Raw genomic sequence first — 57671 nt, forward strand, 5'->3', positions numbered from 1 at the left:
TCAGCAAATACACAGGTCTGGATCCAGCGGTGGGTGGTTCGGCGGATACCAACTTTGGTATTGATATTGGTAACTATCCAGTGCAACGGGGCTACAACGTAGGTTTAAGCTTTGGTTTCTAAACATATCTAATCGCAACCGACGGTTTGACGAAGTTACGGATCAGGTCGTCGGTTGCCCACCAATATTAATTCAAATCAGACATGAAACAACCAATAATAAAAGGTGTTCTGATGACAGCAATGTGTTCGCTGTTAACCTTCGCCTGTAAGGAAAGTTTTCTGGAAACCCCCGCTACGGGTGCTCTATCGAGCACTCAGCTCACATCGCGGGCGGGGCTGGATGGGCTGCTGATCTCAGCGTATTCCCAGCTGAATGGGCGGGGCTATAACCAGGCAGCCGCTTCGCTGGACTGGGTGCGTGGTTCGGTATCGGGTGGCGACGGCAACAAAGGCTCCAACTCAGGAGACTTTAACTCACTGACCCCCTTCCAAACCTACCAACTCCAGACCACCGCTGGTGATGTTGGTCAGAAATGGCTGGCTTTATATGAAGGAATTAGCCGCTGCAACATGGTACTTCGCATGTTACCTAGCGCATCGGCCGATGTGAGTGCGGCTGACAAAACCCGGATTCAGGCCGAAGCTCGTTTCCTGCGTGGTCACTATTATTTCTGGCTCAAACGTCAGTTCAATAAAACACCGTATGTCGATGAATCGGTCGACTATGGTACGGGTGTTGAAAAGGTTAAAAATGATACCGACCTGTGGCCCAAAATCGAAGCTGACTTCAAGTTTGCCGCGGATAACCTGGCCGGTGCTCCCGGTGCTGTCGGACGGGCCAACAAGTGGGCCGCTAGTGCCTATCTGGCCAAAACCTATCTGTATCAGAAGAAATATGCCGAAGCCAAAGCCCTCTTCGATCAGGTGATCGCGAGTGGTACCACCTCCACAGGGGTTAAGTACGCGCTGGTAGATAACTATACTGATATCTTCAATGCCGCCAAGGAAAATAACTCGGAGTCGGTATTTGCCGATCAGGCAGCTGCCAACGCGGGTAGCTCAGATAACGCCAACCCCAACCTGAACCTGAACTTCCCCTACAACACAGGTTCGAACGGTCCGGCGGGCTGCTGCGGCTTCTTCCCGCCCAGCTTCGAGTTAGGCAACTCATTCCGGGTAACGGCTGATGGCCTGCCACTGTTGGATGGATCGTACAACAGTGCGGCTAACCAACTCAAGACGGATCAAGGCGTTGCTACGGCTGCGGCTTTCACGCCCGATGCGGGTCCAGTCGATCCTCGCCTGGACTGGTCAGTGGGTCGTCGGGGTATTCCCTACCTGGATTGGCAGGTTCACCCTGGTCAGGACTGGATTCGGGATCAGGGCTTTGCGGGTCCATATTCACCCAAGAAGTTCATCTTCTACAAATCGCAGGATAAGGTGCTGACCGATGGTAGCTCGTGGACGGATGGCTATATGGCCCTGAACGTCAACTTCATTCGGTTTGCCGATGTATTGTTGATGGCGGCTGAGTGTGAAATAGAAGTAGGAAGTCTGGACAAGGCACGGGATTATGTGAATCAGGTTCGAGCTCGGGCCGCTAAGTCGCAGTACTGGGTGAAGACATCGGCTGGCGCTAATGCGGCAAATTATATCATTTCTCCTTATCCAGCGACGCAGTTTGCGAGTAAAGAATCGGCCCGGACAGCGGTTCAGTTTGAACGTAAATTGGAGCTTTCGGGTGAAGGTCACCGCTTCTTTGATCTGGTTCGTTGGGGCACGGCGGCTACGGTGTTGAATGCATTCCTAGCCTATGAAAGCACCAAATTGCCAGTAGGTTATGCAGGTGCTAAGTTCACCGCTGGTCGGGATGAGTATCTGCCCATTCCTCAAGGTCAGATTGATCTGCAAGGCAAGGACGTTCTAGCTCAAAACCCAGGCTATTAAGCGAACAATTACCAATAAAACCATAGACAAAAAGGCTGCTCTAGAAATAGAGTGGCCTTTTTTAGTAGAAACATTCTCAAAAGCCATACGTTATTAATGATACAACAAAACAAACAACGTTATGGCTAATCATAAAACCATTGACCAGCCGGGCTCTAATGACTTACAGCCCGGTCGAGAACGTACCCGGAATCAAAATGCTCGTGATACTGGAGGGCAGCGCCCTAATGGAGAGAAGTATATGACCAATGCCAACAAGAGTAAGCAAGGTCCAGAAGATAATCATTCGATGCCTAGTCAAAATAAACACGACCTGATTAACGAGCGTGGCAGTCATGGTCATTCAGGCCACAGTCACAATCGAAGTGGAAGTGAATCGAATGCATAAAGCATATTGATCAGAACAGTAAGTTTTGCGCGTTTGCGGTTTTACCTGAATAAGGAATACTGCAAACGCGCATTTTTTATGGCTCCCGACCTTAACCAACTCCGTGCCGAATTCAGGCAGGAACATAAAGATATTCTGGCATATTGGGAACGTTACGCGCCCGATCCTGAACATGGCGGATTTTACGGCCGAGTCAATTACCAGAATCAACCCGATCCCAAAGCGGATAAAGGTATTGTACTAAACGCACGCATTTTGTGGTCGTTCTCAGCCGCCTTTCGACATACGCACCACGAAGAATATCGTAAGGTAGCCGACCAGGCTTTTCAGTACATCCAACAACACTTTATTGATCCGCAATATGGGGGTGTATATTGGTCCGTCGATGCAACAGGCCAGCCGAAGAATCCGCTCAAGCATTTGTATGGTCAGGCGTTTGCACTCTACGGTTTAAGTGAGTACGTTCATGCAACTGAATCGGAAAAAGCGCTCCGGCTTGCTAAAGATCAATTTCAAAACATGGTTAAATACGCTTTCGACAGCAAACGGGGTGGGTTTGTCGAAGCACTCGCCCACGATTGGTCGCCAGCTACTGATTACATTATCAGCAAGTACGATAATCAGGAAATCAAAACGATGAATACGCATCTCCATATTCTGGAATCATTTACCTGTTTATATCGTGTCTGGCCCGATAAATCAGTAGCTGATCAGATAGGAGGGATGTTGCGGATGTTTATGAATCACATTGTTGACCCGAAAACATACCGGATGAACCTGTTCATGGACAATGACTGGAAAGTTCGCCGGACAGCCATTTCCTACGGGCACGATATTGAAGCGTCCTGGCTACTACCAGAAGCAGCCGACGTTTTAGCCGCTCGTAATCCAGCTGACAAACCGTTACAAAAAACAGTGCGCGATTTGGGCATTAAAATGGCTCGAGCTGCATCAGATGGTATTGACCCAGTCGACGGTGGAATGAATTACGAACTCGATCCAGATGGCCACCTAAATAAGGAGCGTTCGTGGTGGGTAATGGCCGAAGCGATGGTTGGTTTTCTGAATGCGTATCAACTCACACATGAAAAGCCGTTTCTTGATAAAGCGGTCAGCAGTTGGGAGTTCACCAAAAAATACCTGCTCGATCTTAAAAATGGTGAGTGGTTTAGTGGAGTAACAGCCGATCACAAAGTATTGGGGAATGATAAGATTAGTATGTGGAAATGCCCCTATCACAACAGCCGGGCCTGCCTAGAAATGCTGGAACGACTAGAGCATCTTCGGTAATGATAGTTTCTTCTTAAATGGTTCTTCTAAGCTGTCGATTAAATGCGCCAGTATAAATGCTGATTGGATTAATATCCATTTCATTATCGCCCCATGTAAGCACACCATACTCATCAAGAGATACAGTTTTGAAAAGTGTTGGATCTAAAAACTTCCTGATTAACGGATTCGGGTTCTTTTGCAGAAACTCTGTAAAATCGGCACTAATAATTTTACCGTCCGAGAATCTTACGTCAAGTTGATGCTCTCCGGTTATGGTGTAAGCGACAATTTTCATCAGATTCGTTTGGTTATTTTTCGTAAAGTCGGTTTCGCATGTAAAACAAAATAATTAATCCATTCATCCAACATTAGATATTTGTATTCATTGACCAGTTTCTCTAGTTCTTTTCGTTGGGCAGGAGGAAAATCATCTTTTCCTAGCACTCGTTTATAGGCTATGCCAATAATCTCTTTATCAACTATATCAAATTCAATCTTTCAGTTCTGCATCAGCATACTGAGCATGTACATGAATTGGCTCATGTTCGTTAGCATAAAAGCGAATGACAATCCCAAGGTATTCAAAAATTTTAGGCATACTATGGCAGGTAAAAAAGGCAAATATAGCCTTACACTTTCGCCTAAGTATACTATCAATCAAAAAATGACTATTGAACCCAGTATCTTTTCTTGGTGTTTCTATTGTGTAGAACTGGTATGAAAAACCTGACAATTGATAATCGCTCCGGCGCTCCGGTGTATATTTAGTTAAATGCTTTACCCAAATACCTTAGAACATAAATTAGGGTTTGATACCATTCGTGAACGACTCAAAGAAGCCTGCGTTAGTCCGCTGGGACAGGATTATGTTGAAAAAATTCGGTTTACGGATAATGTACAGCTGATTGACAAACTACTAAATCAAACAACTGAATTTAAGCAGATTGTCCAGTACGAACCCGACTTTCCCAACAGTAATTACATTGATGTTCGGCCGCAGTTAAGTCGCGCCCGCGTGGAAGGTCTTGCGTTGACAGAAGCTGAATTCTTTGACCTTAAATTAGTCCTTCGAACCATTCAGGATTGCCTACGTTTTCTATCACGCCAAAAAGAGTCAGGCCGGGAAGACGCCGGGAATTTTCCCTTCCTACGCGAATTGGCGGGCCCTGTCAGCGTCGACAAAAAACTGACAGATTCCATCGAACGGGTGATCGATGACCGGGGTAATGTCCGGGATTCGGCCTCTCCTGAACTGGCTAGCATTCGTCGGCGAATCATTAGCGAACAGGCCAATCTTCGGAAACGGCTCGATAGCATTTTGCGGCAAGCTCGACAAAACGGCTGGATTCCCGACGATCTATCGCTGACAGTACGCGGTGGACGACTGGTGATTCCGATTGCGGCTGAGCACAAACGCAAGATAAAAGGGTTCGTGCATGATGAATCGCAAACAGGCCAGACGGTGTTTCTGGAACCAGCCGAAGTATTCGATGCTAACAACGAAATCCGTGAACTGGAATACGAAGAACGACGAGAGATTTACCGAATTCTTTCAGCCCTTACGGATCTAATTCGTCCTCATTTAGAGGAACTTCGAAAGGCCGTCAACTTCCTGGCACAAGTCGATTTTATACGAGCAAAGGCGAAACTGGCCGTTCAGCTAGATGCCGTCATGCCTAAATTACAGGAACGACCATTTGTCAACTGGATCGAAGCCCGACATCCTCTGCTTTTCCTATCGTTTGCGAAACAAGGGAAAACTGTCGTCCCTTTAGGCGTTCGTCTGGATGAGAAAGCCCGAATTCTCATTATTTCAGGGCCGAATGCGGGGGGTAAATCAGTTGCTTTGAAAACTATTGGTCTCGTCCAATACATGCTTCAGTGCGGATTGCTGGTTCCGATGGCTGATTATTCGGAGATGGGCGTTTTCCAGAACTTATTCATTGATATTGGCGACGAACAATCTCTTGAAAATGACCTGAGTACGTACTCGTCACACTTAACCTCGATGAAGCAGTTCCTGGTCGGTGCGAATAAACGAACGTTGTTTTTGATTGATGAATTCGGAACAGGTACAGAACCCGGTTTGGGCGGGGCTATTGCCGAATCGATTCTGGAAGATTTAGCTAAATCAGGTGCTTACGGCGTCATCAATACGCACTACACCAACCTGAAAATTATGGCTGATAAAACAGCCGGATTGATCAACGGTGCCATGCGTTTCGATGGTGAACATCTGGAACCACTTTATCAATTAGAGATTGGTCGACCGGGATCGTCGTTCGCATTTGAGATTGCACAGAAAATTGGGCTGCCGAAAGGCGTGATTGAGCGAGCGAAGGAAAAGCTAGGTAATCAGCAAGTTAGCTTCGAGAAATTACTGAAAGAACTGGATATTGAGAAGCGCGTTTTCTCCGAAAAAAATATCGAAATCAGCATTAATCAGCGAAAACTGGCTCAGCAACTGGCTGAATACACAGCACTTAAGAATAAGCTGGATAATGAGCAGAAGAAAATTGTTAATGACGCCCGTCAGAAAGCTAAAGCCCTCGTTCAGGAAGCCAACCAACGGATCGAAAATACGATTCGGGAAATAAAAGAGAACAAAGCCGAACGCGACACAACGAAACAGGTTCGACAGGATTTAGAACGGTTCGAGCAAAAAGAGCTGAAATTGGAACCCGTTGTCGTTGAAACCTCTAAACCCGCAGAAGACGAATTTGAGAAAGACAATGGAGCGATTGTAGCTGGCAGCTACGTTCGCATTATTGGCCAAAACGCGATTGGTGAAGTATTAACCATACGTGGTAAAGATGCCGAAATACGTATTGGTGATCTGAAATCAAACGTAAAACTGAATCGACTCGAAAAAGTCAGCAAAAAAACCTTTAAAGAGGCTACCGATGTTCGCGATGACCGACCTCGTAGTCAAGGTGTTGACATGAATGAGAAGATGCAGAACTTCAGTTTCAATCTCGATATCCGGGGAAAACGGGGTGAAGAAGCACTCGGTGAAGTCGACCGTTTTTTCGACGATGCGCTGATGTTAGGCTACCCGGAACTGCGTATCGTTCATGGCAAAGGCGACGGCATTCTACGAACTCTTGTCCGAAACCATCTGCGCGGCTACAAACAAGTAGGCCGTATGGAAGACGAACACGCCGACCGGGGTGGTGCGGGCGTAACGATAGTGAAAATGAAATAACCTCTTCAAAATTTGTAGGTTGAGGTGTGAAGTTGGCTGACCAGAAAGCAACTCGGCTGCAGCAACGTCAAACCTCAGCCTGTAAACTTTGAACTATACTTTATGAAAGCAGTAATTTTTGATATGGATGGTGTGCTGGTTGATACGAATCCACACCATAGAATTGCCTGGCGTGAGTATTATCAACGTAACGGAAAAGCCTTGAGCGACGCCGATTTTGTACAATATGTTTCCGGCAAACACAATTCCGATATCGTTGCCCATTTATTTACAAATCAACCACTTACTCCTCAGGAAGTGACCCGACTAAGCAACGAAAAAGAAGCTTTATTTCGGGAATTATACCGTCCCGCTATTCATCCTGTAGCGGGTTTAGTACCTTTCTTACAAGCGTTGAAAGCAGCCGGAATTCGAACGGCTGTTGCAACATCGGCTCCAGTAGAAAATCTTGATTTTGTGATGGATACGCTTGGTATCCGGTCGTATTTCGATGCATTACTCAACGAAAGCATGGTTAGCCATCCAAAACCCGATCCTGAAATTTATCAGAAAGCCATGGAAATGCTTGGCGTTGAACCAACTGAAAGTGTTATTTTTGAAGATTCGATGACAGGTATTCAGGCGGCCAAAGCCTCTGGAGCATCTGTAGTGGGGATGGCTACGACTCAGTCACCCGACGAATTACGACCTTTTGTGGATGATACAGCGGTTGATTTCACGGAGATAACCGTTGATCGAATCCAACAACTCATTAAGGCTTTTTAACAACATAGAATAGAAGCAATGCGTATTTTTGTATAATCGCATTTTCTAAATCGGTAGAATCCGGAAACCTTATTTGTTAACTTATGCCCTATAAATTATTCTTTGCGGTTCTTCTTTGCTACTTTTTAAGCGGATCGGGAAAGACGTGGGCACAAGGGAAATACGTCATTGGCACAGTTGTCGACCAGGCAACAAAGCAACCCATTGATAAAGTAACGGTTGTTAATCAACGTACACGCCAACGAGCTCGCACAAATCCAACCGGACGTTTTTTTCTGACTGTTCAACAGGGCGATTCACTTGTCCTGACCAGCCAGCTATATGCCCGAACAGGCATTATTTACGACGGTTCTGACAACCCAACGATTGCCGCAAAAGCGCTTCCACCGATGCCCTATCGGGTCGTTGAACTTGCCGAAGTCACGGTAACAGGTAAGCGATACGAAGAAGTGAAGCGGGAAATTAAGGAATTGCTGGATGAGCCGGTTGCTTCCAAGAAAGTGACGGGCGAGCAAACCCTGGACCGACTTGGTGATGGTGCAGGCATAACCCTACTCTATGAGGTATTTGGAAAACGCCCCAAATCGGATCGGAAAGCGTATTACATCATGCAGCAGGATCGGCGGCACGCATTAGCGCTCGAACGATTCCGACTATTAGTTGAACAATCAACCAATCTAAGGGCAGAAGAAATCGACCGTTTTTTCGATTTCTGTGATCTGGAAGACGATTTCCTACTTAAATCCGAAGATTACGATCTGATCAATACCATCCAGCAATTACGCAGCCGCTACCGGCAAGGTTTTAATCGTCCCAGCCGAATTTCTGCTGATCCAGACCAATCGGCTCCGAAACCTAAGCCTAATAATTAAGGAACAGGCAATCAACTTTTTGCCGAGCGAACTTCCACGGCGTCTCCTACTTGTATCGTTCCTGCTTTAATGACTTTTGCCGTTAGTCCTCCATGACCACGCATAGAATTGTAGCCACCAGGCCCTAAGGCCGTTTCCATTTGCGAGCAGGGATGGCATTGGCCGGTAATTTCCAAAATAGTATCGCCAATCTGAAGTTGATGATCTTTCAACGCTAATAGATTTAGCCCCGATATGACAAGGTTTCTCCGTAAAATTCCTGGATCGAGTTCATCTCGACCCGTTAGTGCGGCTACAACGGGCAAATGTTCAGCCTGAATAAGAGTGACGTGCCGATTACCGCTCCGACCGCTATAATGGTCGCCAATTAGCCCTTTTTTGTCAGATACTTCCACTGAATCGACCGCCTTCACTGGCTCTCGTCGCTCAGGCCGAATACCAATCCACTCTACCCGACCAGGGCGGGGAAACACGTCAAAAAGATCTTTGATACTTTGCACCGGGATATAGCTGATTTAAGGATTAAACAGATTTTGAACCGCGCCGACGGCCCGGCGGGATTTATATTATTAAACTGATTAAGCTGATTTTGTTTTTTTCTTCCTAAAGTCAATCATCTACAAAATCATAGTCAGTCTGTTAAATCATGTAAATCCCGGTTCGGTTCAGCGACCAAATTTCAGTGTTGTTCCGATTCGGAAACCTAGTCCCTGGTATTTGGCGTCCTGCCACTGCGAAATGACTTCTACCCGGAAGAATGGGAACACTTGAGGAATCAGCCCATCTAAACCGTAGCCAATCTCCGTATAGTTTTTAGATGCCGGTGTGTAGAGATAATGAACGAATAAATTCTCTTTTAGACCAAGCAGTCGAACTAATGTTAGTTGCGTGACGAAGAACTTACGAAACTCAGCCAATACATGTGCTTCGGCAAACCGTCTGCCTGTACTATATTGATAATAAGGCAGTAGCCGATACGTCGATACGACATCCCCCTGCTGGAAGAAGAATTCGTTTCCGGCAAAATGCTTGAAATCGGGGAAATAAACCTGACGATCAGTAAAGAACGTTCCTGCACTCAATTGATAATTCAACCGACTACGAATGCCCGTTTCAAAGGCATGGCTGATTGTTGCCTGTGCAAAATCGTAGTCAACATCGGCCATGCCTTTGCGGTAATTCAGTGTTAAGAGGGGCGCGTCATTATTGCGTCGGGCAATCCGCCGACCATTTCGAATAGTATACTCAGTAGTTCCCAACCGAGCCGAAGCGGTCAGATTTAGTACCAGTGCGTTATGCGTTGGAAAACTAGTCGTTTGGACCTCTGCATTATCAGGACGATTCGATGTGTACGCTCGATTCCGCCAGTTGAACCAAGGTGTAAGGTCTTCCCGATAATTCGCCAGTTCGGTACGATTAGCATATTCCAAACTACCCGATAAATTTACCCGATTCTGAAATGGCGATGCACTGACACTGAAATTCAGAAAATCTTTCTGATAGAGTTTCATGAGATTTTGCTCAAACAGCAACGTCGTCAGCGAATTCAGGAATGGGCTGATTGGGTTATCCGGATTCAATTGATACAGGTATCGTCCGCCTGAGACACCTACTTTTGTCGTTTTGTACTGGTAAGTAGCTTGCCCATATCCTACAAATTGTTTTCGTCCGAATTGATATCGACCCGTACCGCCCAGATTCCATTCACCAAGCGGAATCTGCGTAAACCGATTCACCGAATCGATTTTCCTCCGATACCGTAAATTCAATGCGCCTTCGATTGAATAGCCTTCCACGGTATTGTATTCAATTCGCGTCAACGGGCTGGTATAGATCAACGACGTTTGTTTATTTAGCCGCCACGTATTTCCAACCAGTAGCTGACCCAGAGAGAATTTCTTCGGTGCTTTTTTCTTCTGAATACTATCACGTCGGGCACTATCCGCTTTCAATTCAGCGGGTGTTTTTATCTGACGGGTTAAGCCAAGGCTGTCGGCTTTATTGTAGCTTTTAATTTCGGCCGTTGTCAATGGAACCGACCGAAGCGAATCCCAAAACGCATTCGACCGTTTACGCGCCATTGAGTCAACAACCATCGAATCGTTACGAACTACCGTTACATCTTCTTTGCGTTCTTTCCGGGCTTGCTTTTCCTGTTTTTCGTATTCTTTGACTAGTTGTCTTAGATTTTTGGTCGAAAACTCTTTCTGTTTCTTTACAACCTCATCCAATTGACTACCCTTGATTTCTCTTTTGGAAAGTGTTTGAGTTGGGGGAGCTTTCTTTTCGTCGGCAACTTCAATATCCTCAACAAAAGCTGGGTTGACAACAAACTCGCTGAATGTCAGATTCCGAATGTAGTAGCCACTGCCTTTTACGCCTAAATATGATCCACTACCGCTATACCGCTGATTGGTGGGCATCCACACGCCCTGAATTGGACTGCACATATGCCGAATTGTAAACGACACGCCAATACTGCTAACGGTTTCTAGTTGCAAACTATAAATCGCCCAGGTGTTTTCGAGAATAAACAACGTTCCTCGAAATACGCCTTCACCATATTGTCGGGGAATCACCTGAATTTTACTGATTTCTACAACTTTCCCATCTGGCCCCGTTTCCCGAAACGTGCCTTTGTATTCAAATTTATAATAGGCAAAGGCTTTCGGCGATAAGGGCGATACAGTTCCCGCAATGGTCGGTTCATAGAAACTGGCGTTAAAAAAACGGCTGGGATTCAGGAAATCGCCCTGCGAATTTCGGTTGGCGATGATGCGTTGTCGATATGTATTCGGCTGAGTAAACGTCACTTCGGCAACCGTTTCGTTCAGCATCGGCACGCCCACTTTAAAATTGGCTTCCTTCTCGGCTTCTTTTAATTGCTTTCGAAACGCCATTTCAGCCAGATTAGGCAAGTCTTCTATGGTAAATGACGATTTTGTATACACCCGCGCTTTAAACCGCTGAACCTGTAGCTGATGAAATCGACTTTTGGCAATCGCCCGGCGCATGATGGTGTAGGCGGGGTCTTCGTTTCCGGCTTTGGTTTGTACTTCGGCCAGTCGATAAGCTTGTTCTTCCATCGTGGCATCTAACGTGCTGAAACCCGCGCTAACTTCAACGGATTTTTGAATTGTTTGAAAGCCCAAGTACTGGAAAACAATATCGTATTTCCCCGGTGCCAGCGCGATTTCATAACGACCTTCGGCATTGGTAATCGTACCAGTAGGAGTTCCCTTTACAATGACTGCTGCAAACGGTAAAACCTCACCTGCTTTCGTTTTAACGCTGCCCCGTAATCCGCCCGAATTACTGGTTTGCGCAACAACCCATTGTGGAACACTACAAAGGAATAAAAACAGTAAGGCAGCCTTCATGTACTAAAATTAATAAGGTCGAATGTACTGGTAAGATGCAAACGAGCCAATAAACGTTGTCTGATAGAACGTTAAAAATTTATAAATACCCTACGTTTTGGTTTGAATCAGTTCATTATGTAAATACTATACAAATAATCCCTGTTCATAGTTACTGAACAGGGATTATTATTAAATGCGCCTGAACTTGTGGGCAATTAATTTGCAGGTTTTTCATACCCATAGGCGACTCCTGTCAAAACACTCCGAGCAGTTGTACTACCGAAATAATTATAATCAGCACCACGAACATTTTTGCTCTGAATCAAAACGATATGTGCCCCTAGTCGGGCAGCTTCACGTTTAAGTTTTTCAGTAGCGCGTTCATCGACTTTTGCCGCATTTGAAAAAACAGTGGCTCCGTTGGCTTTGGCCCGGACTTCGCCTATTTTAGCCAGACCAGCTACCTCATTTTCAAGCGTTGTTATCTGTACTTTCGGCCAATCTTCTTCCATAAGAATCTCAACGCGTGTGCTGATCGGTTGCGTGCGGCCACTAGCAAAACGAATTTCCTTCACCAGATTTTTACTGACTGTATTGGTCAAATCTTCGTTCGGATACTTGAACTTGATTTCGTTCTCACCCACCTCGGTGACTTTCGCACTCAACTCCTGGCCGCTTAATTTAACGATCATGTCCTGCGCAAAAGCGCCTACGGTTGACAACACAAGTAGCAGGGAAAATAGCATCGATTTCATAGTTTTTCCAAGATATTGTAAAATGAAAAGAAGAATAACGATAGACAATATTAAGAGTTAATCATACGCAAAGTAGATTAATTAGAAATTTTAATGAATACACAAAACTTCTTAGACGAACGATCTGCCGAATAATACCATGCGCTACCTCTACTGCATTCTCTTATTTTTCATTTTCCGGTTTACGTACGCCCAACCTTCCCCGTCAACCGTTTTGCCCGAACGTGAACGGGCCCGGATAATCGACGAAATTCTGGACGATCGTTTTACAAACCTGTTGCCTCAATTGATGCGTCGCGAGGGGATTGATATGTGGATTATCATTTCGCGCGAGTATAACGAAGATCCAGTCCTGCGGACTATGTTACCAAGTACCTGGCTCTCGGCCCGCCGACGTACCATTATGGTCTTTTTTGACAATGGGAAAGAAATCGAGAAACTCGCCATTGCCCGCTACGATGTCGGAAATCTGCTCAAAGGTGCCTGGGACATCGACGTACGGCCCAATCAATGGGAAGCGCTTGCCAAGATTATCGAAGATCGTAAGCCGAAAAAGATCGGATTAAATACATCGACCAATTATGCGCATGCTGATGGCTTGTCATTTACCGAACATGAAGAGTTTCTGAAAAAACTACCCGCCGATTATCAGAAACGGATCGTTTCGGCTGAGAAATTATCGGTGGGTTGGCTTGAAACCCGAACCGAAAAGGAAATGGCGATTTATCCGCTCATTTGCCGATTGTCGCACCAGATTATTCAGGAAGGCTTTTCGGAGCAAGTGATTCAACCCGGCGTAACAACGACCGACGATGTAGTTTGGTGGTTCCGTCAACGCATTACAAACCTTGGTTTAGATACTTGGTTTCACCCAACGGTTGATATTCAACGAGCCGACGAAAGCGATTTCAACCATTTACGGACGTTCTCAAAGCGACCAGACAAACAGGTTATTATGCCCGGCGATTTACTTCACGTCGATTTCGGCATTACGTATCTGCGTTTAAATACAGACCAGCAACAACACGCCTATGTACTTCGTCCCGGCGAAACGGACGTTCCAGAATCCATCAAAGCTGCGTTCAAAAAAGGGAACCGGTTGCAGGAGATTTTAACTGAACAATTTAAAGTTGGAAAAACAGGTAACCAGATGCTGCTGGCGGCCTTAGAGCAGTCGAAAAAAGAAGGAATCAACGGTACTATTTATACGCACCCGATCGGCGTTCATGGGCATGCGGCTGGCCCAACCATTGGTTTGTGGGATCAGCAAAAAGGCGTTCCCGGCCCCGGCGATTATCCGTTATTGGCCAACACAGCCTATTCAATTGAATTAAATGCCGCCGTCGAAATTCCAGAATGGAAAAAAGTTGTCCGTATCATGCTCGAAGAAGACGGCTTTTTCGACGGGCAAGCCTTCCGATATATCGACGGACGACAAACGGAAATTTATACGATTCCGAGGAAGTTGGGTTATGTGAAATAAGCCGACAAAAAGTATGGAATGATTGAAACGGGCTTTTTAAGGAAATCTGTATTAGACTTTTTTGTCATGCTGACCGGCGGACCGGTCAGCATGACAAAAAATGATTCTCTATCCCATGAAAGGCCCATTATTTCATTTTCGCATAACTACTCTTAGAAAATTTGCCACATTATGGTTGGTGATTATCTGGGCAGCATCGGTTGTTTGTGGTCAGAATTTTCCAAATGTGCCAGGAGTTGTGATCGATCATCTGCCTAAATCCGCTGGTAATTTTCTTGGCTCACCAAGCATAGTCATTTTGCCAGATGGGAAATACATTGCCTCCCACGATATTTTTGGTAAAGGGCCAACACCTCAGCATACGCACGTATTTGAATCGACAAATCGAGGAAAAAGCTGGCAAAAAGTGGCGGAGCTAGACAGTTTGTGGTGGGCTACGCTTTTTATCAACAAAGGATCCTTATATCTATTCGGCACAACGAAAGAATATGGCCGAATGTCGATTCGGCAATCAACGGATGGAGGGCATAGCTGGAGCAGCGTAGAAGGAGGAATTTTAGGTGATGGCGCTGGCTATCATTGCGCATCAGTCCCTGTTCAGGTATTTAAAGGTCGTGTCTGGAAGGGCATGGAGCGAAACGTACCTGTGACAAGTTGGGGGAATTTTCAGAGTTTCGTTGCTTCTGCCCCCGTAGATGCCAACTTGCTCGACTCTAAAAGCTGGACGTTTACACCTCGTTTGGTCTACAATAAGTCGCTGTGGAAGCCGGGGAATGCGTGGCTGGAAGGGAATGTTGTAGAAAACCCCAAAGGTGAAATCTGGAACATTCTTAGAGTCAACAATTTAGAAGACGATCAGGCAGCTATGTATCGCGTGAGCGACGACGGGAAAGTGTCCGATTCAACTACCGTAAAATTCATCAAATTACCGGGTGCCTGCAAAAAATTCAATATCCGATTGGATCCGAAGTCAAAGCGCTATTATACGTTTACGAACTACGCACTTCCAAAACATCGAACGTATCGACGCGAACGCGCTCGAAACGCTCAGGTATTGTTGTCGTCACCTGATCTGGAAAACTGGACTATACACGGCATTATTCTCTATCACCCGGAGATTGACAATCATGGTTTTCAATATCTGGATTGGCAATTCGATGGAAAAGACATTATCGTTGCCTCCCGAACGGCCTTTGAGGATGGCATGGGCGGGGCCGATAATCAGCACAACTCCAATTTCCTGACTTTCCACCGGGTCAAAAACTTCCGCAACTATCGTACTCCCGCCGAATGGAAGCCTTTGCTGGAGAATATTACCGATTTTGTTGTGTTGAAATGATTAGAGTTATCTATTTCACATTTACTGAGGAACCATCCCGAATTTCCTCACTGGCAGTCGTGACAATTTGATCGCCTTCAGCAATATCACCGAATATTTCAATCTTATTGTCAGCATCAAGACCTTTTTTCACGGGCACCCATTCGGCCTTCTGATCTTTGATCCGGATCAGGAAAATCCCCGTTGTTGAATTTACTAAAGCCGATTTTGGTACAATGAACGTGTTGCTTTGCGTTGGCAACGGCAGATTTACCTCAGCCACCATACCGGGCAGCAATTTTTTATCAGTATTGATCACATCCACTTCCACCCGCTCCGACCGTAATCGTTTATCCAGGGCGCCCGATAGTCGCTTAACCTGGCCGGTAAACTTCCGATTCGGAAACGTTTTGACCGTAAAACTCACTTCGCTATTCTGATGTACATAACCCGTGTAGGCTTCCGGAACGGCAATTACTAAACGTAATCGTTTCTGTTCGGTCAGCACAAACAATGGGAACTCCGATCCTTTACCAGCTGGCCCGATATAAGCACCTGTACTGGCATTTCTCGCACTGATTACGCCATCGAAGGGTGCCCGAATAGCCAAATAATTCTTCAACATCGATACTTCCTGATAGGCTGATTTAGCGGCTTCCAGTTGGGCCAGATCGGCGTTGCGCTTGGCCAGTGCCTGATCGACGTCGTTTTTCGAGACGGCTCCCGAAAATTTGCTGGCTTCCAAGACCCGTTCGTAATTGGCTTTGCTGGCAATGGAAAGTGCTTCCTGCGCTTTCAATTTCGAATCGGCAGAGGCTAATTGAGCGCTCAATTCAGGTGCTTCAGCCTGAGCCAGTAATTGTCCCTGCCGAACTTCAGAACCCACATCAGCATTCAGCGTTTTGATGAAGCCACTTACTTTGGCGTAAATATCCACATCGCGAAAAGCGATCAATTCACCGGGAATGTTCAACTCAGAGGCTAGTTTGCCTTTACTCAGTGCGAATACCTCGGTGGGTGCGGGAGCCGAAACGGAATCGGATTCTGTATTTTCTGCTTTGCTTTCGGGAGAATGACAGTTTGTTACTAAACCAGCCAACAGTAAACCAGCTGACACAACGAGTAAACTGCGAACTGAGGTATTCATAGGCCGTTTCATAGACGGAAGGAGCATTGTCAATTAGGATGTACGGATGAGAATTAATCAGTTTAACAAATCCACATTCGTGTAGTACTTACTTTCTTTATCTTCAGGATCGAGTGATACGGATTCGGTAGTGGTTTTCTCCTGCACCCAGGCAAATGCCAACGGCAAAATAAACAGCGCAGCAAAGGTAGAAGCAATCAGGCCACCAATCACCGCCCGTCCCAGTGGGGCGGCCTGTGAGCCTCCTTCGCCCAGCCCGGAAGCCATCGGGATCATCCCCACAACCATTGCAACGCTGGTCATCAGGATAGGTCGAATACGTAGCGAAGCGGCTTCGCGAGCAGACAGGAGTGCATTCCCATTTCGCATACGCAATTCTTCGGCATTAGTCACCATCAGAACGGCGTTGGAAATCGATACCCCTACCGACATAATCATGCCCATATACGATTGCAGATTGAGCGTTGACCCCGTCAGCATTAGCAGCACCAGTGAGCCAACCAGTACAGCCGGAACAGTACATAAAACGACCAACGATACTTTAAATGATTGGAAATTAGCTGCCAGCATCAGAAATATAACGACAATAGCGGTTAATAAACCCGTTTCCAGACTGTCGAGTGTATCGATCAATACCTGCGTAAGGCCCTGCATTTTGACGGTTAATCCGCGCGGCATTTCGCCTAACGAGTCGATGGCTTTCTGCACATCTCTGGCTGCGGTTCCTAGATCAATATCGTTCAGATTCGCCGTTACCGACAAGACAGGTATAGCACCAATATTGTCATTCTCGCCATAGGTTGTCCCTTTTTGTAAGGTAGCTACATCGCTCAGAACCGGACGATTTGAATTTGGCAAGACTGGAATTTCACCCAGATCATTGATCGTTTTCATCTGGTTTTCAGGCACCTGTACCTGCACCGTATACGACTGACTTGATTTGGGGTCAATCCAAACACTTTTCTCCGTATAGCGCGACGACGAAGTAGAGGCAATCAACGAGCGCGAAATTGCTGATATATCCGTACCCAACTGAGCCGCCCGCACCCGGTCAATCGTTACGTTTATGGTTGGATATTTGGTCGCCTGACCCAACTGAACATCCCGTAGATAGGGAATCCGATTAAGTTTAGCGATTACTTTTTTTGCGTACTCTTCGTTCTGTTTTTTATTTTTTCCAGACAGTTTCACTTCAATCGGTGTCGGCGATCCCTGGCTTAGAATTTTATCGGTCAGTTCAATCGGTTCGAAGGAAAGTTTAACATCAGGCAAAGCCTTTTTCATGCTCGCTCTGAACTTATCTTTCAATTCATCCAGTTCAACATCATAATCTTCTTTGAGACTCACCTGTAAAACTCCCTCCTGCGGCCCGGCCATAAACAGGTAAATCGGGCTAGTAGAGAACTGCGCACCGTGCATCCCAACCATCGCTGACGTAATCTCGATGTTACCTTTTCCGACCAGTTGCTTCAATACATCGATGGTTTTTAACATCGTCGCTTCGGTTTTTTCGAGACGAGTACCATCAGGATTACGTAGCCGAACCTGAAACTGATGCCCGGTCACTTTGGGTAATACATCGCGACCAATGTTCGTAATTAACAGCGCAACGATGCCCATCGAGCCTAATACGTAAGCTGTTACAATCCATTTTCGATGCGGAAGCGTTCGACCAATGAATCGCACAAATCGGGCACGAACCCGCTCGAAAAAACTGATTTTCCCATTGTTGTCGAGATCGATACGATGTGCCAGTTTTTTCTTTTCTTCTAGTACGTCGTCGTGTTCGTGATGACCATTTCCATTAATACTCGCTTTTCCATTACCATTGTGCCCGTTGGCTTTTATAAGGCTCGCTTTTACGATTTCCTCCTTAACCGCCTTGCCGTTGCTAACCGGATGATGCTCTTTCATCCACCAGTTCGCCAGCACGGGCACCAGCGTTTGCGCCATCAGGTAGGACGTGATCATGGAAAATCCAATCGCCAGAGCCAGCGGCAGAAATAGAGCGCCTGGAATACCAGTCATGGTAAAGGCGGGGGCAAAAACGGCCAGAATACAGAAGAGAATCAGAAGCTTGGAAAAGGCAATTTCCTTACAGGCATCCCAGATAGCGAGCGCTTTAGGTTTCCCCATATCCATGTGCTGGTGGATATTCTCAATCGTCACCGTACTCTCATCGACCAGAATTCCGATGGCCAATGACAGACCACTCAGGGTCATGATATTGATCGTCTGGCCGAACAACGACAGAAACAAAACCCCCGAAATTATACAGGTCGGAATGGTGATGATTACAATCAGAGCACCCCGCAAATCACCTAAGAAAAGTAAGACCATCAAGCCCGTCAGAATCGCCCCAATAGCGCCTTCCGTCATCAAACTTTCAACCGCGTTGATCACATAGACCGACTGGTCAAACGTATAGGTCAGTTTTACATCTTCTGGTAAAAGTGCCTGGAAACGTGGCAAGGCGGCTTTCAGATTCTGAACGACTTCCCAGGTCGATGCATCAGCAGATTTGGTAATGGGCAAATACACCGATCGTTTTCCATTAACCAATACATAACCCTGCGTAATGTCGGCTCCGTCTTCGATAGTCGCTACGTCTTTCAAATACAGGTTTTGAACGGTACCCGTAAAGAGTGGAATATTGCCAAAGTCCTCAATATTCTTAACCGTCGTATTGGCCGGAGTGAAGTAATTGTAATCACCAATCCGAACATTACCAGCGGGTGTTGCCGTATTATTAATACGCAGTGCCGCGACAAGCTGATCGGGCGACAGATTGTGGGCCCGGAGCAGTTCCGGATCAGCTTTGATAACGATCGAGCGGGCGTTTCCACCAAACGGTGCGGGCGACACTAATCCCGGAACCGACGTAAACCCGGAGCGAATGTAAACGTTAGCTAGATCCTGCAATTCATTATTTGTGCGTTTGGGACTACTCAATACCAACTGCCCAACTGGCAGTGTAGACGCATCGAATCGTAGAATGAAGGGCGGCTGGGAACCAGGTGGAAAACTGGACTGAGCCCGGTTGGAATAGGCCGATACTTCGGCAGCTGCCTGTGCCATATTCGTCCCTTCGTAAAACGTCAGTTTCAGTAACGTAATCCCCTGAATGTTCTTCGATTCAATGCTTTTTACGCCCGATACATACAGGAGAAGGTTGACATATTGTTTCCCAAAAAAGGACTCCATTTGGTCGGGCGTATACCCCCCAAATGGTTGAGAAATGTAAATAACCGGCAGATTCAGGTTAGGAAAGATATCAATCTTGATCGAACGTACGGCCCCTATACCGAAATAGAATAAACTGGCTACAATTACCAGAATTGTAATGGGTTTCCGTAACGCGGCTCGAATTAAATCCATAGTCTGTTAAAAATCTCTTAAATGAGGCTGTTCGTGGGATTGATCAACTCGCTTTACTCTTTTAGTTTTTCTCCGAATGAAAATCTCTCAACTAAAAGCCAATTTTTTCCACGATCTATCCCATCTTTTCACGCATCTCCCTGAAAGTTAGTGATTTTGACTGGTACTTCCACGCCCTGATTATTGGCCCTTTCTACGATTTTCGCAACAAAAAAGGTTACACAATGGCCTGATTGATAGACAGTAAGTAAGTAAAAACACCTAATTGTTCTACTATTGATAGACAGCAGAATCCCCATATAAATCAGGCAATCCTTCTCATTTCACGACAACTCATCGCTTACGATTATTCTTCCTTTTCGGTTCGAAAATTACCCATCGCTTACTGTCGAAAAAAAGCTTTGTACTGACAAAGAATTATTACATTATAATCATGTTGAACTAATTTCGTTGAAAGACCCAGTCGATTTAGCGAATCATGACGATTGGAATAAGTTGGGTAGTTAGTCGCTTTTAATTACTTCTTGCTTCCTACTGAATCGCCATTATCCCCACCATGACTTATAAAAAGCAGTTCCTCCTTCAATTACTAACAAGCCCAGAATTTCCATACCGACTCATTCGGCATGGATTACTCTGGACAACAGCTTTACTACTAATTTATAGGGGATTTAATTTTTTGGCCAGCACTACACCCGAACCAACGGATCGTAGTACTCTACTATATGTCTTATTGTCGACACTCACGTTTGGGGGTCTTACTATTAGCGCCTATGCCGTAACAACGACTCTAACTCATCGATATATTCTGCTCCGATTTCAGCCTGGGCTATTTTTGGTCGGTATTTTTATCGTTCATCTATTGGCTTCTGAACTGGTGTTCGCTCACTTTAAACTACTCTATAATCTCCTTCCGGTAAAGCAACTGCCTCGAATGTATAAAGGAGCTAAAGACCATGTTGAGCAATTAGCTTTCTGGCAGGCCCCCTTCGACAATACGGTGGTTTGGTTGTTTTCCTTTTCGTTGCTTTACAATTATCTTTTGTATGTGGTCGGTATAAAAGTCTTCAAGGATTTATTCAGTATTCAGCTTCAAAAAACTGAACTGGAAAAGGAGAATCTACGACTGGAATTTGATTTTTTAAAGGCACAGATGAATCCCCATTTCCTCTTTAATACACTCAATAATCTTTATTCATTTTCCATCCGATCGCCCGAAAAAGTAGCCGATCCACTTCTCAAGCTAGCCCATCTAATGCGTTATACGCTTTATGAGACCGGCGAAGAAAAAGTACTATTATCTAAAGAACTGGCTTTTTTGACTAGCTATATCGATCTCCAGCGTATTCGTCACGACGACCATGTTTCCATTCAGTTTTCAGTAACGGGTCATCCAGCTACTCAGTTGATTCCCCCACTTCTCTTAATCGTTTTTGTAGAAAACGCATTTAAACACGGAATTCAATCAACGGCACAGGCTTCAAGTGTCAATATTCAGCTTCAGATTCAATTGAACTCCATTACCTTACAGGTTGAAAATACCGTACCTACGATCAAATCAACTGAACCGACGGGGCTTGGTATTCAAAATGTAAAAAAGCGATTAGCCTATTTATACCCTCACAAACACACATTATCGATTCATTCTGAACCTACGCTTTACTCAATTGTTTTGACCTTAGACCTTTCATGAAGCCATCTTACCGAGTCGTTATACTAGATGATGAGCCCCCCGCTCGCGACCTGATTGAAGAATATGTAAAGCGCATACCCGATCTGACCTGTGTGGCTACTTGTTCCAATGCCATGCAAGGTTTACAGGTGATTCAGGAAATAAAGCCAGATCTGCTCTTTCTGGATATTCAGATGCCTGAAATGACCGGATTGGAGCTCATGAAATTAACGCTAATCCCGCGTCCGGAAATTATTTTAACCACAGCTTATCCACAATATGCGCTGACCAGTTATGAATTTTCGGTGCTGGATTATCTGGTAAAGCCCATTGCGTTCGATCGGTTCGTCAAATCCATCGTTAAATTCCGGGAAAGAAAGCAACAGACCAGCCCCTCTACGGCTCATTTACCGTCAACGGAAGATGACTCGTTATCCGTTTCAGAAGACTTACCGACCTATGGTACCGATCCCTCATCAATCTGGCTTCGAGAAGAGAAACGAATTGTGCAGATTCCTTATCGGGATATTCTTTACGTAGAAGCCTTAAAGGATTATGTGAAAGTTTATCTGAAAGATCAAATGATTGTTACCCACATGACTATGGTGAAAGCGGAAAAACTTTTTGCAGCTCCCCAGTTTGTGCGGATTCATCGATCGTTCATCGTCCATCTATCGGCCATTCGTCTGATTGAGGGAAATACCATTACACTTATAACGGGCAAACAGCTATTGATGGGCCCCAATTATCGGGAGGAATTAAAGAAACATATTCCTTCTATGGGCTAATCTTCGTCTACTCTAAACCCCTCTTCGTCTATTCTAAAGCCCTCTTCGTCTAAAAAATTAGGGGAGCACGATCTAGGTTAGTAAGTTTCGCTTATCCATAGTACACAGCAAAAGTTCAACCTTTCCTTTTATTGATTTGAATAGTGGATTAAGCATAGGATGTTAATTATTGTCACCCCGATGCAAGGCTTACGTTGGGGTGACAAAATTTCTATGTAAATTGCGAATTGTCAAAAAACCGCATTTCGCGCTCATACATTATTCACTTCTTATCATGAAATACAAATCGCTCTCGTACCAAAAGGTACGAATAGGCATTCACCTACCAGTAACCAACAAAATAAAGAACGGAAACACAGATCAAAATATAACGACAGACCTTTGTACCAGTTCATGCGCGGGTATAGCTTCATCCTCGGCATTTATTAAATCAGCCTAAATCCGACTCGTAGAATGCTAGCTTCGAGTCAGTCTGAGGCAATTGACCATAACAACGCGGGGCCAGCTGATTTTTATTATCTACGAACCCCGAACTTTTCTTTTCAACAGCTACAGGCGTTACTGAACAAGAACGATCTGAGTACCTGGACACAGGTTCCCTGGTTAGGCGAAGCAATCTTTTTAGCTTCGCCTAATTTTTATACCCATCTACAAGCAAATCCGCCATTAACTGATTCGAAGCTACGACAGGCTCTGTTAAAGTATTGGCTGCGAATGGGGAGTCGATCCACACCGTTCGGCTTGTTTGCCGGTTGTTCGCTGGGTCAATTAGGAACGACAACATCATTCAACGTATCGGATCGGCAACCCATTTGCCATCTTCGATTAGATACAGCCATCCTGTGGGAATTGATCCGTCAATTAAACCAAGACCCCAGTTTACAGCCCTTTCTACAGTTTCGCCCCAATACCAGTCTCTATCCAGTCGGGAATCACATTCGCTATCTTGAGCGAGATGACGCGCACACTCCTCCCCGCTATTTTACCAGTCAAATATCCATTAATCGGGTTATCCGACTGGTATTACGTAAGGCAACGTCAGGAGCTACGATTGATGTGCTTCGAAAAGCCATTGTTCGGTTGGGCTATCCAGTAGAGGAAGCAAATGGTTTACTTGAGCAGTTAATTCAGGATCAGGTATTGGTCAGTACTTTATCAATTGCCGTTACGGGGCCGGATTGCCTGATCAGTATTATTGAGCAACTCAAACAAATTCCTACGGCTAACAACATTGTTGCCCATCTTCTGAAAATTCATTCGTTACTGATCAGTGATACATCTATTCAGGAAAAACATGGTAAAGTAAAATCGCTTTTTCAGCAGCAACTAGCGTTGAAGCTTCCCGATACACCACTTTTTCAAGGGGATACGATCTTCTCAGGAAGTGGTCATCAACTAAGTAGACCGACAATTCGAAAGCTCCGCCAAACACTAGAAAAACTTATACCCTTACAAGCCCTACAACCCGTTTCTAGTCCGCTTAAATCATTTAAAGAACGGTTTTATGCTCGTTACGAAGAGCAGGAAATCCCCCTGGCGGTTGCGCTGGACGAGCAAATGGGTATTGGGTACGCAACAGCAGCGGTGCCCGGCGAAGCGGCTTTCATACATGACCTGCTCGCTTCGATGAGTTCTTCAGAGTCAGCTGAGGCCCAGTTTCCATTATCATCCAAAGCAGATGTCTGGCTTCATCAACTGTACTCATCCTGGATAGATAGCCAGCAGCCTATTCTGGAGTTAACAGATTTGAATTTAGCCGCTTTAGCAGATGTTCAAACCAGTCAGCCGCTTCCCGACTCGTATTACACGTTGGGTTATTTTCTAGCCCCATCTGCATCCGCTATCGATGCCGGAAAATTTCAGTTTCGTTGCAAAGTCATGGCGGGGCCTTCAGCATTTCCACTTCTGGGACGCTTTAGTTCGGCGGATAAGCATCTATGTGAAAAGTTACAGACTGCTTTCTCCGCGCTACAGACCGATAATTCCGATCGAATACAGGCCGAAATCGTTCATTTACCCCAACCATCAATTGGCAATATACTCCAGCGCCCGCATCTGAGCGACTATGAAATTCCCTACTTAGGCCATTCGACGCTTCCCATAGAACGACAAATTGCACTGGATGACTTATTGATTTCGATACCTCGAGGTGAACGGGTTATCCTTCGTTCTCGACGATTAGGTAAAGAAGTCGTTCCGCGATTAACTTCTGCTCATAATTACCGCACTGGTTTACCTGTTTATCAGTTTCTATGCGATGTGCAGCAGGAACAAGGCGCTTTAGCAATACAATGGCACTGGGGGCGGCTGAATCAATATCGCTGCTTACCTCGCGTCCAATACAAGCACATCATTCTTCAGGAAGCCCGCTGGCGACTTGACTGGACAGATTATCGGCCCGATCAGTCAGAGGCAGACAACATACACCAATGGCGACAACAGTGGAAGTGGCCCCGATTTATTGCATTGACCCAAGTTGATCAGGAGCTATTTCTGGACCTGGAAAACGTCGATTGCCAACAGGTATTGATCAGCACGTTGCGACGAATAACGACGCTTTCTCTGATTGAGTGGCTCCAAACGCCCGATCAATGCTGCGTGGAAGGACCAGGCGGTAAACTAACGCATGAGATCATTCTGCCTTTTCTGAACGAGTCAAAATCAGTTGCTCCATCATCGAATTTGATCAAAGGGGCTATTCAGCGGACGTTTGTGCCGGGAACGGAATGGCTTTATCTAAAAATTTACTGTGGTCCCTCAACGGCGTCGCAAATTCTACAACAACTAGGTAAACTTGCCCGGTCACTGACTCGCTCAGGCACGATTACCCACTGGTTCTTTCTTCGCTACGAAGATCCAGAACCCCATTTGCGCATCCGATTTCATCTGCGCTCTGCCATACAGAACGCCAATGTGTTACTCACTTGCCAACAAAAACTTCATTTTCAGGTCAATACGGGTGAAATCTCCCGAATACAAGTCGATACGTATCAACGTGAATTGGAGCGCTATGGTGAAGATCAAATCGAGCTAACCGAATGGCTTTTCTGGGCCGATAGCGATGCTGTATTGTCTACTTACCAGCACCAACTCGATGAGCGTACTCAACTAGGGATAGCTCTTCTGGGAATAGATACCTACCTGACCGATATGGGTTTCAGCATACAGGACAAAAAGAGCTTTTGTCAGCAGAATTTTACCGCTTTTTTTACCGAACACAGTGCGACAGCACATACGCGCAAATTGCTGGCACAACGGTATCGGGAAAATCAGGAATGGGTTGAAGACCTGTTTACTCCGAAAAGTCAATCGATTGAATGGCAAGCGTATCAACAGATATTTCAGAAACGTAGTCAGCGGATGAAGCCTCATTTCAACGCGCTCCTTACAAACCAAAAGGTATCAGCCAGCTACCTGTCCAGCTTGTTGCATATGTTTCTGAATCGTCTCTTCGAGCATCATCAGCGTACGTATGAATTGCTGGTATATCATCATCTGACTCGATTTTATCAATCTCAGTTAGCGAAGCCTGTCTAGCCCAGTCCAGTGATTTATTCAATTCTTACTTCCTACTCCCACCGTCCACATCTGGACAGTCTCTCGTCCGTTTTCGGACGACGATTAGTACCCTAAAAGTAAAAAACTGGCCTTTTTATGCACGTATAGCCTATAAAGACGGCTGGCCTTTGATTTGCTATGCAAAGAGAAAAGATAGCTTTACTCAGTAAAAAGGACTACCCATTTATGAAAGGTACTCAATTAGGTGAGTTCGAAGAAATCGTTCTCCTGACGATTGCACGGCTCTACGACGATGCATACGGCGTAGCCGTTGTAGACGAACTTAGTCAACGCCTGGAGCGTCCCATAAGCTTAGGATTTGTGCACCGAACCATGCAGCGATTAGAAGAAAAAGGCCTGGTTTGTTCCCGATTCAGTGAACCTATTGCCGAACGGGGAGGACGTAGCAAACGCCTGTTCACGATAACCATGGCGGGTGAACAAGCCTTGCGGGAAGCACGACGCATCCGAAATGAATTGTGGGATGGTATTCCGAAAACCGCTTTTGATCACCTGTCATGAATCAGAAAAATAAAACCAATCAGCGCATACAGTCTGAACCACCTCGTTGGGCTGAGTGGTTGCTGGCACGAATTACCGCTCCTCACATCCGAGACGAAGTACTAGGTGATCAGTACGAACTATTTCAGAAGAGAGTACAGCAATATGGGTATACTAAAGCCCACCTATTCTATGTGCTGGAAATGCTCCTGATGCTCCACCCTCGACTCTGGCGGAAACAACCCCAATCAGCCTATTTATACACGAAACCCACTGTTTATTCACAACCAAATACAATGACTATGCTGAGCAATTATGTTAAAATCGCTTCGAGAAAACTGAATCGGCACAAATCCTATACGGCCATCAATGTAGTGAGCTTGAGCCTGGGCATTGCCTGTGCCATTCTGATCTTTACGTTGGTTAAATACCACCTAAGTTTTGATACGTTTCATGCCAATCAGGATCGTATCTATCGCATTACGACAGAGCTTCATACGGAAAAAGTGACTTACAATACGGGTGTTCCTAATCCGATGGGCGAAGCCTTCAAGCGCGGGTATGATGTGGCTGAAGAAGTCGGGCGAGTCGGATTTTTGAAAAGGCAAGTAATTGCCGTGTCACCGGAGAAAAAATTCATAGAAGATGTGGCCTTTGCCGATCCAGACTTTCTACGCATTTTCAATTTTCCTCTGATCGCAGGTAGCTCGCAACTGGCCTTGCAGGAACGCAATACGGCCCTGATCACGGAGCGAATCGCAAAAAAATATTTTGGAACGCAAGACCCGATGGGCAAGCTACTAAAGCTGGGTAATTCTCTGGTTTTCAAAGTTACGGGTGTTCTTCAGAACCTTCCAGCCACCACAGACTTTCGAACAGAAATCTATCTTCCCTACAGCAATTTACAAGACCATAGTCCCTGGTTGGTTGAAAAAGACTGGTGGTTAGGTTTTAATAAAGAGATGCAATGCTTTATCCGGCTCAAACCCGGTGTCTCGGCAGCTATGGTTAACTCAATGATTCTTCCAGCCATCACGGCTAAATACTACGATAAGGAAAATGCGAAGATTTTTCACTTCAATTTACAGCCACTTTCCGACGTTCATTTTAATCCGAAATTGCGTGGATACACCGAGAAAAAGAATCTCTGGACGTTTGCGATAATTGGCCTTTTCCTGGTCGTTACAGCCTGCGTCAATTTTATTAATCTGGCGACGGCACAGGCGCTTGGACGCTCAAGAGAAATCGGCGTTCGGAAAGCATTGGGTAGTCAACGAGGGTCTCTATTCTGGCAATTCATTACCGAAACGGCTTTCATTGCCGGAATAGCCATGATTATCGCGTTGGGATTAGCGTATCTGGCCGTTCCATTCGTCAACCAATGGTTCGATATAGAACTGACAATCAATCCATTGACAGATACGTACCTTCTTACTTTTTTACTCGGTCTGCTGCTGATCGTGGTTTTCTGTTCAGGAGCCTATCCTGGTCTGATTCTGGCCCGTTTTCAGCCTGTGCTGGCGCTAAAAGGAAAAGTATCCCAACAATCGGCGGGTAGTTTTTCATTACGACGGGGATTAGTTGTCACCCAGTTTGCCATCTCACAGCTGCTTATTATCGGCACGCTGATCGTTACGAATCAATTACGCTATACGCAACAGGCAGATATGGGTTTCCAAAAAGATGCGATCGTCATTCTACCCATTCCTGACAATAAAAAGGCGAACATTAGTACGCTGAGATCACAACTTTCAGAACTGTCTGGCGTGGAAAACGTAACGTTTTTTGATACACCTCCCGTGGCCGAATTTTCGGGGAGTACCCCCATTCGCTTTGCTTCTCGCCCGAAACCCGAAAACTTCAACATTTCTCTTAGAGCCGGGGATGATCAGTTCATTCCTACCTTCAAAATACCCATTCTGGCCGGCCGTAACCTGAATCCGTCGGATACGATTCGTGAATACCTACTGAACGAAACAGCTGTAAAAGCCCTCGGGTTAGCCTCTATGCAGGATGCGATCGGCAAATCTGCAACAATAGATGGGCATGTGGGAATCATTGTTGGGATCATGAAAGACTTCCACTTCAAATCGTTTCGTGCCGCTATTGAACCTCTCTGCCTGAGAACCTGGAGTGACGTTTACAGCAATTGCGGAATAAAAGTAAATACAGCTAATCTGGCGACAACCCTGGCTGGTTTTGAAAAAGCCTGGACCGACATGTATCCGTCTTCCGTTTATACCTATCGTTTTCTGGATGGGGAAATTGACCGGCTTTATAAGCTGGATAATATGCTTCTTCGACTCATCCAGGCATTTGCGGCAATTGCCATTTTTGTCGGCTGTCTGGGCCTGTATGGATTGGTGTCGTTCATGGCGTCTCAGAAAACGAAGGAAATTGGCGTACGCAAGGTATTGGGAGCGAGCATGTCTAACATCCTGTGGCTGTTCGGCAAAGAATTTATCCGTCTGCTACTGATTGCTTTTGTGCTGGCGGCTCCACTGGCCTGGTGGACAATGAATAAGTGGCTGGCCAATTTTGTCTATCGCATTGAAATTGGCGCTGGCATTTTTATCCTGGCGATTCTGATCACGTTCATTATCGCTTTGCTGACTGTCAGTTTCCGAAGTGTAAAAGCCGCTCTGGTGAATCCGATAAAAACCTTACGATCTGAATAGAGGAGTAAACAAAAAATGGCTGCTGGAAAACATATTATTTTCCAGCAGCCATTTTTTGTTTACACTATCCCTATTAATTCAATTTAGCTCCTAGAATGAGACTTTCACTAATATGGCTCAGCTCGACTAATTAAAGCTTGCCATTCCGCCTGCAATGATAGTTCGTCAATCCAATGCTTTACATAAACTACATCCAGGCGATCAAATTGCATCTCAAATACCCGCACAGCATCAATGAGTTGCTTTTCACTACCTCCTGCAAGTTTGGCCCAACGCAATTTACTAAGAATGGTATCTTCCGGACTGGTTATATAAAAATTCTCAATACCTAATACATCCACCTTTTGTCGCCTACTAAACCGAGCTTGATCATACGGTTCCTCTGTCAATAACCAAAAATCGACCTTATTTCCGGAGAACATATCAATCAGATTAAACATACTTCTCCTTTCAATCGCATCGATAATGCTATCGGGATTGACATAAAAAGTCTCTTTAGGGAATAGATCAACCAAGAAGTAAACTGATTTAAAATCGAGTATGACTATGATATCAATATCGTGAGTCGATCTGGGTTCTCCCTGTAAACTAGAAACAACAGACCCCGTTACCATGAATGGAATACCGTTCCTATTCAATTGAGTCAGAACAAAACTTAATAATTCCGATTGTGACATTTTTCCAGTCTTTGCAAGTAGAGCGAGTGAAGTTCAGCTTCTGACTTATCCGGAAAGCGTTGGCGCAAGCCTGCCCTAAAAAGATGCTGACTAAATTCCGAAAGCTCAAACGCTTTAAGAAGTCGCTCCTCGGGGGTCATCATGCGGAGCGTTTGCAGATAAAGCTGATGGTTTGGGCGAGGTTTTAGATCAGTCATTGGAAAAGGAGAAAAAAATAGCTGGGATATAACAGTTTTTTATCAACTGTTATATCCCAGCTATTTACATTAGTAAGTCAGCTTACGCCAGTCGATTGATGCAATTTAAATCTTCGAAGGCAACTTTCAGGCGTTTCACCATGCTTTCTTCACCTTTACGTAACCACACGCGAGGATCGTAGTATTTTTTGTTCGGCGAATCTGGCCCTTCAGGGTTACCTAATTGCGATTGCAGATAGCCTTCTTTCGCTTGATAGTAGCCCAGAATACCTTCCCACATTGCCCATTGCATATCGGTATCGATGTTCATTTTCACCGCACCATAGCGAATCGCTTCCCGAATTTCTTCCCGGCTCGATCCTGATCCACCGTGGAAAACGAAATTCACTGGCAGCGGACCTGTGCTGTATTTTTCCTGAATGTACTTCTGCGAGTTGTCCAGAATAATCGGCGACAGCTTCACATTACCAGGCTTATACACACCGTGTACGTTACCGAAAGCAGCGGCAATTGTAAAGTTTGGCGAGATTTTGCTCAGTTCTTCGTAGGCATACGCTACTTCCGAAGGCTGCGTATAGAGTTTGGAATCGTCAACATCGGAATTATCGACGCCATCTTCTTCGCCACCTGTTACGCCCAATTCGATTTCGAGGGTCATGCCGATTTTCGCCATCCGTTCGAAATATTTCGAGCAGATTTCGATATTCTCCTCAATTGGTTCTTCCGACAAGTCGAGCATGTGCGAGGAAAACAAAGGTTTACCGGTTTGATCGAAATGTTTTTCACCAGCGGCCAGCAACCCATCAATCCAGGGAAGGAGTTTTTTGGCGCAATGGTCAGTATGTAGAATTACCGGAACGCCGTAGAGTTCGGCAACATGGTGAATGTGTAATGCACCCGAAATAGAACCGGCAATGGCTGCCTGTTGCTTATCGTTTGGCAAACTTTTACCAGCATAAAAAATACCTCCACCGTTCGAGAACTGGATGATTACCGGCGAGTTTACGGCTTTAGCTGTTTCCAGAACAGCATTCACAGAGTTAGTGCCGACCACATTGACGGCGGGCATTGCGTAATCATTTTCATTGGCGTGACGGAAAAGTTCGGTAACGCCTTCGCCGGTTACAACACCGGGGGCAAAACGAGTGGTGGCTTCGCTCATAATTCAGGCTAATTTTTGGAGTTTGTAATAAGTTATCGAAATGAGATCGGTAACCTATCTAGCTAAATTTCAGGCCGCAAATTTGGTAATAATCTTCAACAGTTACTACTGTTTACCAATTTGAATCGACAGCAATACATCCTGCTTATCGAATTAGCTGTATAATACCCTTTTTCGTAAATGTATCCGGATAATCCGTTCCTTTATAATCCAACTGATAGATATATAATCCACTCCCAACCTGTTCACCTTTATAGGTTCCATCCCACGTTAACCAACTTGGCTGCGCTGGTGCTTCACGAGTTGATTTGTAGATAGGCTCTCCCCAACGGTTATAAATAGTTAACGTCAAACTCTGCGTCGCTGAACTGTAAATTGCCAATACCTCATTCATACCATCCTGATTCGGTGTAAAGCTATCCGGTACAAAAGCTGAAGGCATCCTCGGCGGACAATTCGCCACAATCCGTACCGAATCGCTGGCCTGACATCCCGCCGATGTACGAACGCGGATCGTATACCAACCATAATCCTGAGCCTTTATTATCTGATCCGTAGCCAGTTCGACACCCTCTTTGCGCCAACTATATGTAACATCCGGTAAAAGGCCTGCATCTACGTCAACATAGCTATTACTAACCGTTAAAAAACAGGTATCGATCTGATGAATAGCCAATTGTAATTTAGGATTTGGGTTCAGCGTGACAATTACAGCCGTCTCACTTTTACAACCTGTATTGGTACTAAGCGCTGTAAGTGTATATGGACCACTTTGCTTGGCAACAATGGTAGCGCCAACTGTAGCAACTCCATCCGGTGAGCGCCAACGAAAACTAGTCCAATCAGCGGTGGGAGTTGCCCGTAGGGTAAGTGTATCACCACAAGTTGTGCGAGATGGATTGGTGAGCTGAAAAGCAGGCGGCTTTGTGAACGTTACAGTTACGTCTTTTTCTGCGAAACAAGTGGCATCTTCCAAGCTGTTGACCCGTACCTTATACGTTTGCGTACCGCTTACTCCAGAAACAAGTAGTGAATCCAGCTGATTCTGAGCAGTCGTAATTCCGGGGCCTGTCCATAGTGGTTTCCCGCCCGTGGCGTGTGCATTGAGAAGAAACATGCCGCAGGAGTCGGGAATCGCCGTTGACGTTGGATTCACCTCGACTAGATCGACCGGAATTTCTTCATCCGACGTCATTTGAATATCCTCACATTTTGTCTCACGCACCTTCAGTAGGTATTTTCCTGATTTAGTAACCTGTAAGGTTGATGATGTTCCACCCGGAACGGCTGTCCCGTTGGCATACCATTGATAGACCAGATAACCTGTATCCAGATTTTCAGTCTTCGACGATAGTCTATAGTTATTACAACCGCCCAATTTTGTGAGCGCAATATTTACTTTAGGCGGCAATCGGGGAATGGTATCAACATTGAACGGCAACCCAGCCATGGCCGTACGACCGCCCAGATTAACGGCTTGTGATACCAAATCGCAGCCTGTTCCCGGCTGATTTGGCTGGTTAATGGCCAACAAATAATTCTCACCGGGCTGGGTGCCGTAAATTTTATTGTCGGGTCCAATTTGTAAGGCACCGATGCCTGGCGAACTAGTCCGTTGTGCCTGAGCTGTAAGTGTCGCGGTAATTGCTAAATCGCTGACACGAATCTGGTAGATTTTTTTGCTGAACTGCGTTGATACGTAGAGCATCGAATTGTCGGGTGAAAATTCGACTCCATAAACACCCGCCATCTCTGACGTTTGCAGCTTCACCGGGTTTGAAATTACTCCGCCTTTATTGTCAAAATCGAATACTTCTAAAAATCCATTCTGTCCGCTGTCGGAAACCGCAACAGCCAGCTTTTTCCCATCATGCGACGGTTTCATATAGCCTTTACTTTGCTGCCCCGGACGACCTGCCCGATACAACGACTGGTGTGAGCTACCCACATTATAGATTTTAGGCGTCAGAATCAAGCCATTATCATTCAGTAGATAAACCCGAAACGCATTGGTTGTCGCTTCGTGCGTAATAATCCAGTGGTTCAGATTGTTACAATGATGAATAGTCGTAATTTTTTCAGCAGCTGCGGTAAATAAGGGCTTATTCTTAGCCATTAAACCGCCCAATCCACCGTTTTGCAGCATATTGACCTGCGCGTATTGAATACCCGTCGCTTGGTTTGGCCCTGCTACCGAAAACACATAAAATTCGCCACTACTGTTCTGATAGGGCACAATCAGCGTGGATTGTGTACTCTGACTACTCCCACCCAGATTGGTAGCCCCCTGCATAATTTCATGATTTCGATTCCAGATGGTGCTGCCGTCTGTATAAAAAAGCAGCTGGCCATTGGCATCAGAGCGGGCAGCTACGCCTTCTGCGGAATTTAATTTTCCGTTCGTTAATGCCTGGGGCGATCCGCTATTGAATGTAATTCCGGCGTTAGCCCCGAAGAACCAGTTATTCGTGTTCTTTGGCGATTGGGCCGTTACGGGAAAAACACAGCTCATATGGAAGAGCAAAAAGCTCACCGACAGGCCTTTAATCGGAAAAGTTAATCGTAATCGTTGATAATAGTACAAAACCAGCCCCATACGCGTGAATAGCTAAACATGAACCAAACTGGCAATGAATTGAGCGACAAAATCGCACCCTATGCGAAATACATACAGGAGTCATTTATTACCTATTTCGTTGTAAATTTTAATCTACTAACCCGCCAGAAGGTAAGCGTTTTCCATTCGTTACCGATTTACCAAAAACGTCAATAATTACTTTTCCAACATCGTTTTTTCTGCCAACTTTGGCCTCATAAACTAATCCCCTTGATCTTTTGAAAACGCTCTTCTTCTGCCCGATGTGGGGTATGGAAAATCTGGCTTATCCAGAAGCCGTTAAACGTGTGAAAGCCGCTGGGTACGACGGCATGGAAATTGCGGCTGGCCCCAACCAACGAAAAGAAGCTGTTCAGGTCACACGCGACAACGGCCTTGAAGTTATTTTAATGGCATTTGGCGCTGGAAGTAATTTTGCCGAACACAAGAAAAAATACCACGACGATCTCCTCGACATTGCCTCGCACAAACCGCTGTTCATTAATGCCCACACCGGCCACGATTATTTCACTTTTGAACAAAATGCTGAACTGATTCAAACAGCAGCCGAGGTACAGAAACAAACAGGAATTCGAATTTTGCACGAAACCCACCGGGGTCGTTTTTCATACAGCGCTCCTGCCATTCAATATTACCTGCTCAAACTTCCCGACATGCGTTTAACCGCTGATTATTCGCATTGGGTCAATGTAGCGGAGTCGTATATGGCTGATCAGGCGGAAAATGTGACTCGCGCCATTGCCGTAAGCGACCATATCCACTGCCGAGTTGGCCAACCCGAAGCACCCCAGGTGACTGATCCGCGTGCACCAGAATGGAAGGAAGCGCTGGAAACGCACGCCAAGTGGTGGGACGCGATTCGGGCACGACTGCAACAAGCGAATGCCCCTACCTTAACGATTACCTGCGAGTTTGGCCCGGCTCCCGGTTATCTTCCAACCCTTCCTTACACAAACCAGCCAGTTGCCAGTCAGTGGGATATTAATGTGTTTATGAAGGATTTCCTCAAAAAGCGCTGGCAGGCATAGGGATTTACGGGTTGTGAATTATGAGTTACGATTGATGAGTAGTATAATTTTTGCTAGGTAATCCAAACAATGCCCCGTAGAGAGAGTATTTCGTAAAATCGTACCTCGTAATTCGTAAATTTGACTATATGCTTCGTATTCTCTACATAGTTGGGTTCTGGATAGTCTTTGCCTATGGTCCAGTGCAAGCGCAGCTGGCTCAGTCGATGCGTATCGAGATTCCCTCCGATCCGAACGAAGCCGAGTCCTTTGACGTCACGCCACTGGCGAATAAGGGATTACTGGTAACGATTCGCACAGGAGCTTTTTACGACGAAACGGCGGCTAATTTTAGCTTTCAGAAGTACGATGTCAACCTCAAACAGCTCTGGAAAACGGAGTATAAGCAGGACGACGGATTCAAACCCGTATTGAGTTGCGATACCGACCAGTACGTTTACCACCTATTTCGGGAATACGACACAGGTAAATTCCAATTCCTTCGACTGCACCTCGACGATGGAGTGATCGAAACGTTCGACGGAAACCTAATCGATCAGTTTGATATACAGCATTTTAAAGTAATGGGTAGTCAGGCTTATGTAGGTGGCTATCGGCATGGTCGGCCTGTGGTGATGGCGTTCTCGTTTTTCGATCAATCGGCCAAAGTATTACCAGGGATGTACGTCAATCGTATGGAATTGAGTAGCCTGGAAATTGACGAATCGAATAAAGAAATCAATGTATTGGTACACTCCTTAAAACGCCATTGCCAGTTTTCGATCCGAACGTATAATTACGATTGTAAACTGATTCGAACGCTGAATTTCGATGGAGCCGAAAAAAGCCTGATAACAGGCAAGTTGCTGCCCGTTAATGAGCAGGAATCAATTCTGGTTGGTAATTACTCAACCGACTGTACACCCTATTCGCAAGGTATTTATGTAACACGCATCCACCACGGCGAACGCGCCGAAGATGCCATCAAAGACATTCAATACATCGAATTCTCCCAACTGGAGCATTTCTTCAATTTTATGAAGCCACAGCGTCAGCAGAAACTGCTTGCCAAGGCAAATAAAAAGAAGGAAGAAGGAAAGGATTACAAATTCCACTATCGTCTGTTAGTACACGATCTGCAACCAACGCCCAATGGTCTGACGCTCGTAGCCGAAGTGTACTACCCACAATATCGGGGAAGTACGCTGGCTTACGGAGGCATTCTGCGCGGAGCCGACCGATATGCTGGCTATCGTTATACGCACGCTTTTATCTGTGGGTTCGACAAACAAGGTAAGTTATTGTGGGACAACTGCTTCCCAATAAAAGAGTTGATCAGCACTGATTTAACAGAAATGGTGCAGGTATCACATCAGGGCGACCGAATGGTGCTGGCGTATCCGAACGATGGCGAAATCACAACTGAAGTGATTCAGGGAAACAAGATTTTGCAGGAGACCGAAAAGTTTAAGCTAAAAACCAGCTCAGAGAACGAGAAAGTCACATTTTCAGCTCAGGACAATTTGATGGCCTGGTACGACCGTCATTTTCTAGCCTGTGGTTTTCAGAAAATTGCTCCTTCAAAAAATTACGCCCATCAGCGCGAAGTATTTTACCTGAACAAACTGACGTACAGCGAAGAATCCCAGAATCAGCCCGCCAAATCGACCAGCACTAAGACCCGAAAAAGCGACGGATCAGAACGATAACCAGGTTCAAAATCAGGCTCACGACAATACAGGTCACGATAGGGAAATAAAAACCTCCCCCGTTTTTGCCTTCAATCCGAATATCGCCCGGCAAACGGCCCAACCAACTCAGTTTATCGCCAAAAAAATACACGATCAGGCCAATCAACACGATTGCTCCACCAATCAGAATCATGTATTTACCAATGGATGAGTTCATAGGTGAAATTAACGATTAAAACGCATGTTTGAGTTACTACGCCAAAGTATTGATAAACGAATCAGCTTGACTGACGAAGAATTTGCGATCGTTGAGTCGTTTTTTAGCATCCATAAACTTCGTAGGAAAGCATATTTGCTTAGTCAGGGCGAAACTTGTCGATACGAAAGCTTTGTCGTTAGTGGCTGTTTAAAATCATTTCATACTGATCCACAAGGGGTTGAACATATCCTGCGTTTTTCGGTAGAAGATCATTGGGCGGGCGATTTAGACAGCTTTGTTCATCAAACACCCTCTTCCTTTTCGATTCAGGCCATCGAATCAACTACTTTATTAGTAATTGATAAAACGGCGCTTAATCTCCTTTATCAGCGAGTTCCTAAACTCGAAACGTTTTTCCGATTGCTGAACGAAAAAGCGTTAATGGCCACTTCCCAGCGAGTGATTCAATCCGTCAGTCAATCGGCTCAGGAGCGTTATAACCAATTCAAACAGAAGGAGCCAGCTCTTCTTCAACGCGTGCCGTTAAAAGACATTGCCGCTTATTTAGGCATGACACCCGTTTTTTTGAGCCGACTCCGCCGAAAAGAAATGACGGAACAACAGTTGACGAAGAGCTGATTTATTAACCTAGTTTAAGAGAAAAGTTTGCCCGTCACGGGAATTTTGCGCTATCAACTTTTAAACCGATGCACCCATGACACCGTCTTTTTTCGATACAGTTCGGCTAGGTCACTATCCACTACAAAACCGATTTATTGTTGCTCCCATGACTCGCCAAAGTGCTTCCGCCGAAGGAGTACCTACAGACGAGATGGCTTCTTATTATGAAGCGTTTGCAGAAGGAAGCTTTGGAGCAATTGTTTCGGAAGGTATTTATACTGATTCGGTAGCCTCTATCAACCACCCGAATCAACCTGGTTTGGTTACTGAATCCCAGATACGTGGCTGGCAATCCATTACTTACCGAGTAAAACGACACCCCACTGTTTTCATCGCTCAACTAATGCATGCAGGTGCATTATCGCAACACCTGCCGAATACGATAGCACCATCAGCCATCCAACCAATCGGTAAGGCAATCAGATCTTCGGGCGAGATTAGCGATTTTCCCGTACCTGAAGCCATGACCCAGACTGACATCAATACGGCCATGGCCGGTTATGTGCAGGCCGCTCAAAATGCTGTCGCGGCTGGTTTTGATGGCATTGAATTACACGGCGCAAACGGCTATCTCCCTGACCAGTTTTTAACCGCATACACAAACCAACGAACCGACCAGTATGGCGGCTCAGTCGAAAATCGATTTCGGTTTATTGCCGAAACTATACAAGCCATCCGATCGGCCGTACCAGCGACTTTTATTGTGGGCTTACGGTTATCGGAAGGGAAAGTTAATAACCTGGCTTACCGCTGGGAAGAGGGATCCGCGATGGCTGAAGCTATTTTCCGTGAAGTCAAAAAAGTCGCTCCCGATTATGTACATATTGCAGCAGAAGGCGGTAAGTGGGCTCGGGAATGTCTTTATCCAGATGGTCGTTCATCAACCAGCATCGCCCGTCAGTTATTAACCTGTCCAGTGATTGCAAACGGTGGCTTACACGATCTGACCGTAGCGGATTCAATTTTGAAAGAAGGACATGGTGATTTATTAGCTATTGGCCGACACGCCATTGCCAATCCCGACTTTCCTGCGAAAGTCAAAAACAATGAACCACTGATTCCTTTTCAGAAGGAAATGATTCAACCCGACATAACGCTCGCCAATACAAAGCAATTTGTAGCGAAGCATCAGTCAACAGCAGAACTATGCCTGGATAGATAAGGTCAATAAGGGTCTCTCTAAAATAAATACAATATTACTTAGCCCCTACTTGCTTTCTCGGCAATTTCTTCTTATTTTTGCACCAGATTTCACAAGCGACATCCGTCGCATCTCTGTTTCTCTCCTTTTTTACACGCTGAGTTAGGTCTGACAGAGCCAAGGTACGGATGTACAGGATGGGTTTCTGGGTGGACGCTTCATGAGTGAAGCTTTGCGCGTGGGCTAATCGTCAATCGGTCGTAATCAGAAAGTCGTGCGTCGGCAGGCTGATTCATTGTTTTTCTCCTTGAAGAGGTTGGAGAAAGTTGGGTCGTTTTGGGCAATTATTGGCTGGCCAATTTCCGCATTATCGCGCCGTTCACCGGCATATACTCGTCTTCGCTTGGAGGGTTTATAACACTTTTATTCCAAGTTAATGAAAACGAAAACAAGTAAATCCACTGATCAAGCTGATCTTCTGGATATTGAAAAAATAGCTACGGAAATGGCTGCTAGTGCCGCTTCGTCAGCTAAAACTACTCCCGCTGAACCCAAGAAAGCAAAAACAACGAAAAAAGCTGCTCCTCAGGAAGAACCTGTTGCTGATACGCTGGACGTTGATACGGCAATTGAAACAGTGGCTGAAGGCGTTGCTGATAAAGTTGTCATCGTAGCTGACGCACCTGTTACTGAGCCAACGGCAACGGTAGAAACGACTCCGAAAGCCGACCCAAATCAGATTCTATTCTCTAGTTTAGATATCTCGGCTGAGATTCTTCAGGCAGTAACGGACATGGGTTTTGTAAGCCCATCACCGATTCAGGCTGAAGCAATTCCACCTATTCTGGCAGGTCGCGATGTGATTGGTCAGGCGCAAACGGGTACGGGCAAAACCGCTGCGTTTGGTATCCCAGCTCTCGAACTGATTGATGTTCAGGACCGTTCGGTACAAACGCTGATCCTCTGCCCGACTCGTGAGTTAGCTCTACAGGTAGCCGATGAAATTAAGAAACTGGCTAAATACAAGCGCGGTGTTCGGGTAGAAGCTATCTACGGCGGTGACTCTATTGAACGGCAAATCCGCTCGCTGAAGAGTGGTGTCCACATTGTGATCGGTACGCCCGGTCGGGTAATGGATCACATGGAGCGTAATACGCTTAAACTCGACAACGTCAAGATGATGATTCTGGACGAGGCCGACGAAATGCTGGACATGGGCTTCCGCGAAGACATCGAAAGCATTCTGGACGATATGCCCGAAGAACGGCAAACGATCCTGTTCTCGGCTACCATGTCGAAACCAATTATGCAGATTACCCAGAAATTCCTGCAAGATCCTGTGTTGGTGAAAGTTGTCAAAAAAGAGTTGACCAACACCAACATCGAGCAGGTCTATTTTGAAGTAAAACCAAAAGCGAAAGTGGAAGTAATGTGTCGTCTGATCGACATGTACGACCTGAAACTGCTGCTGGTTTTCTGTAATACGAAACGCAAAGTGGACGAAATCGTTGAAGACCTGCAAATCCGTGGCTATCAGGCTGAAGGCTTGCACGGCGATCTGCGTCAAGCCCAACGCAATAATGTAATGAGCAAATTTCGGTCGGGTACAACCAGCATTCTGGTCGCCACCGACGTAGCTGCCCGCGGTATTGACGTTGACGATGTAGACGCGGTTATCAACTTTGATATCCCGCTAGACGAAGAATATTACGTACACCGGATTGGTCGGACGGGTCGGGCTGGTAAGTCAGGCCGGGCGTTCTCGCTGGTTGGTCGGGATGAAAAATATCGTTTCCGCGAAATTCAGAACTATACGAAAGTTCGGGTTGAAAAAGGCGTAATTCCATCGTTTGAAGATATTGTTGGCATTCGAAAAGCTCGTTTCATCGAGCAATTACAGCAAACGATCAACGAAAGTCAGGATCTGAATCTATACGATGACTTGTTAACCCAACTGCACCACGCGGGTTTCTCGACCGAGCAAATTGTAGCTGGTCTGGTAAAACGCAGCATGGGTATCGAGAAAAACGAATTTGCCGATCAAAACCTGGGTCTTGATGATGATCGTCGTCGCGAAGATCGTCGGGGCGACCGCTTCGGAGATCGGGATCGTGGTGGTCGTTTTGGTGATCGAGATGATCGTCGTGGTGGTCGTTTCAACGATCGGGACGATCGAGGAGGTCGCTTCGGTGATCGTAATGACCGGGGTGGCTCTCGCTTTGGCGATCGTGATCGTGGTAGTTTTAACCGTAGCGATGATCGCCCACGCTTTGGGGATCGTAGTGACCGACGTAACGATGATCGTTCATCTGGTCCACGCGAAGGCGGAGGTCGCAATGGCTATTTCGATAAAGATGATAAGCGCCAACCTCGCGAACGCGAAGCCAACATGACCCGTCTGATGGTGAGCATTGGCCGCCGAGACTACGTCCGCCCTGGCGACATCGTAGGTGCAATTGCTGGTGAAGCCAATATTCCAGGAAACAGCATCGGCAGCATCGACATTTTCGACAAGTTCTCCTACGTAGACGTTCCGAAAGACGTAGCGAATCGGGTTGTCGACGTGATGGAAGGCAATACGATCAAAGGACGCCGGGTAAACATCGAAGTTGCTCGTTAAGACCGTTTTTAGCATTAGACAACGCCGGGAGGTTTCGACTTCCCGGCGTTTTTTATTGGTTGTATCTTCAGATTTTCGCAGATTTCATCCGTTCACAAATGGACAAAAACTGTACGGTTTCGGACAAGTCTTGGCTAAAAATATAGCCTGAATAGCGCCAAAAGCGCCATTTCTGGTTATGGCACAATAGTTGGAATCACCAACTTAACTATTGAATACAACCACTTGATATCAATCATGAACGTTGCTTGCCGAAGAGAGTCTATTTGGGCAAGCAACGTTTAGGCATTTAGTACTGTCTTTGCAAAGTAATTAGCATGACGTAAGATGTGTATCCATTAGGTGTTTGCGTCATGGTTTCTGCCCGCTATTCCTAAACCCTCAACATTATGCTTCGCAATTACATCAAAATTGCCCTCCGAAATCTGTCGAAAAACAAAGCATACTCAGCCATTAATATCGTCGGATTGGCGGTGGGTATGGCGATTGCCATGCTGATTGGTTTATGGATTTATGATGAGTTGTCGTTCAACAAGTTTCACAAAAATTATGATCGGCTGGCACAGCTCTACATCAATCAGACGTTCAACGGAACAACGGGCACTAGTCGGGCGGTCTCTCTTCCATCGGCCAATACAGTAAAGACAAATTACCCCAGCGACTTTGCAGCCGTAGCGCTGGCATCCTGGAATTTTGGGCATTTGCTGGTAAATGGCGACAAAAAGATCAGCAAAGAGGGCATGTATGCGGAGCCAGAATTGCCTAAGATGCTCTCGCTCAACATGCTAAAGGGCGATTATGCAACTGCTCTGAAAGAACCAGCCTCTATTCTTCTCTCCGAATCAATTGCGAAAGCGTTGTTTGGCGATGCCGATCCGTTAGGAAAAATCATCAAAATCGATGCAAAGAATAATGTGAAAGTAACGGGCGTCTTTGAAGATCTGCCGTATAATTCCCAATTCTATGAAGTAAATTTTTACCTGCCCTGGAGTGCCTATTTAGCGGATCAATCCTGGGTAAAAGAATCGCTGCAACAATGGGGAAATCACTCGTTTCAAGGCTTTGCCCAAATCGCCGATAAGGCCGATATGGCCACAGTGTCGGCAAAAATTCGGGATATAGAGAAAAAGCACGCGTCGGTTAGTGAGAAGCCGGAATATTTCCTGCATCCGATGCGTAACTGGCATTTGTACTCTGATTTTAAGGATGGTAAAAACATCGGCGGTGGCATACAGTTCGTTTGGCTGTTTAGCCTGATTGGGGTGTTTGTGCTGCTGTTGGCGTGCATCAACTTTATGAATCTGAGTACGGCTCGGTCCGAAAAACGCGCCAAAGAGGTTGGGATTCGGAAAGCGGTTGGGTCGCTACGCCAGCAATTGATCATCCAGTTTTTAAGCGAGTCGATGCTGGTGGTTTTCTTTGCGTTGATCATCGCGCTACTGATCGTCCTGATTGCGCTGTCGCCTTTCAATGACCTGGCGGGTAAAAAAGTCAGTATTCCTTATGACAATCCCGTTTTCTGGCTGCTCATTATCAGTTTTTCGCTTATCACTGGCTTCTTATCAGGCAGTTATCCAGCCTTGTATCTTTCGTCGTTCAATCCACTGAGCGTGCTAAAAGGCACGTTTCGGGTTGGGCGATGGGCAGCTATTCCTCGAAAAGTATTGGTCGTCGTTCAGTTTACGGTATCCATTACACTCATCATCGGAACCTTGATTGTCTTCCGGCAGATTCAACATGCCAAAAACCGCCCTGTCGGTTATGACCGCTCCAATTTATTACAAACGTATACAAGTCCGGGTACGTCAGGGAAATTCGATCCGTTACATGACGATTTGCTGAAAACGGGCGCCGTTTACGAAATGAGTCAATCATCCAGTCCAACTACGGGCGTCTGGTCGAATCAGATTGGATTCGAGTGGGAAGGGAAAGATCCTAAATCATTACCATTGTTCGGGATCGTAGCCTGTACCCACCAATTCGGAAAAACCATCAATTGGAAAATTCTGGAAGGCCGCGATTTTTCCAAAGAGTTTTCTACCGATACATCGGCCTTTATTCTAAACGAAGCCGCGGTCAAATTAACAGGTTTGAAAAACATTGTTGGCAAAACCATTCGCTACAACGGGAAGCCGATGCAAGTGGTTGGCGTCATCAAAGATATGGTCATGGAATCGCCATATGAGCCTATTAAACCCACCATTTTCCTGGTTCGCTACGACTGGTCGAACGTGATCAATATCAAGTTGATGCCAAATGCGCCGGTCGACGAAGCACTTCAGAAAATCAAAGCGGTTTTCAAAAAATACGATCCTGATACCCCGTTCGAATTCAAATTCACGGACGAAGAATACGACGCTAAATTCCGAACCGAAGAACGTGTCGGAAAACTAGCGCGCGTGTTTGCGGTTCTCGCCATTTTTATCAGTTGCCTGGGGCTGTTTGGACTGGCATCGTTCGTAGCCGAACAGCGCATCAAGGAGATTGGCGTTCGAAAAGTCCTTGGTGCATCGACCTTCAGTTTGTGGGGATTGTTGTCCAAAGATTTCGTCCGATTGGTAGCCATTGCGTTCCTGATTTCAGCTCCGCTTGCCTGGTATTTTCTGGACGACTGGCTCAAAAACTATGAATACCACACCACCATAACCTGGACAATTTTTGTGCTGTCGGGATTAGGAGCAACCGCCATCACCCTCCTGACTGTCAGCTATCAAGCCATTCGAGCCGCACTAATGAACCCGGTAAAATCACTTCGATCAGAATAAATAGCATAGGGCATGGGGGTTGGGGCATAAGGTAAAAAAATACTCCATGCCCTTATCCCTCTGCCCCATGCCCTTACCCCTCTGCCCCATGCTACGCAGTTATATCAAAATCGCCTGGAGAAACCTCTGGAAAAACAAAACCTTCTCCTTCATTAACATTCTGGGCCTGGCGCTCGGTATGGCCTGTAGTCTACTCATCATGATTTGGGTGCAGGACGAACGGCATATGGATCGGTTTCATACGAATGACGCCCGACTGTACCGGGTCATGGAAAACCAGCATTATGTAGGCGTTATCAACACGTTCGCATCAAGCCCTGGTATTCTGGCGGAAAATATCGTTAAAGATTTCCCCGAAATTCAGATGGCCAGTCAGATGCTCTGGGAAGAATCGACCTTGTTTACGGTGGGGAGTACATTTGAAAAAGAGAAAGGACGTTCTGTGCAGGGCGATTTCCTTACCATGTTTTCGTTTCCACTCAAAGAGGGCGATCCGAAAACGGCCCTCAAACGGCCCGATGGTATAGTCATTACGCAGAAGATTGCAGATAAATATTTCAAAGGGAAAGACCCAATGGGCAAAATCATTCGGGTCGATAACACAGACGATCTGATGGTGACGGGCATCCTGGCCGATATGCCCGACAACTCCTCGCTAAAATTCGATTATCTGATGAGCTACGACCGCTGGCTGAAAACGAATAAATGGGCGAAGGAATGGGGTAATAATGGCCCCCGCTGTTTTGTACTGTTAGCGCAAAACGCATCTGTCGATAAGGTAAACGCCAAGATCAAAAACTACATCAAAACCAAGAATAAGGATAGCAACGTTGAGTTGTTTCTGCAAAATTATGGCGAGTCGTATCTGTATTCGAATTGGGAGGGCGGCAAGCAGAACGGGGGGCGAATCGAGTACGTACGCATCTTTTCTATCGTTGCCATTTTCATTCTGGCGATTGCCTGTATTAATTTCATGAATCTGGCTACTGCCCGTTCGGTTAAGCGGGCGAAAGAAGTGGGAGTTCGCAAAGTAGTGGGGGCTTACAAAGAAAGTCTGGTAGGGCAGTTCCTCGGCGAATCGATGTTAATTACGTTGCTTTCACTACTCTTCTCGATACTAATTGTCCTATTGATTCTGCCTGTATTCAATGAACTGACAAGCAAAAAGTTATCTCTCGACTTCGCAAATCCCACCTTCTTATTCTTACTGCTGAGCCTGTCAGTCGTTACGGGTTTGGTTGCAGGAAGTTACCCGGCATTGTTCATGTCTTCGTTGAATCCGGTGGTGATTTTGAAAGGATCGCTGAAGTTTAAAGCAAGTTCTACCTATTTCCGAAAAGGGTTAGTCGTACTTCAGTTTGGACTGTCGATCATGCTGATTTTGGGGACGTTAGTCGTGTATCAACAGATTCAGTTTATCCAGAACAAAAACCTTGGTTACGACCGCGAAAATCTGCTATATATGCCGTTGGAGGGTGATTTACAGCGGAACTTCCCAGCATTCCGCCAGGAACTGGAACGTCAACCCGGTATTAAATCAGTAACCTGTGCCCAATCGGACCCGCTCGAAGTGGGAAGCTCGACGCAGGGTGTTCGGTGGCCGGGAAAAGACACAACTCAACTGATGCTTTTTAGTCAGAATGCTGTGTCGTATGAATACATTAAAACGATGGGTATCAAGCTGATCGGCGGACGCGATTTCTCGAAGGATTTTACGACTGATACCAGCAATTACATCATTAATGAAGCGTCGGCCCGAAAGATCGGTTACAAAGATCCGGTTGGTAAAGAGCTGACAATGTGGGGTCGGAAAGGGAAAATCATCGGTCTGATGAAAGATTTCCATTATAATTCTCTTCATACAGCCATCGAACCACTGATTCTGCATTTACAACGTGGCAATGACACAACAAGAAACTGGGGAACTGTACTAGTGCGTACGCAGGCTGGCCAGACCAAACAGGCCGTTGCCAGTATGGAAGCGTCTATCAAGAAATTCAACCCGCATTTTCCATTCAAATATCTGTTCACCGATCAGGAGTTTGCGAATCTGTATAAAGCGGAAAATACGGTCAGTAAGTTGTCGAGCTACTTTGCATTTTTGGCCATTTTTATCTCCTGTCTGGGATTGTTTGGGTTGGCGGCATTCACGGCGGAGCAACGGACCAAAGAAATTGGCATTCGGAAAGTGTTGGGGGCCAGCGTGCCAAATCTGGTCGGGATGCTATCGAAGGAGTTTATCCTTCTCGTGATTCTGGCGGCCTTTATTGCCTTCCCGCTAGGTTGGTATTTCCTGAGTGGCTGGCTCGAAAAATACGCATACCGTATCGAACTAGCCTGGTGGTATTTCCTGATTGCGCTGATCGCAGCTGTATTGATCGCTCTGATAACCGTCAGTTTCCAAAGCATCAAAGCTGCATTAATGAACCCTGTAAAGTCTTTAAAAACAGAATAAGTTCAGGCTTGGGGCTCGGTGCATAAGGTAATTCGTTTTACCCCTATGTCCCGAGCCCCAAGCTCTATGCCCTAAATCCCCTGCCCTATGCTTAAAAACTATCTCAAAATCGCCTGGCGCAGTCTGTGGAAAGCCAAAGGCTTTTCGGCCATCAATATTGTTGGTCTGGCCATCGGAATGGCCACCTGTCTGCTCATTATGGTATTCGTATTTTACGAACGAAGCTTCGATGGGCTTCACCGTAAAAACATCTACCGACTCGATGAAGTCCAGAAGTTTGAGGGTATGGTGGCTCCGCAAAATGTGGCCTTATCCATGTATCCGATGGGTTCAACGCTGAAAAGCGAATTCCCTGAAGTTCAGAATTTTACCCGAATCACCCAGTTTAATAAAGTGACCTTAATGCATCAGGATAAAAAGGTAGTTTATCCCAACATGCTCCGGGTTGATTCGACGTTTCTGCAACTGTTCGATTTTGAACTATTGAAAGGAGATCGCAGTACCGTTCTGCAAGAACCAGGGAGTGTTGTATTAACTGAGGAAGGAGCGGCCAAACTGTTTGGAACAAACGACCCAATCGGAAAATCGGTGACTTATTATGGTCGGGATACGCTTACGTTCGCGGTAACGGGCATTCTGGCCAATACGCCCAAAAACTCTCATCTTCAGTTCGAAGGTTTATTTTCACTCAAAACGTTTGTCAGTCAGGACGATGCAAACAATTGGGGAGGAAACTGGCTGGTTACGTATCTGGAATTGGCCAAGAATACGGACGTAGCAGCGCTGGAACGGAAATTCCCTGCCTATCTGAAAAAACACATGCGTGAGGGAAACTGGAAATTCTACGAGCTGTTTCTCCAACCCCTAAAAGACGTTCACGCCAACTCCGTTCAGATCACACACGACTACATTAATTACCAGAAATTCGACGCCAACTACACCTATATCTTCTCCGTAATTGCCCTGATCGTGCTGGTAATTGCCTGCATCAATTTCATGAATCTCTCTACTGCCCGCTCGGCTGGGCGGGCTAAAGAAGTTGGTATTCGTAAATCGGTCGGAGCAATTCGTTTGCAACTGGCCAGCCAATTCATCGGTGAATCGGTGCTGGTAGCTTTGTTGGCGCTGGTTTTGGCTATTCTGATTGTAAAATTAACCATCCCATTGGCCCGTTCTCTGAGTCAACGCGAGCTGGATTTGCCGCTATTTAGCAATCCTCTTTTATTGCTATTGATTCTGGCCGTAACTGTAGTTATCGGGGCTCTTTCTGGACTTTATCCGGCCGCTTTTCTGTCTTCGTTTCAGCCAACAAAGGTACTGAAAGGTTCACTGGAGACAGGGCGTAGTAAACTAACATTCCGCAACGTATTGGTGGTTGGCCAGTTTGCCAGCGCCATTTTCCTGATCATTGCTACCATTTTTGCCGTCAAACAATTACGATTCATGCGTACCCGCGATACGGGCTTCAACCGCGAACAGGTGTTAGTGATCCCACTTAATTCCAAAACAAATCCGAAATACGACGCACTGAAACAGGAATTGGTGAATAACTCGGCCATTCTTGGCGTAACGGCGTCGCAGCAGCGACTGGGCAATAATCTGCATCAGACAGGCGTGAAATTCCAGGGCGATGGCCCCGCTCGAGAGCTGGTATCTTCGCAGGTTATTGTCGATCCCGATTACCTGACGCTCTACAAAATCCCGCTCGTGGCGGGTCGAAATTTCTTACCTGGTAAACAGGAAAGCGGCCGAACGTACATCATCAACGAAACGCTGGCTAAAGAGCTTCTGAAAGAACATCCCGGCAAACCAATCCAATCGTTAATTGGGCGACGATTTGGATTCGGCGGCATGGATTCGCTGGGTACGCTGGTGGGTATTGCCAAGGATTTTAACTTCAATTCCCTCCACCATAAAATTGAAACGCTCTGTATTTTCAACCAGCGAGATTGGGGCTATAGCGAAATGTCGGTCCGTATCAATGGCGACAAAGCACAGGAGGCAATCGGTCAGGTAGAAGCAATCTGGAAAAAAATTGCACCGGAATATCCATTTGAATACACGTTTCTGGATGAACATTTTGCTGAACTCTACCGCGCCGATCTTCAGGTAAGCGAAATTGTTGGGATTCTGGCATCGCTGGCCATTATCATTTCGTGCTTGGGCCTGTTTGGCCTGGCGTCTTATTCGGCCGAAAAACGCATCAAGGAAATCGGTATCCGAAAAGTGCTGGGAGCATCCGTAACTGGTATTATCGCGCTGCTTTCCAGAGATTTCCTGCGATTGGTTCTGGTTGCTATCCTCATTGCAACTCCCCTGGCCTGGTTCGCCGTTCACACCTGGCTTACTGACTTTGCGTATCGCATCGGCATCGATTGGTGGGTTTTCGTTCTTGCCGGATTACTTGCCATTGCTATCGCCTTACTAACCGTGAGTTTCCAGAGCATCAAAGCCGCCTTAGTGAATCCTGTAAAATCCCTTCGATCAGAATAGCATAGGGGGTAGGGCATAGGGGTATTGTTATAAAATACTATTACCCCATGCCCTAACCCTTTGCTCTACACCACCAACAAACCGCTTTTTTCCTGAATGACTTGCTGCTGAATCAATCGATCCAGATAGGTTTCAATGCTCCAGTCGCCTAAGCCATAAATACGGTCGCTGGCAAGCCATTCGCCAACTACCTGTCGGGATGTTTTAGGCGATTTCTGAACTAGAGCAAGCAATTGATTTTCGATGAGCGATAATCCGTTTGTGTCTACCTGCAAACGAGCGATGTGTGCTACCAGCGCGTCGTGCAGATAACGCAATCGACCAAAATCTTCTGTTAATAAATTCGTCAAGGCAGCTATATCGGAGATTGCATAGGCCGACCAGACACGAGCGGATAAGGCTAATTCATAATCCGTCAACAATTCGGCATGTGGGTAGAGCGAAGCCAATTGATTGCTTGTCAACTCACCTAATCCTTTAAAATTAGGCATGCCCTCAAATTGATTGATCGACACCTGTTTTAACTTCGTTTGCCCTAAATCGATGCGGGAGAAGCAGTTAAGTAGAAAAACCAGATTGATCTGGCAAAACAGGTCGTGCTCAAACCAAAGGATAATTTCATCGTATTCTCCTAGCTGGTAAATTCGATTGAACTCGGCCACGACTTTCTGATGATAGGTATCCTCTTCTTCTTGCTGGCGATCACCGAATTCAGACGTTATCCAATTCTCACGGAGATTCCAGAGTTTTTCAATAGGTTGGGAAACATCGAGCAACGGTCCTTCAGAAAGCATTTCTCGCCAAACAGCTACATCGCCGGGTATACCGGATTTCGCAAACGAATAGGCCGTCGAGTCGCCATTCAATACGTGTAAGATCTTTGTCATTAGTATATATTTTTAGAGTCGTCTACTAACTCAAAGATACCTCAAAATAATGCTTTATCATTCTGAACGAAATGAAGAATCTCAAAGTCTCTTCTTAGGTAATCTTGAGATTCTTCACTTCGTTCAGAATGACAAAAACGTAATAAATCCTTCTACCCTGCCCAGCTTTCGCGGTCTAGACTTCGGTATTGGATGGCTTCGGCCAGGTGCTCTATTTTGATTTCTTCGCTGCCAGCTAAATCCGCAATCGTTCGCGATACTTTCAGAATTCGGTCGTAGGCACGGGCCGAAAGTCCAAGTCGTTCCATGGCCGTTTTGAGAAGAATCCGTCCAGCATCGCTGATGACGCACACTTCTTTTACCATTTGCGACGGCATCATGGCATTACAATAAATACCCGGCTGGTTAGCAAAGCGAGCCGTTTGAATATCCCGCGCTTTGATTACCCGCTCCCGAATCACTTCGCTGGGTTCGGCAGGTCGATTGGCGGTCATCTGATCGAAGGAAACGGGGGTTACTTCAACGTGTAGATCAATCCGATCGAGCAGGGGGCCGCTGATTTTGGCCAGGTATTTCTGCACAACACCCGATCCGCAAACGCATTCTTTCTCCGGATGATTGTAATATCCGCATGGGCACGGATTCATGCTGGCAATCAGCATAAAACTGGCCGGAAATTCGACGGCCCATTTCGCGCGGGAGATGCTCACTTTCCGATCTTCCAGCGGCTGGCGCATCACTTCCAGCGCCGAACGTTTAAACTCAGGCAATTCATCTAAAAACAAGACGCCATTGTGCGCCAATGAAATTTCACCCGGTTGCGGAAAGCTCCCACCGCCCACCAGCGCAGCATCCGAAATCGTATGGTGCGGTGCTCGATACGGGCGGGTCGCCATCAAATTGGCTCGCGCACCGAGCTTACCCGCTACTGAGTGAATTTTGGTCGTTTCCAGAGCTTCCTGCAATGTCAACGGCGGCAGAATACTCGGTAAACGTTTGGCCAGCATGGTTTTTCCTGCGCCGGGAGGGCCAATCATAATTACATTATGCCCACCCGCAGCCGCGATTTCCATCGCTCGTTTAATGTTCTCCTGCCCCTGTACATGCGAGAAATCGGCTTCATAGGCATTTATCTGCGACATGAACAAATCGCGGGTATCACTTACCAGCGGTTCGATATCTTTCTTGCCTTCAAAAAACTCGACGGCCTCCTGCATATTCGCTACGCCGATCACATCCAGGCTGTTAACAATAGCGGCTTCCTGCGCATTTTCTACCGGCAAAACAAACCCCTTATAGCCCTTTTTTCGGGCTTCAATCGCAATAGGCAATACACCCTTTATCGGTCGTAACGTACCATCCAGAGCTAGTTCGCCCATAATTACGTACTCTTCCAGATTGCGCTGAGCGGTGATTTGTTCGGAGGCCTGCAACACACAGAGCGCAATCGGCAGATCGTAAGCTGAGCCTTCTTTTCGAATATCGGCAGGAGCCAGATTCACGACCACTTTCTGACGGGGCATTCGATAGCCGAAGAACTTCAGCGACGCTTCGACACGCTGCTCACTTTCTTTTACAGCACTGTCGGGCAAACCGACCAAATGAAAATGTAATCCCTGCGCAACAATGACTTCAATCGTAATCAGGCTGGCATTGACGCCATAAACAGCCGCACCAAATGTTTTGGCTAACATAAATTACACAAGTAAACGGATTGAATCTATAAGTTTCAAAACTACAGTACGGACAGGCAATAAAAAAGCATCCATCAAATACCGTATAATTTATCTGCCGGTTTTAGGCTTATTGCCACCAGTTGTAAAGTCAGGAGTACCCGTTGTCGATTTCTCCTTATCGTCCCTATTTTAACATCGTAACTTTAGTTAGCAAATAACAGAATATCAATTATTTATGCCATCTACGAGAAGATAAATAGGCAAATCTGGCTCTCAGAAAAGATCGGAAAAGTGTGAACCACATATCAATTCAGGGCTACCACTTTTCAATCGTTCTGCGCCGGATATCAATCTGCATTATTTACGAACTAATCAGGAAGCATTTTTAAAACTATTTTCTAACCGCATAAGAATAAGGAGGACGACGGTATGGAACGGGGCGATTATTTCACTAAAAAAAGCGATTCGAAATCCTTTGCGAAAGGATTGTTTCGGTTCGTTGAAAAAGAATTTGACTGGATTGTATTGGTGCTTATGACACTCATCGTCCTGTTTGTTCTTGTCATCTTTTAGCGAACACGTAATGCATTAGTTTAGAAGCGAATCCGGTTAAAAATTGGTAGGCAGCGCGCGAGAAGAGCCAGGTAGAGTAACCAATTCGGGATTAATCAGATTACTCGCTATTTTTCGCAAAACTCAAAGTCGGTTTGTCTATGAAGTACACATTGGTTGTCCTACTGGTATGCCTTACCTGTTGGGGAACCAATGCTCAAAAACACCACCTAACACTCGACCACCTGACTATCAAAGAGGGGTTACCTTCTAACGATGTCTGGTGCATGACGAAAGATCGGCAGGGCTTTTTGTGGATCGGCACGGGGCGTAATCTTTGTCGGTACGATGGCTATACGTTTCAATCGCTGCCAGGGCCGAAATTAGGCTATTGCTCCGGCGTTTCAGCCGATTCAAAAGGCGATATTTATGCGTCGATTGATACAAAAGGTCTCTGCAAGATCAATCCTAAAACGCTACGAACCGACACATTACTCCTTAATAATTACGACGATAAAGACCCTAGCAACGACTTACACGAGCAGGTTGTCGTTGACTCCTTCGACCAGGCCTGGATGTGCGACTATAGTTCGGTAAAACGCTACGACATCGCCCGAAAAAAACTCCACACCTACTCGCTAACCGCATCGGTATCTGGGAATGTATATCAATACGCCAGTTTTTTTGAAGATTCCCGGCATACGCTTTGGGTCATTTCAGAGTTGGGTCTTTATAAATACGATCGTTCGCGCGACAGATTAATTTGTCTGCTCGGCCAAGAAGCTATCGACCCCCAAAACAGGAAAGCCGTTCGACTCAGTAAAGCCTTCGAAGACGCAGCTGGAAATATCTGGCTGGGAGGTTACGAGTCTGGGCTGATTCGGTACTCTCCAAAAAATCAAACGTTCACGTTCCGAAAGCAGGGGTTTGAACACAAAAACGTGATCTGCGGTCAGGAATCGCAGGACGAAAACGGGCAAAACGTCCTTTTCGTTGGTACTGACAACGGCGTTAGCATTTATTACCCAGAACAGAACGAATTGTACACCCTTGCTGAATTCAATAATAGTGGCATACATATTAAGGATATGTATGATGATAAGGACAATGGGATTCTGTGGATTTGTACGCGCGAGGGTATTTATAAATATCGCTATCGAAACTTAGGAATTCGTACGGTCGATCTGCCTGCCAGCGCGGTCCGGTTGCCGGTTCAAGTCACCAGTATTTTAGCAATATCGGGCGGAAATTATCTGTTAGGGCTATCGCATTCAGGGGTTCTGGAATGGAAACCGGCTACCAATCACTTTCAGTTAAAGCCGTTTCCAATCAACGCCAATACGTACCAACTTCGCTGGATTCAGGATCGACCGTATGCGTTTACGGATAAAGGTGTTTTTGTGGGCGATCCCCAAACTGGCAACTTCTCGCGCTGGGCGGTTGCCAGTACTCTGTTTAAATCCACCGAATTTCGAGACGCATTGATCGACCGAAAAGGGCGTTTCTGGATTGCGAATATGGTTGAGGGGTTAAAAGTAATTGATCCAGCCACCCATAAAGAACTGACACTATGGACGAAACAGGCAACTCAAAAAGCGTTTACCAATAATTACATCAAGGCCATTCAGGAAGGAGCCGACGGACGAATCTGGATTGCTACCTGCTCCGACGGACTGTATTATTTCAACGAAAAGCGATCGAATCCGACTCAATCTGAATTCATCAATATCGAATCACTGCCGGGCAACAAAGGGCTGCGCATTGGTGGCGATTGTATCAACGCAATGCAGTTCGGCGCTAATCATTCGATTCTGATTGCAAGTTGGGGAGGTGTATCCAAAATTTCGTCATCGGGGCAAATTCTGACGAGTTTCAGCCACTTGAACGATGCTCTATCTGACACGTATTGCTCGAACATCGCCGAAGATCCGAGCGGTAATTTGTGGTTCAGCACGAACGAAGGTATTCATATTGCCGATCCGAAAACCCGAAAAATCAAACACCTCACGACCGTTGAGGGACTTCGCAGCAATTATCCGTTTGGGTTTCTTTATCAACCCGATAAAGAGTTATTATTAGGCCATACCAACGCTATTAATCTGCTCACGATTAATCAAACGAGTACGGCTAAAACCATCCCAAAAATCGTCGTCAGTTCGGTCGAAGTACGGGGTAATCCGCTCAATCAGGATATTACGCAAGGCATTACGCTGAATCCGAATGAGAATGCTATTTCGTTTAGCTTCTCGGCCCTGAATTTTGAGCCGAATTCGCAAAATCGGTACAGTTATCAGCTAGAAGGATTTGATGACCAATGGGTCGATCTGGGGAGCCAGCATTCGGTTTCGTTTACCAATTTACCCGCAAAATCGTATCGGTTGCTGGTCAAAAGTGGAAATGGCTTTGGTGTCTGGAACGATACACCATTGGCCATCAACTTAACCGTAAATCCCTATTTTACCAATACCTGGTGGTTCCGAACGCTTATTGGTCTGGCAATTGGCGCTGTAGTTGTTGCCTTGATGCGATGGCGCGTTGCTACGCTTGACGAGCGAAATCGATTAGATTTGCAGATGACCGAATTGAAACTGAAAGCGCTTCAATCGCAAATGAATCCGCATTTTCTGTTCAATTCGCTCAATTCGGTTCAGCATTATTTACTGACGAATCAGGGCATTGAAGGCGCTAAATATTTGTCGAAGTTCTCGAAGCTGGTGCGTCGGATCATGGAGAACTCGAATCACCAGTATTTGCGATTCGAGCAAATCATCGACACCTTACGCATGTACGTCGAGATTGAAGCGTTTCGGTTTAACCACGAATTCACCTATTCGTTTGATATCGAAGACAATGAACAATTACTGGATGCCATGCTGCCGCCTATGCTCCTCCAGCCCTATGTTGAGAATGCGATCTGGCACGGATTAATGCCCAAAGAGGGCGAAAAGAAATTGTCCATTTCGGCCCATGTTGAATTAAACCACATTGTCTGTCAGATCGAAGATACGGGTGTTGGTCGCACCTTTGCTCCTCGAAAGGAAGGCCATATTTCGCGTGGACAGGAAATGACGAAAGGCATTTTTGATTCGCTACGCCGAAAAGACAGCGAAGCCCGACTCGATGTAATTGATTTATTTGACGATCAGCACAAGCCGGTCGGAACCCGTGTAGTCATGATTATTCCCCTTGAAAAACCTTGAAGTATGAAAAAGCTCCGCGCTGTTATTATCGACGATGAAACCAATGCCCGCCAGGCACTTACAAACCTGCTTCAACTCCTCTGTCCCGACGTTGAACTTTGTGGAGAAGCGAAAAATGTAGATTCGGGCATCGAACTCATTCAAAAAGAGCATCCTGATCTGGTTTTTCTCGATATTCAGATGCCAGGCAAAACGGGTTTCGATTTGCTGGCGTCCTTCGAAAAAGCTGACTTTGGGGTTATTTTCACCACCGCTTATCAGGAGTACGCCATCCGAGCATTTCGGTTCAGCGCCATCGATTACCTGCTCAAACCAATCGATCCCGATGAGTTGCAGGCTGCCGTTGAGAAATACAAATCGCAGTTGGTAAGTGTTAGTCCGCAGCAGTTAAAAATTCTACAGGAGCACATTGACGAGCCCCGACCAGGATTGAGTCAACGAACGAAAAATGCCCAACAGCGAATTGCTCTACCGACGGCTGAAGGTATCCATTTCATTCAAATGAATGATATTATTCAGTGCGAATCCCTGGGATCATATACCAAATTTCATCTGGTCGGAAGCAAACCCATTGTCGTATCGCGACTGCTAAAAGAGTACGAGGAAATTCTGGACAACTACTACTTTTTCCGCGTCCACCAGTCCAATATCGTGAATCTGGAACACATTAAACGCTACGTAAAAGGCGACGGCGGTCAAGTCTGGCTGAGCGATAATTCCGAAGTCGAAGTATCCCGCCGACGCAAAGAAGAATTTCTGGCACTGCTCTCCGACTTTTACGTCAATTCGGGAAAAATAAACTGATGAAGTAAGACACGAATTGCGCGGTACGGGGGTTATCTTCGTAGTGGACAAATCGTAGCTTGTCAATTCGTATGCCTTTATTTATTACCTCTCTGAATTCGGGGAGCAACGGAAATTGTTATTATGTTGGAAATGAGCAGGAAGCAGTATTAATCGACGCTGGCATCTCCTGTCGGCAAACCGAAGCTCGGATGCGGCAACTGGGTTTGTCGCTTCAGTCGGTAAAAGCCATTTTCGTTTCGCACGAGCATTCCGACCATATTATTGGTATTCCGCAATTAGCCAAGAAGTATCAATTACCCGTTTTTATTACAGCTCGCACGCTCCGTAATACGCGCTTATCCGAACAGTCATTTCCAGTTCGTGCGTTGCGCGCTTACGAACCGATCCAGATTGGTGGCCTGCGGATTACAGCTTTCCCAAAGGAACATGACGCCAGCGATCCGCACAGTTTTTTAGTTGATTACGAAGGAATTAACATTGGCATCTTTACCGACATCGGCATTGCCTGCGAAAACGTGATTCATCATTTTAAGCAATGTCATGCTGCTTTTCTGGAAGCCAATTATGACGAGGAAATGCTGGAGAAAGGGCGTTATCCTTATCATCTTAAACGCCGAATTCGTGGTGGCAAAGGGCATTTATCGAACCAGCAGGCTTTAGAGCTTTTTCGAGAACATAAGCCCGCATTTATGAGTCATGTGTTGCTCTCGCATTTATCGAAAGAGAATAATTGTCCGCAACTAGCGCGCGATTTATTTATGCCTCATCTTGGCCCTACTGAACTGATAGTAGCTTCCCGGTCAGAAGCTACGCCGATTTTCAGGATTGAGACTGCCACTCAGGAAACCCTCGTTTAAATCTAATCATCGTCTGTTTCGCCTTCTTCCTCGTCGTCATCATCTCCTCCTTTCCCCAAACGGACGAAGGCGCCCCGACGAGGAGCGGGCATGACGCTTTTCGGGCCGCGTACCGTTTGCCAAACAATCTCACTGAAAATCAGATCATCGATATCGTCGGGATGCGTCAGATTAAACTGCATGGAGCGTTTTGAATTGAAATTGACCGCTACATTTTTCTGATTCAGATCAATACCCGCTTCGCGTGCTTTGAACGGTGCGGAATTCGATTTATTCGTAAAACACCGCCACATAGGCGTAGCCGCAGCATCATATTGACTCATCGGTTTTAGTCCTAAAATCAATTCGATTGTCCGTAACATTCCCGAGGTCGAATACATCGTATGATCGACAAAACCTCGCTTCACCAAACCACCTGCCACAAACGCAATTGACCGGTGTGCATCTACGTGGTCGGGGCCGTTTTGGGCATCATCTTCCAGAATAAACACCACCGATTGGTTCCAGATGGGACTTTTCGACAGATGCTCTACTAATTTCCCAACGGCCAAATCGTTGTCGGCAACGGCGGCATCGGGTGTTGGTAAACCGACTCGGGCGCCCGAGGTGTGGTCGTTGCCCATGCGGATCGTATTGAGTTTGGGTAAGGTTCCTGCAGCTACCAACTTATCAAAATCTTTCTCCCAGGCTTCTTCTCGATTTATGTCCAGATAGCCCAAGTCAAACCCTTTGAAGTCAGCGCAATAATGGCCTTGTAGTACTTTATCCTTAGGCTTTTCGTCTGTAAACCAACCGTAACTACGATATGAAATTCCGGCACGTTCGCAGTGATTCCAGATAAAACCGTCGCGCGGATAAGCAATCTCTTTCTGCCCTTCGTAATCATACGTACCACC

General features: G+C 46.0%; 40 protein-coding genes (1 of these 40 running past the window's edge). 25 read left to right on the forward strand and 15 right to left on the reverse strand.

Features of this window, described 5'->3' with window-relative positions; translation table 11 throughout:
* Window positions 1–203: 203 nt before the first annotated feature.
* From ACYVE4_RS31755 to ACYVE4_RS31765, 3 genes are all read left to right on the forward strand, one after another.
* Complete coding sequence (locus tag ACYVE4_RS31755; protein WP_461044450.1) at window positions 204–1949, forward strand: RagB/SusD family nutrient uptake outer membrane protein; 1746 nt, start codon at window positions 204–206, stop codon at window positions 1947–1949.
* A 121-nt stretch (window positions 1950–2070) separates the two neighbouring features.
* A complete protein-coding gene (locus ACYVE4_RS31760) occupies window positions 2071–2337 on the forward strand; it encodes a hypothetical protein (protein WP_461044451.1) in 267 nt (88 codons plus the stop codon).
* Window positions 2338–2415: 78 nt separating this feature from the next.
* Window positions 2416–3627, forward strand: a complete 1212-nt coding sequence (locus tag ACYVE4_RS31765) for an AGE family epimerase/isomerase (RefSeq protein ID WP_461044452.1) — start codon at window positions 2416–2418, stop codon at window positions 3625–3627.
* A gap of 13 nt (window positions 3628–3640) precedes the next feature.
* On the opposite strand, the gene ACYVE4_RS31770 is transcribed toward ACYVE4_RS31765, so the two are convergent.
* Window positions 3641–3904, reverse strand: coding sequence for a DUF2442 domain-containing protein (locus ACYVE4_RS31770; RefSeq protein ID WP_461044453.1), 264 nt, complete (start codon window positions 3902–3904; stop codon window positions 3641–3643).
* 195 nt (window positions 3905–4099) lie between these two features.
* Complete coding sequence (locus ACYVE4_RS31775) at window positions 4100–4207, reverse strand: DUF4160 domain-containing protein (protein ID WP_461044454.1); 108 nt, start codon at window positions 4205–4207, stop codon at window positions 4100–4102.
* 174 nt (window positions 4208–4381) lie between these two features.
* On the opposite strand from ACYVE4_RS31775, the gene ACYVE4_RS31780 reads away from it, so the two are divergent.
* From ACYVE4_RS31780 to ACYVE4_RS31790, 3 genes are all read left to right on the forward strand, one after another.
* Window positions 4382–6814 carry an endonuclease MutS2 gene (locus tag ACYVE4_RS31780; RefSeq protein WP_461044455.1) on the forward strand — a complete coding sequence of 811 codons (2433 nt, stop codon included), beginning with the start codon at window positions 4382–4384 and terminating at the stop codon, window positions 6812–6814.
* Window positions 6815–6916: 102 nt separating this feature from the next.
* Window positions 6917–7579: an HAD family hydrolase gene (locus ACYVE4_RS31785; protein WP_461044456.1), complete on the forward strand. Its 663-nt coding sequence runs from the start codon at window positions 6917–6919 to the stop codon at window positions 7577–7579.
* A gap of 83 nt (window positions 7580–7662) precedes the next feature.
* Window positions 7663–8451, forward strand: coding sequence for a peptidase associated/transthyretin-like domain-containing protein (locus tag ACYVE4_RS31790; RefSeq protein ID WP_461044457.1), 789 nt, complete (start codon window positions 7663–7665; stop codon window positions 8449–8451).
* An 11-nt stretch (window positions 8452–8462) separates the two neighbouring features.
* On the opposite strand, the gene ACYVE4_RS31795 is transcribed toward ACYVE4_RS31790, so the two are convergent.
* The 3 genes from ACYVE4_RS31795 to ACYVE4_RS31805 all read right to left on the reverse strand — a co-directional run bounded on the left by ACYVE4_RS31795 (window position 8463) and on the right by ACYVE4_RS31805 (window position 12568).
* On the reverse strand, window positions 8463–8951 hold the full coding sequence (locus tag ACYVE4_RS31795; protein ID WP_461044458.1) for an MOSC domain-containing protein: 489 nt from the start codon (window positions 8949–8951) through the stop codon (window positions 8463–8465).
* Between the two features lie 165 nt (window positions 8952–9116).
* Window positions 9117–11831 (reverse strand): DUF5686 and carboxypeptidase regulatory-like domain-containing protein, encoded by a 2715-nt coding sequence (locus ACYVE4_RS31800; RefSeq protein WP_461044459.1) that lies wholly within the window; start codon window positions 11829–11831, stop codon window positions 9117–9119.
* 197 nt (window positions 11832–12028) lie between these two features.
* Window positions 12029–12568: a hypothetical protein gene (locus ACYVE4_RS31805; protein WP_461044460.1), complete on the reverse strand. Its 540-nt coding sequence runs from the start codon at window positions 12566–12568 to the stop codon at window positions 12029–12031.
* A 139-nt stretch (window positions 12569–12707) separates the two neighbouring features.
* Between ACYVE4_RS31805 and ACYVE4_RS31810 the strand changes: the two genes are divergently transcribed.
* Both ACYVE4_RS31810 and ACYVE4_RS31815 read left to right on the forward strand, forming a co-directional pair.
* The gene (locus tag ACYVE4_RS31810) at window positions 12708–14051 is read left to right on the forward strand and encodes a M24 family metallopeptidase (RefSeq protein ID WP_461044461.1); all 1344 of its coding nucleotides are present in this window, start codon (window positions 12708–12710) and stop codon (window positions 14049–14051) included.
* A 100-nt stretch (window positions 14052–14151) separates the two neighbouring features.
* Window positions 14152–15390: a sialidase family protein gene (locus ACYVE4_RS31815; RefSeq protein ID WP_461044462.1), complete on the forward strand. Its 1239-nt coding sequence runs from the start codon at window positions 14152–14154 to the stop codon at window positions 15388–15390.
* Between the two features lie 10 nt (window positions 15391–15400).
* On the opposite strand, the gene ACYVE4_RS31820 is transcribed toward ACYVE4_RS31815, so the two are convergent.
* Both ACYVE4_RS31820 and ACYVE4_RS31825 read right to left on the reverse strand, forming a co-directional pair.
* A complete protein-coding gene (locus tag ACYVE4_RS31820) occupies window positions 15401–16516 on the reverse strand; it encodes an efflux RND transporter periplasmic adaptor subunit (protein WP_461044463.1) in 1116 nt (371 codons plus the stop codon).
* 57 nt (window positions 16517–16573) lie between these two features.
* Window positions 16574–19894: an efflux RND transporter permease subunit gene (locus ACYVE4_RS31825; protein ID WP_461044464.1), complete on the reverse strand. Its 3321-nt coding sequence runs from the start codon at window positions 19892–19894 to the stop codon at window positions 16574–16576.
* Window positions 19895–20450: 556 nt separating this feature from the next.
* Here ACYVE4_RS31825 and ACYVE4_RS31830 point away from each other — a divergent pair.
* The 5 genes from ACYVE4_RS31830 to ACYVE4_RS31850 all read left to right on the forward strand — a co-directional run bounded on the left by ACYVE4_RS31830 (window position 20451) and on the right by ACYVE4_RS31850 (window position 29091).
* Window positions 20451–21587, forward strand: coding sequence for a sensor histidine kinase (locus tag ACYVE4_RS31830; protein WP_461044465.1), 1137 nt, complete (start codon window positions 20451–20453; stop codon window positions 21585–21587).
* Window positions 21584–22354, forward strand: coding sequence for a LytR/AlgR family response regulator transcription factor (locus ACYVE4_RS31835; protein ID WP_461044466.1), 771 nt, complete (start codon window positions 21584–21586; stop codon window positions 22352–22354). Before ACYVE4_RS31830 ends, ACYVE4_RS31835 begins: the two co-directional genes overlap by 4 nt.
* A 453-nt stretch (window positions 22355–22807) precedes the next feature.
* Window positions 22808–25891, forward strand: a complete 3084-nt coding sequence (locus tag ACYVE4_RS31840) for a lantibiotic dehydratase (protein ID WP_461044467.1) — start codon at window positions 22808–22810, stop codon at window positions 25889–25891.
* A gap of 207 nt (window positions 25892–26098) precedes the next feature.
* Window positions 26099–26434 carry a PadR family transcriptional regulator gene (locus ACYVE4_RS31845; protein ID WP_461044468.1) on the forward strand — a complete coding sequence of 112 codons (336 nt, stop codon included), beginning with the start codon at window positions 26099–26101 and terminating at the stop codon, window positions 26432–26434.
* Entirely contained in the window at window positions 26431–29091 is a 2661-nt protein-coding gene (locus tag ACYVE4_RS31850) for an ABC transporter permease (RefSeq protein ID WP_461044469.1), read from the forward strand. The genes ACYVE4_RS31845 and ACYVE4_RS31850 overlap by 4 nt, the downstream gene beginning before the upstream one ends.
* A 107-nt stretch (window positions 29092–29198) precedes the next feature.
* Here ACYVE4_RS31850 and ACYVE4_RS31855 read toward each other — a convergent pair whose 3' ends face one another.
* From ACYVE4_RS31855 to ACYVE4_RS31870, 4 genes are all read right to left on the reverse strand, one after another.
* Window positions 29199–29768 (reverse strand): hypothetical protein, encoded by a 570-nt coding sequence (locus ACYVE4_RS31855; RefSeq protein WP_461044470.1) that lies wholly within the window; start codon window positions 29766–29768, stop codon window positions 29199–29201.
* Complete coding sequence (locus ACYVE4_RS31860; RefSeq protein ID WP_461044471.1) at window positions 29747–29965, reverse strand: hypothetical protein; 219 nt, start codon at window positions 29963–29965, stop codon at window positions 29747–29749. The genes ACYVE4_RS31855 and ACYVE4_RS31860 overlap by 22 nt, the downstream gene beginning before the upstream one ends.
* Before the next feature lie 82 nt (window positions 29966–30047).
* A complete protein-coding gene (fbaA, locus tag ACYVE4_RS31865; protein ID WP_461044472.1) occupies window positions 30048–31127 on the reverse strand; it encodes a class II fructose-bisphosphate aldolase in 1080 nt (359 codons plus the stop codon).
* 145 nt (window positions 31128–31272) lie between these two features.
* Window positions 31273–33639: a T9SS type B sorting domain-containing protein gene (locus ACYVE4_RS31870; protein ID WP_461044473.1), complete on the reverse strand. Its 2367-nt coding sequence runs from the start codon at window positions 33637–33639 to the stop codon at window positions 31273–31275.
* Between the two features lie 102 nt (window positions 33640–33741).
* Between ACYVE4_RS31870 and ACYVE4_RS31875 the strand changes: the two genes are divergently transcribed.
* From ACYVE4_RS31875 to ACYVE4_RS31885, 3 genes are all read left to right on the forward strand, one after another.
* Window positions 33742–33900, forward strand: a complete 159-nt coding sequence (locus ACYVE4_RS31875) for a hypothetical protein (RefSeq protein ID WP_461044474.1) — start codon at window positions 33742–33744, stop codon at window positions 33898–33900.
* Window positions 33901–33962: 62 nt separating this feature from the next.
* A complete protein-coding gene (locus ACYVE4_RS31880) occupies window positions 33963–34772 on the forward strand; it encodes a sugar phosphate isomerase/epimerase family protein (RefSeq protein ID WP_461044475.1) in 810 nt (269 codons plus the stop codon).
* A 128-nt stretch (window positions 34773–34900) separates the two neighbouring features.
* Window positions 34901–36460, forward strand: coding sequence for a hypothetical protein (locus tag ACYVE4_RS31885; protein ID WP_461044476.1), 1560 nt, complete (start codon window positions 34901–34903; stop codon window positions 36458–36460).
* On the opposite strand, the gene ACYVE4_RS31890 is transcribed toward ACYVE4_RS31885, so the two are convergent.
* Window positions 36426–36659: a DUF2905 domain-containing protein gene (locus tag ACYVE4_RS31890; protein ID WP_461044477.1), complete on the reverse strand. Its 234-nt coding sequence runs from the start codon at window positions 36657–36659 to the stop codon at window positions 36426–36428. The genes ACYVE4_RS31885 and ACYVE4_RS31890 overlap by 35 nt on opposite strands.
* 24 nt (window positions 36660–36683) lie before the next feature.
* Here ACYVE4_RS31890 and ACYVE4_RS31895 point away from each other — a divergent pair, with 24 nt between their 5' ends.
* From ACYVE4_RS31895 to ACYVE4_RS31920, 6 genes are all read left to right on the forward strand, one after another.
* Entirely contained in the window at window positions 36684–37280 is a 597-nt protein-coding gene (locus ACYVE4_RS31895) for a Crp/Fnr family transcriptional regulator (RefSeq protein ID WP_461044478.1), read from the forward strand.
* A 76-nt stretch (window positions 37281–37356) separates the two neighbouring features.
* The gene (locus tag ACYVE4_RS31900) at window positions 37357–38484 is read left to right on the forward strand and encodes an oxidoreductase (RefSeq protein WP_461044479.1); all 1128 of its coding nucleotides are present in this window, start codon (window positions 37357–37359) and stop codon (window positions 38482–38484) included.
* A gap of 415 nt (window positions 38485–38899) precedes the next feature.
* On the forward strand, window positions 38900–41083 hold the full coding sequence (locus ACYVE4_RS31905) for a DEAD/DEAH box helicase (RefSeq protein ID WP_461044480.1): 2184 nt from the start codon (window positions 38900–38902) through the stop codon (window positions 41081–41083).
* Between the two features lie 389 nt (window positions 41084–41472).
* On the forward strand, window positions 41473–43848 hold the full coding sequence (locus ACYVE4_RS31910) for an ABC transporter permease (RefSeq protein WP_461044481.1): 2376 nt from the start codon (window positions 41473–41475) through the stop codon (window positions 43846–43848).
* Window positions 43849–43936: 88 nt separating this feature from the next.
* Window positions 43937–46303, forward strand: coding sequence for an ABC transporter permease (locus ACYVE4_RS31915; protein ID WP_461044482.1), 2367 nt, complete (start codon window positions 43937–43939; stop codon window positions 46301–46303).
* A gap of 87 nt (window positions 46304–46390) precedes the next feature.
* On the forward strand, window positions 46391–48796 hold the full coding sequence (locus ACYVE4_RS31920) for an ABC transporter permease (RefSeq protein ID WP_461044483.1): 2406 nt from the start codon (window positions 46391–46393) through the stop codon (window positions 48794–48796).
* Between the two features lie 65 nt (window positions 48797–48861).
* Here ACYVE4_RS31920 and ACYVE4_RS31925 read toward each other — a convergent pair whose 3' ends face one another.
* Window positions 48862–49683: a DUF1835 domain-containing protein gene (locus tag ACYVE4_RS31925; RefSeq protein WP_461044484.1), complete on the reverse strand. Its 822-nt coding sequence runs from the start codon at window positions 49681–49683 to the stop codon at window positions 48862–48864.
* Between the two features lie 152 nt (window positions 49684–49835).
* The gene (locus ACYVE4_RS31930) at window positions 49836–51377 is read right to left on the reverse strand and encodes a YifB family Mg chelatase-like AAA ATPase (RefSeq protein ID WP_461044485.1); all 1542 of its coding nucleotides are present in this window, start codon (window positions 51375–51377) and stop codon (window positions 49836–49838) included.
* Between the two features lie 695 nt (window positions 51378–52072).
* Between ACYVE4_RS31930 and ACYVE4_RS31935 the strand changes: the two genes are divergently transcribed.
* The 3 genes from ACYVE4_RS31935 (at window position 52073) to ACYVE4_RS31945 (ending at window position 56775) form a co-directional block, all read left to right on the forward strand.
* Window positions 52073–55111 (forward strand): two-component regulator propeller domain-containing protein, encoded by a 3039-nt coding sequence (locus ACYVE4_RS31935; RefSeq protein ID WP_461044486.1) that lies wholly within the window; start codon window positions 52073–52075, stop codon window positions 55109–55111.
* 3 nt (window positions 55112–55114) lie between these two features.
* Complete coding sequence (locus ACYVE4_RS31940; RefSeq protein ID WP_461044487.1) at window positions 55115–55915, forward strand: LytR/AlgR family response regulator transcription factor; 801 nt, start codon at window positions 55115–55117, stop codon at window positions 55913–55915.
* A 71-nt stretch (window positions 55916–55986) separates the two neighbouring features.
* Window positions 55987–56775, forward strand: a complete 789-nt coding sequence (locus ACYVE4_RS31945; protein WP_461044488.1) for an MBL fold metallo-hydrolase — start codon at window positions 55987–55989, stop codon at window positions 56773–56775.
* A gap of 2 nt (window positions 56776–56777) precedes the next feature.
* Here ACYVE4_RS31945 and ACYVE4_RS31950 read toward each other — a convergent pair whose 3' ends face one another.
* On the reverse strand, window positions 56778–57671 hold the final stretch of the coding sequence (locus ACYVE4_RS31950; protein ID WP_461044489.1) for a bifunctional YncE family protein/alkaline phosphatase family protein. Its footprint extends 1554 nt past the window's final position; only the last 894 of its 2448 coding nucleotides appear in the window; its start codon lies beyond the right edge, outside the window — the gene reads right to left on this strand; its stop codon occupies window positions 56778–56780.

Source organism: Spirosoma harenae (assembly GCF_054776975.1).

What these genes read in the sequence shown, in the direction of transcription:
- ACYVE4_RS31935 (WP_461044486.1), top strand. Translation starts at nt 52,073, where the DNA reads ATGAAGTACACATTGGTTGTCCTACTGGTATGCCTTACCTGTTGGGGA.
- ACYVE4_RS31775 (WP_461044454.1), bottom strand. Translation starts at nt 4,207, where the DNA reads ATGCCTAAAATTTTTGAATACCTTGGGATTGTCATTCGCTTTTATGCT.
- ACYVE4_RS31870 (WP_461044473.1), bottom strand. Translation starts at nt 33,639, where the DNA reads ATGAGCTGTGTTTTTCCCGTAACGGCCCAATCGCCAAAGAACACGAAT.
- ACYVE4_RS31790 (WP_461044457.1), top strand. Translation starts at nt 7,663, where the DNA reads ATGCCCTATAAATTATTCTTTGCGGTTCTTCTTTGCTACTTTTTAAGC.
- ACYVE4_RS31800 (WP_461044459.1), bottom strand. Translation starts at nt 11,831, where the DNA reads ATGAAGGCTGCCTTACTGTTTTTATTCCTTTGTAGTGTTCCACAATGG.
- ACYVE4_RS31910 (WP_461044481.1), top strand. Translation starts at nt 41,473, where the DNA reads ATGCTTCGCAATTACATCAAAATTGCCCTCCGAAATCTGTCGAAAAAC.
- ACYVE4_RS31815 (WP_461044462.1), top strand. Translation starts at nt 14,152, where the DNA reads ATGATTCTCTATCCCATGAAAGGCCCATTATTTCATTTTCGCATAACT.
- ACYVE4_RS31850 (WP_461044469.1), top strand. Translation starts at nt 26,431, where the DNA reads ATGAATCAGAAAAATAAAACCAATCAGCGCATACAGTCTGAACCACCT.
- ACYVE4_RS31885 (WP_461044476.1), top strand. Translation starts at nt 34,901, where the DNA reads ATGCTTCGTATTCTCTACATAGTTGGGTTCTGGATAGTCTTTGCCTAT.
- ACYVE4_RS31835 (WP_461044466.1), top strand. Translation starts at nt 21,584, where the DNA reads ATGAAGCCATCTTACCGAGTCGTTATACTAGATGATGAGCCCCCCGCT.
- ACYVE4_RS31840 (WP_461044467.1), top strand. Translation starts at nt 22,808, where the DNA reads ATGCTAGCTTCGAGTCAGTCTGAGGCAATTGACCATAACAACGCGGGG.
- ACYVE4_RS31905 (WP_461044480.1), top strand. Translation starts at nt 38,900, where the DNA reads ATGAAAACGAAAACAAGTAAATCCACTGATCAAGCTGATCTTCTGGAT.
- ACYVE4_RS31765 (WP_461044452.1), top strand. Translation starts at nt 2,416, where the DNA reads ATGGCTCCCGACCTTAACCAACTCCGTGCCGAATTCAGGCAGGAACAT.
- ACYVE4_RS31830 (WP_461044465.1), top strand. Translation starts at nt 20,451, where the DNA reads ATGACTTATAAAAAGCAGTTCCTCCTTCAATTACTAACAAGCCCAGAA.
- ACYVE4_RS31810 (WP_461044461.1), top strand. Translation starts at nt 12,708, where the DNA reads ATGCGCTACCTCTACTGCATTCTCTTATTTTTCATTTTCCGGTTTACG.
- ACYVE4_RS31805 (WP_461044460.1), bottom strand. Translation starts at nt 12,568, where the DNA reads ATGAAATCGATGCTATTTTCCCTGCTACTTGTGTTGTCAACCGTAGGC.
- ACYVE4_RS31845 (WP_461044468.1), top strand. Translation starts at nt 26,099, where the DNA reads ATGAAAGGTACTCAATTAGGTGAGTTCGAAGAAATCGTTCTCCTGACG.
- ACYVE4_RS31945 (WP_461044488.1), top strand. Translation starts at nt 55,987, where the DNA reads ATGCCTTTATTTATTACCTCTCTGAATTCGGGGAGCAACGGAAATTGT.
- ACYVE4_RS31860 (WP_461044471.1), bottom strand. Translation starts at nt 29,965, where the DNA reads ATGACTGATCTAAAACCTCGCCCAAACCATCAGCTTTATCTGCAAACG.
- ACYVE4_RS31915 (WP_461044482.1), top strand. Translation starts at nt 43,937, where the DNA reads ATGCTACGCAGTTATATCAAAATCGCCTGGAGAAACCTCTGGAAAAAC.
- ACYVE4_RS31780 (WP_461044455.1), top strand. Translation starts at nt 4,382, where the DNA reads ATGCTTTACCCAAATACCTTAGAACATAAATTAGGGTTTGATACCATT.
- ACYVE4_RS31925 (WP_461044484.1), bottom strand. Translation starts at nt 49,683, where the DNA reads ATGACAAAGATCTTACACGTATTGAATGGCGACTCGACGGCCTATTCG.
- ACYVE4_RS31855 (WP_461044470.1), bottom strand. Translation starts at nt 29,768, where the DNA reads ATGTCACAATCGGAATTATTAAGTTTTGTTCTGACTCAATTGAATAGG.
- ACYVE4_RS31940 (WP_461044487.1), top strand. Translation starts at nt 55,115, where the DNA reads ATGAAAAAGCTCCGCGCTGTTATTATCGACGATGAAACCAATGCCCGC.
- ACYVE4_RS31895 (WP_461044478.1), top strand. Translation starts at nt 36,684, where the DNA reads ATGTTTGAGTTACTACGCCAAAGTATTGATAAACGAATCAGCTTGACT.
- ACYVE4_RS31900 (WP_461044479.1), top strand. Translation starts at nt 37,357, where the DNA reads ATGACACCGTCTTTTTTCGATACAGTTCGGCTAGGTCACTATCCACTA.
- ACYVE4_RS31785 (WP_461044456.1), top strand. Translation starts at nt 6,917, where the DNA reads ATGAAAGCAGTAATTTTTGATATGGATGGTGTGCTGGTTGATACGAAT.
- ACYVE4_RS31875 (WP_461044474.1), top strand. Translation starts at nt 33,742, where the DNA reads ATGAACCAAACTGGCAATGAATTGAGCGACAAAATCGCACCCTATGCG.
- ACYVE4_RS31825 (WP_461044464.1), bottom strand. Translation starts at nt 19,894, where the DNA reads ATGGATTTAATTCGAGCCGCGTTACGGAAACCCATTACAATTCTGGTA.
- fbaA (WP_461044472.1), bottom strand. Translation starts at nt 31,127, where the DNA reads ATGAGCGAAGCCACCACTCGTTTTGCCCCCGGTGTTGTAACCGGCGAA.
- ACYVE4_RS31760 (WP_461044451.1), top strand. Translation starts at nt 2,071, where the DNA reads ATGGCTAATCATAAAACCATTGACCAGCCGGGCTCTAATGACTTACAG.
- ACYVE4_RS31930 (WP_461044485.1), bottom strand. Translation starts at nt 51,377, where the DNA reads ATGTTAGCCAAAACATTTGGTGCGGCTGTTTATGGCGTCAATGCCAGC.
- ACYVE4_RS31820 (WP_461044463.1), bottom strand. Translation starts at nt 16,516, where the DNA reads ATGAATACCTCAGTTCGCAGTTTACTCGTTGTGTCAGCTGGTTTACTG.
- ACYVE4_RS31890 (WP_461044477.1), bottom strand. Translation starts at nt 36,659, where the DNA reads ATGAACTCATCCATTGGTAAATACATGATTCTGATTGGTGGAGCAATC.
- ACYVE4_RS31920 (WP_461044483.1), top strand. Translation starts at nt 46,391, where the DNA reads ATGCTTAAAAACTATCTCAAAATCGCCTGGCGCAGTCTGTGGAAAGCC.
- ACYVE4_RS31770 (WP_461044453.1), bottom strand. Translation starts at nt 3,904, where the DNA reads ATGAAAATTGTCGCTTACACCATAACCGGAGAGCATCAACTTGACGTA.
- ACYVE4_RS31755 (WP_461044450.1), top strand. Translation starts at nt 204, where the DNA reads ATGAAACAACCAATAATAAAAGGTGTTCTGATGACAGCAATGTGTTCG.